32 protein-coding genes, 4 tRNA genes and 1 riboswitch are annotated in these 40,647 nt (G+C 58.2%); of the genes, 11 read left to right on the forward strand and 25 right to left on the reverse strand.

Annotation, left to right across the window (positions count from 1 at the left end; genetic code table 11):
- Together JUI81_RS30265 and JUI81_RS30270 are read left to right on the forward strand one after the other, a co-directional pair.
- A partial coding sequence (locus tag JUI81_RS30265) for an Ig-like domain-containing protein (RefSeq protein ID WP_204125583.1) occupies positions 1–2,574 on the forward strand: 2,574 nt, incomplete at its 5' end.
- Positions 2,575–2,757: 183 nt separating this feature from the next.
- Positions 2,758–4,125, forward strand: a complete 1,368-nt coding sequence (locus JUI81_RS30270) for a lysozyme inhibitor LprI family protein (protein WP_239077742.1) — start codon at positions 2,758–2,760, stop codon at positions 4,123–4,125.
- Positions 4,126–4,197: 72 nt separating this feature from the next.
- Here JUI81_RS30270 and JUI81_RS30275 read toward each other — a convergent pair.
- Positions 4,198–4,274, reverse strand: a tRNA-Arg gene (locus JUI81_RS30275).
- 291 nt (positions 4,275–4,565) lie between these two features.
- On the opposite strand from JUI81_RS30275, the gene JUI81_RS30280 reads away from it, so the two are divergent.
- Both JUI81_RS30280 and JUI81_RS30285 read left to right on the forward strand, forming a co-directional pair.
- Positions 4,566–4,799, forward strand: a complete 234-nt coding sequence (locus JUI81_RS30280; RefSeq protein WP_007934920.1) for a hypothetical protein — start codon at positions 4,566–4,568, stop codon at positions 4,797–4,799.
- A 22-nt stretch (positions 4,800–4,821) separates the two neighbouring features.
- On the forward strand, positions 4,822–5,001 hold the full coding sequence (locus JUI81_RS30285) for a PA3371 family protein (RefSeq protein WP_019582893.1): 180 nt from the start codon (positions 4,822–4,824) through the stop codon (positions 4,999–5,001).
- Here JUI81_RS30285 and phnN read toward each other — a convergent pair.
- Positions 4,976–5,548 carry a phosphonate metabolism protein/1,5-bisphosphokinase (PRPP-forming) PhnN gene (phnN, locus tag JUI81_RS30290; RefSeq protein ID WP_019582892.1) on the reverse strand — a complete coding sequence of 191 codons (573 nt, stop codon included), beginning with the start codon at positions 5,546–5,548 and terminating at the stop codon, positions 4,976–4,978. The genes JUI81_RS30285 and phnN overlap by 26 nt on opposite strands.
- A gap of 385 nt (positions 5,549–5,933) precedes the next feature.
- Between phnN and JUI81_RS30295 the strand changes: the two genes are divergently transcribed.
- Entirely contained in the window at positions 5,934–6,260 is a 327-nt protein-coding gene (locus tag JUI81_RS30295; protein WP_003178899.1) for an Arc family DNA-binding protein, read from the forward strand.
- A gap of 104 nt (positions 6,261–6,364) precedes the next feature.
- On the opposite strand, the gene mgtE is transcribed toward JUI81_RS30295, so the two are convergent.
- Positions 6,365–7,807: a magnesium transporter gene (mgtE, locus tag JUI81_RS30300; RefSeq protein WP_018926381.1), complete on the reverse strand. Its 1,443-nt coding sequence runs from the start codon at positions 7,805–7,807 to the stop codon at positions 6,365–6,367.
- A gap of 321 nt (positions 7,808–8,128) precedes the next feature.
- On the opposite strand from mgtE, the gene JUI81_RS30305 reads away from it, so the two are divergent.
- Positions 8,129–8,647 (forward strand): hypothetical protein, encoded by a 519-nt coding sequence (locus JUI81_RS30305; protein ID WP_019582891.1) that lies wholly within the window; start codon positions 8,129–8,131, stop codon positions 8,645–8,647.
- A 19-nt stretch (positions 8,648–8,666) separates the two neighbouring features.
- On the opposite strand, the gene JUI81_RS30310 is transcribed toward JUI81_RS30305, so the two are convergent.
- From JUI81_RS30310 to ltaE, 7 genes are all read right to left on the reverse strand, one after another.
- Positions 8,667–8,743, reverse strand: a tRNA-Arg gene (locus tag JUI81_RS30310).
- A gap of 71 nt (positions 8,744–8,814) precedes the next feature.
- Positions 8,815–8,891, reverse strand: a tRNA-Arg gene (locus tag JUI81_RS30315).
- Between the two features lie 107 nt (positions 8,892–8,998).
- Positions 8,999–9,089: transfer RNA gene (locus tag JUI81_RS30320), tRNA-Ser, on the reverse strand.
- Between the two features lie 62 nt (positions 9,090–9,151).
- Positions 9,152–9,340: a carbon storage regulator CsrA gene (gene csrA / locus JUI81_RS30325; RefSeq protein ID WP_002554426.1), complete on the reverse strand. Its 189-nt coding sequence runs from the start codon at positions 9,338–9,340 to the stop codon at positions 9,152–9,154.
- A 188-nt stretch (positions 9,341–9,528) separates the two neighbouring features.
- The gene (locus JUI81_RS30330) at positions 9,529–10,770 is read right to left on the reverse strand and encodes an aspartate kinase (protein WP_007934911.1); all 1,242 of its coding nucleotides are present in this window, start codon (positions 10,768–10,770) and stop codon (positions 9,529–9,531) included.
- 90 nt (positions 10,771–10,860) lie between these two features.
- Complete coding sequence (alaS, locus tag JUI81_RS30335; protein WP_204125585.1) at positions 10,861–13,482, reverse strand: alanine--tRNA ligase; 2,622 nt, start codon at positions 13,480–13,482, stop codon at positions 10,861–10,863.
- A 146-nt stretch (positions 13,483–13,628) separates the two neighbouring features.
- Positions 13,629–14,633 (reverse strand): low-specificity L-threonine aldolase, encoded by a 1,005-nt coding sequence (gene ltaE / locus JUI81_RS30340; RefSeq protein WP_028939368.1) that lies wholly within the window; start codon positions 14,631–14,633, stop codon positions 13,629–13,631.
- Positions 14,634–14,831: 198 nt separating this feature from the next.
- Positions 14,832–15,002: riboswitch (FMN riboswitch) on the forward strand.
- A gap of 115 nt (positions 15,003–15,117) precedes the next feature.
- Here ltaE and JUI81_RS30345 point away from each other — a divergent pair.
- Positions 15,118–15,627, forward strand: a complete 510-nt coding sequence (locus tag JUI81_RS30345; protein WP_019582888.1) for a 6,7-dimethyl-8-ribityllumazine synthase — start codon at positions 15,118–15,120, stop codon at positions 15,625–15,627.
- A 186-nt stretch (positions 15,628–15,813) separates the two neighbouring features.
- Here JUI81_RS30345 and astE read toward each other — a convergent pair whose 3' ends face one another.
- The 7 genes from astE to JUI81_RS30380 form a co-directional block, all read right to left on the reverse strand.
- Positions 15,814–16,824, reverse strand: a complete 1,011-nt coding sequence (gene astE / locus JUI81_RS30350) for a succinylglutamate desuccinylase (protein WP_019582887.1) — start codon at positions 16,822–16,824, stop codon at positions 15,814–15,816.
- 12 nt (positions 16,825–16,836) lie between these two features.
- A complete protein-coding gene (locus JUI81_RS30355; protein ID WP_018926388.1) occupies positions 16,837–17,127 on the reverse strand; it encodes a hypothetical protein in 291 nt (96 codons plus the stop codon).
- 72 nt (positions 17,128–17,199) lie between these two features.
- The gene (astB, locus tag JUI81_RS30360) at positions 17,200–18,546 is read right to left on the reverse strand and encodes an N-succinylarginine dihydrolase (protein ID WP_204125586.1); all 1,347 of its coding nucleotides are present in this window, start codon (positions 18,544–18,546) and stop codon (positions 17,200–17,202) included.
- A gap of 142 nt (positions 18,547–18,688) precedes the next feature.
- Positions 18,689–20,158 (reverse strand): succinylglutamate-semialdehyde dehydrogenase, encoded by a 1,470-nt coding sequence (astD, locus tag JUI81_RS30365; protein ID WP_169342486.1) that lies wholly within the window; start codon positions 20,156–20,158, stop codon positions 18,689–18,691.
- A complete protein-coding gene (astA, locus tag JUI81_RS30370; protein ID WP_018926391.1) occupies positions 20,155–21,180 on the reverse strand; it encodes an arginine N-succinyltransferase in 1,026 nt (341 codons plus the stop codon). Before astA ends, astD begins: the two co-directional genes overlap by 4 nt.
- Before the next feature lie 79 nt (positions 21,181–21,259).
- Complete coding sequence (gene aruF / locus JUI81_RS30375; RefSeq protein ID WP_007934901.1) at positions 21,260–22,279, reverse strand: arginine/ornithine succinyltransferase subunit alpha; 1,020 nt, start codon at positions 22,277–22,279, stop codon at positions 21,260–21,262.
- Between the two features lie 132 nt (positions 22,280–22,411).
- Entirely contained in the window at positions 22,412–23,632 is a 1,221-nt protein-coding gene (locus JUI81_RS30380; protein ID WP_204125587.1) for an aspartate aminotransferase family protein, read from the reverse strand.
- A gap of 286 nt (positions 23,633–23,918) precedes the next feature.
- Between JUI81_RS30380 and JUI81_RS30385 the strand changes: the two genes are divergently transcribed.
- Positions 23,919–28,784 carry a leucine-rich repeat domain-containing protein gene (locus tag JUI81_RS30385; RefSeq protein WP_204125588.1) on the forward strand — a complete coding sequence of 1,622 codons (4,866 nt, stop codon included), beginning with the start codon at positions 23,919–23,921 and terminating at the stop codon, positions 28,782–28,784.
- A 33-nt stretch (positions 28,785–28,817) separates the two neighbouring features.
- Here the strand turns inward: JUI81_RS30385 and JUI81_RS30390 are convergent, their stop codons facing one another.
- The 7 genes from JUI81_RS30390 to acs all read right to left on the reverse strand — a co-directional run bounded on the left by JUI81_RS30390 (position 28,818) and on the right by acs (position 36,573).
- The gene (locus JUI81_RS30390) at positions 28,818–29,798 is read right to left on the reverse strand and encodes a GlxA family transcriptional regulator (RefSeq protein WP_019582882.1); all 981 of its coding nucleotides are present in this window, start codon (positions 29,796–29,798) and stop codon (positions 28,818–28,820) included.
- A gap of 112 nt (positions 29,799–29,910) precedes the next feature.
- Positions 29,911–30,675: an ABC transporter ATP-binding protein gene (locus tag JUI81_RS30395; RefSeq protein WP_007971015.1), complete on the reverse strand. Its 765-nt coding sequence runs from the start codon at positions 30,673–30,675 to the stop codon at positions 29,911–29,913.
- 27 nt (positions 30,676–30,702) lie between these two features.
- On the reverse strand, positions 30,703–31,815 hold the full coding sequence (locus JUI81_RS30400) for a succinylglutamate desuccinylase/aspartoacylase family protein (protein WP_018926394.1): 1,113 nt from the start codon (positions 31,813–31,815) through the stop codon (positions 30,703–30,705).
- Position 31,816: 1 nt separating this feature from the next.
- On the reverse strand, positions 31,817–32,515 hold the full coding sequence (locus JUI81_RS30405; protein ID WP_018926395.1) for an ABC transporter permease: 699 nt from the start codon (positions 32,513–32,515) through the stop codon (positions 31,817–31,819).
- Positions 32,512–33,201 carry an ABC transporter permease gene (locus tag JUI81_RS30410; protein ID WP_007934894.1) on the reverse strand — a complete coding sequence of 230 codons (690 nt, stop codon included), beginning with the start codon at positions 33,199–33,201 and terminating at the stop codon, positions 32,512–32,514. The genes JUI81_RS30405 and JUI81_RS30410 overlap by 4 nt, the downstream gene beginning before the upstream one ends.
- Positions 33,202–33,291: 90 nt before the next feature.
- Positions 33,292–34,065 carry an ABC transporter substrate-binding protein gene (locus tag JUI81_RS30415; RefSeq protein ID WP_204125589.1) on the reverse strand — a complete coding sequence of 258 codons (774 nt, stop codon included), beginning with the start codon at positions 34,063–34,065 and terminating at the stop codon, positions 33,292–33,294.
- 552 nt (positions 34,066–34,617) lie between these two features.
- Positions 34,618–36,573, reverse strand: a complete 1,956-nt coding sequence (acs, locus tag JUI81_RS30420; protein WP_204125590.1) for an acetate--CoA ligase — start codon at positions 36,571–36,573, stop codon at positions 34,618–34,620.
- Between the two features lie 405 nt (positions 36,574–36,978).
- On the opposite strand from acs, the gene JUI81_RS30425 reads away from it, so the two are divergent.
- From JUI81_RS30425 to JUI81_RS30435, 3 genes are all read left to right on the forward strand, one after another.
- Positions 36,979–37,242 (forward strand): DUF2790 domain-containing protein, encoded by a 264-nt coding sequence (locus tag JUI81_RS30425; RefSeq protein WP_204125591.1) that lies wholly within the window; start codon positions 36,979–36,981, stop codon positions 37,240–37,242.
- 183 nt (positions 37,243–37,425) lie between these two features.
- The gene (locus tag JUI81_RS30430) at positions 37,426–37,698 is read left to right on the forward strand and encodes a hypothetical protein (protein WP_028939372.1); all 273 of its coding nucleotides are present in this window, start codon (positions 37,426–37,428) and stop codon (positions 37,696–37,698) included.
- Positions 37,699–38,354: 656 nt separating this feature from the next.
- Positions 38,355–39,605 carry a ribonucleotide-diphosphate reductase subunit beta gene (locus JUI81_RS30435; protein ID WP_019582875.1) on the forward strand — a complete coding sequence of 417 codons (1,251 nt, stop codon included), beginning with the start codon at positions 38,355–38,357 and terminating at the stop codon, positions 39,603–39,605.
- Between the two features lie 75 nt (positions 39,606–39,680).
- On the opposite strand, the gene JUI81_RS30440 is transcribed toward JUI81_RS30435, so the two are convergent.
- Positions 39,681–40,577, reverse strand: a complete 897-nt coding sequence (locus JUI81_RS30440; RefSeq protein ID WP_204125592.1) for a PoNe immunity protein domain-containing protein — start codon at positions 40,575–40,577, stop codon at positions 39,681–39,683.
- Positions 40,578–40,647 lie beyond the last annotated feature (70 nt).

Consider the following 40,647-nt stretch of genomic DNA (forward strand, 5'->3'; position numbering starts at 1 on the left):
TATGACGTGATTGTGCGAGCGTCAGACGGCACGCTGTTTGACGACCAGGCGATTGCGGTAACCGTGACGGGCGTCAACGACAATAGCCCGATTATCACCTCCAACGGTGGTGGTGCGACGGCTTCGGTCAGCGTGGCGGAGAACACCACGGCGGTCACGACAGTGGTGGCGACCGATGCCGATCTACCAGCGCAGACGCTGAGCTACTCGATCCTGAATACGGCCGGGACAGACTTCAGCAAATTCTCGATCAGTTCGAGCGGGGTGCTGACGTTCAATTCGGCGCCCGACTACGAGAATCCCCAGGATGTCGGTGGGACTGCCGGCGACAATGCGTATGTTGTGGACGTTCAGGTGGCCGACGGCAATGGCGGAGTCGACACGCAGACCATTACGGTAAACGTGCAGAACGTCGTTGAGACGCCAGTTGATACCGTGCCGCCGACGGTGGCAGTGACGGGGACGGCCTTAGGGAGTTCGGTCGGTTCAACGTCGACGGTCACATTCCAGTTCAGTGAGACGGTGAGCGGTTTCAGCCTTGCTGACGTCTCGGTGACGACCACGAGTGGAACGCCCCGCGGAACCTTCAGTAATTTTACCCAGGTTGACGGCGATACCTTCACAGCGACGCTGACCAGAACGCAGGGCGGTAGCATAAAAGTCGACGTTGCCGCGAACAGCTACACCGACCTGGCGGGTAATCCTGGTGCTGCCGGGAGCAGTGCAAACCTTCCGGCAGGCGTTGCCGGCGAACCCATCAACCTAGCCCTCTACGCTCCATTGGCGGATATTAGCGGCCCGGTGACGGTGGCCATCAGCGGTGTTCCTTCGGGATGGGTGTTCAATGCAGGAACCGACAATGGCGACGGCACCTGGACCGTACAGACCAGCGATCTCGGCGCATTAACCGTGACAGCCCCAAGCGACTTCGTGGGAGCGTTGGTGCTTGATGTCAACATGAGCTGGAGCAACAGCGACGGCAGCACCGCCAGTGCCTACGTGTTCAACAACGTCGAAGTCTATGCCCCAGGCGCGCCGATCTTCGCCTTGTCCGCTGATGACAATCTGACCGGTTCGTCTGGTGCCGACACCTTCGTCTTCGCCCAGCCGATCGGCAACAACCAGATCTACAATTTCGATGCCGCAGCGGACAAGATCGACTTGATTGGCTTCACGGGCGTCAACGGCTTTGCAGACTTGAGTATCACTAACGACGCCAACGGCAATGCACTGGTCAGCATCAGCACTGGCCAGACGGTCACTCTCAAAGGTGTCGATGCAGCGGACTTGAGCGAAGCGAACTTCCAGTTCGATGTCGACCCACTCACCAACAACAGCGGGACCCTCACCATTGCCGACGGCGCGATCATGCCGTTCGGTGGCAGCATCCATAACAGCGGCACCATCGAGCTCGGCTCCGCCGGCAGCGCAACCAGCCTTGAGGTTCTGTTCCGTGGCGCGACCTTGACCGGTGGCGGCCAGGTGCTGCTATCCGACAACGCGCAAAACGTGATTTTCGGCGGCAGCGCCGACACCGTGCTGACCAATATCGACAACCGCATTTCCGGCGCCGGCCAGTTGGGTGCCGGGCAGATGGTGCTGATCAATGCGGGGCTGATCATGGCCAGCGGGCTGAACAGCCTGGTGCTCGACACCGGCACCCACACCATCACCAACAGCGGGGTGCTGGAGTCCACGGGCCCAGGCGGCATGACGGTGGCCAGTACGGTCGAAAACACCGGCCACCTGTGGGCCAATGGTGGCGACCTGCGCCTGCTGGCCGACGTGACCGGCGATGGCAGCGCGACCATCGACGGTAACGCGACCCTGACCTTCTCCGGTGCTGCACACGGGTCCGTCGCCTTCCACGGCGAAGGCGCGGGCACGCTGGTGATCGCCCAGGCCGAAACGGCGGGCTCGCTGTCCGGCATCCTCGGCCTTGAGAGCGATGACATGCTGACGTTCGGCAATCTCGCTTTCGGCGCCAACACCCAGCTCAGCTATAACGCCAGCGCCTCTGGCGCCGGCGGCCTGCTGACAGTGGACGACGGCGTGCATCGGGCCGAGGTGAACCTGCTGGGGCATTACTCGGCGGAAGACTTCCAGGTCACCGACGGCGGCGCGGCCGGCACTCAAGTCAGTTACCACGGAGAATCCAGCGGCACGCTGGTGGGCACCATGCTCGCAGACACGATCAGTGGCGGCGACGGCAACGACATCATCGTAGGCCGTGAAGGCGCAGACACGCTCAGCGGTGGCGCGGGCGCCGACGTGTTTGCCTACTTCAACGTGAATGAAGGCGGCGACCATATCCTCGACTACAACTACGCCGAAGGGGACAAAATCGACCTCTCTGCGCTGCTCAAGGCCAACTTTGTCGCCGGCACCAGCCAGGTGTCGGACTTTGTCCAAGTGGTGCAGACCGGCACCGACATCACCGTGAAGGTGGATACCGATGGCGCAAGTAATGGCAAGAACTTCGTCGACGTGGCGGTGCTTGACCACACGGGTACGCCTGGGCCAGATCTGGTGCGCACCTGGTTCGGGGATACGGACCATACACTGACGGCGTGATCGTGGGCGGGAGTTGAGCAGTTGATAATGCTGGAGACCAGGGAAGGTCGAACCATTATCCGGCTACTCAACTCCTTCGCTCACACTGCCCCTGACCATTTGATTCACCGGAGAATGCAACGCGTTAGATGAACCTCTGGGTTGCGTAGTTTAATGTGCACTACCCTGGAAAAGGATTTCATCGTGTACATCAAAGGACGCTACATCGTATCTGCCTGCGCACTGCTGTTTTTCCAGCACGCACTGGCGACCGGAATGGACTGCACAAAAGCGGCAAACGCTGTCGAAAATACAATTTGCGCGAACAAAGGACTGTATGAGCTGGATACGCAAATGGGGTCGGTCTATCGAACGCTGATGAACGCCGCTTCGCCGGCGCAGGTTGAACTGAAGAGATCCCAGCGCCAGTGGTTGAAAGTGCGCAATGAATGCGTCGAAGACGTCGCCTGCTTGGACCAACACTATCGCGAACGCTTGCTGGCATTGCACGTGCAATGGGTCGACGTCGTTGCCTATCAACCCGACGATGTCGATAAACAGGTGATGGAGGATTTGCAACAACGCATCCAGGACCTGAGCAAGGACAATCCGGAATTTGCACTGGAGCGAGCACTCGACTCCATGGCGTTCGACAGCAGCACAACGTCATTCCCTGGCGACTCGGGTGAAGATGAGCAATCCCTCTTTCCCAAGACCATTCCCCAAGATGTTACAAAGGACGAATGGAAGGCACTGAAAGCGTCCGACATCAGCGACGCCGCTGAGTCCGGGCAGACCTCATACACGCTGATGGATATGGATGGCGACGGACAGCGTGACCTCATCGTTGAAACCTATTCCGGCGGCACCGGGATGTTCAGTTACACGCAAACCTACCGTCGCAGTGAAGGTCGGTTCATCAGCAGGACATCGGGGCCAGCCCATGAATCCGACTCACTTTTCTATACCAATGAACGCGGCGCCAACCAATCCGTGAACTGGATCAAGGCTCGCGGAAAAATGTACGTCGCCTACCGAAACGGTAGCTACGGCGTTGACCAGGTCTTTCTTCTCAATCCCCTGAAGATCAATAACAAAGTGCCTACACTGACCGTTCGCTACGGCTATCAACTGACAGTGCCCCACACTCAATATCTGGAGGACGGAACCACCGCTTTCGAACTGGAGCCAGCCCTGCAAAAGGTACTCGCGAAAGCCTTGATCAAAGTGAATGCAGATGAAGCCCTGGAAACTGGTCAACAGAAAACCCCGATCTGCCCCATTCCTCCTTCAGTAAAAGACAGTGATGACTATTACAGCTTCGGAGCGAGTTACTACGCAGTCGAACCCGTCGCCGATATGCCGGTGGTCATCGGCAACGAGTGCTTCATCGCAAGGCTGATCAATTGGTACGGAAGCTACGGCGCCAAGGACGGGCTGTTTGCACTACTGACGTTGCGCAAACCGGAATCTGAAGATCAGGAACGCAGTTATTCGGTCAACGGCCGTCGACATATCACACGAGTGAGCACATCAATTGGCAAGACCGAAGGTGGGGCTGAAAATTTTTAGTCAGCTTATCCATCGATAGATAGCCACAAAAAAAGCCCCACCAGATCACTCTGTGTGGGGCTTTCAAATATATGGTGTCCCAGGGCAGGTTCGAACTGCCAACCTTCCCCTTAGGAGGGGGATGCTCTATCCAATTGAGCTACTGAGACACAAGTCGCGCGCAAGGAATGCGCGGCGATGGACGGCGTGCATGTTAACGGGCAGGCCCGCTTTTGTCATGTCGTCCGTAGGGCTTTTTAAGTGTAGGCAGACGCCCCACGGTAGCGTGGCTTTGTTTACCGTGCAAATTGCATCACCGCAAAATGCCATCATTGCAAAATGCAATGCCGGCCCTTGGTGAAAATATCTTAAATCGTTGTTTTTAAAGAATTTAATAGCCGTTAAACTTTTGGCATGCGGGCTGCTTCGACTGTTCTCAAAGAACGAAGGAGATCAGCCCCATGAACAGCGCTCTTTTAGTCGCGAATGCAGTCGCCCTGGCGGTTCTGTTGGGTTTTCAGTTCTTTCCCGAAAACGACGCTGCGATGGTTGCCCAACGCACGCCCCATTACCTGCAGCTGCAAAAAGCGCCTCAATGGGCAGTCACGAGCGATCAACGCAGTTTTGTCAGCCAAGAGGTGAGCCAGGAGAGTCTTCAACCGCGCACGCAGTCTTTTGAACGCTTGGTATTTTGAACCACCTCATCAGGAGCACAGCATGTCCAAATCAGCCGCAGGGTTTCTCATCCTCGCTCTACTGAGTGGCATCTTTCATCTGTCATTAGTCCAGGACACGATCGTCACCCTGCCCCTGATTGCCTGCGGCGTGTTCAGTGCGCTGTTCGTGCTGGCGCTGATCGCCGGGCGCAAGATCAAGTTCGATCCGGTTCTGCGCTGACGCTCAGCAACTCCAGAAGACCGGCAACGGTGACCGTAAGGTCGCCGGAGTTATCGAGTCGACGGATCTGCGTATCACCGATTGTATCGTCAGCCGTGAACAGCGCATTGCGGCGCAGTCTCGCTTCAATTTCTGCCGGGCTTTCACGCCCCCGCCGTAGCAGGCGCTCTCGCAGAACGTCATCCTTGACCGTCAACAGCACCGGCAACAGCGTGGGATAGCGCTGTTGCGCTTCTGTCAGGTGGCCGCGCGAAGCATTGATCAGCACATCGCGCCCGTCCTTGAGCCACTGGTCTATACGCACAGGAATACCGTAATCCAGCCCATTGGCCTGCCACGAAAGCGCGAAATCCCCTTTGTTTCTGCGTCGCTCGAACTCTTCGCGGGACACCTCAATGGCGTCTTCGCCGACGGACTCAGCCGAGCGCGTAATAACCCGCCGCACGACTTCACAATTGCGTACCCGCAATGGCCCGCGAGCGGCTTCGATGAGGCTGTCCTTGCCGGATCCCGAAGGCCCCATTAAATAAATCAGCCTGCCATCCATCCTGAAATCATCCCATACCGTCCGTCTGCCCTAGTAAATCGGCCATTTGCCACTATCCTGTTAAGGTAAGGAACAAGGATCGAATCCGCATAGCATGCACCTTCAGGCGTCTTCGGGCATCACCTGTCGGGCAAGAGGACGCGGTCAGCGATACGGACTCATGGAATGTTTTCAAACCAGTCCGCATTTCTGATAATAGGTGCTGGCATTAAGCCTTTACCCAGATCAATATTTGTCACAGAATTGACGCCAATGATCTGGCTAATTTGAGGCATGATGCGCGCCTCTATCAATTCAGGTTGAACATTTGGCCGGAGTGCTTGTCCTATCTGACATCCTGCGGCCTATCCCGAGAACCGCTCCCCTGAACTAACCGGTTAAATATATGCGCCCATTGAAACAGGCAATTTATTCCAGCCGTACGGCTGACAAGTTCGTCGTACGTCTGCCAGACGGAATGCGTGAACGCATTGCCGAGGTGGCTCGCAATCATCATCGCAGCATGAATTCCGAGATCATCGCGCGCCTTGAGCAGAGTCTTATTCAGGAAGGCGCGTTGGGCGAAGAATTGAGCATGCGCCTGGACAGCCCCGAGCTGTCATTGCACGAACGCGAACTGCTGCAACGCTTCCGCCAACTCTCCCACCGCCAGCAGAACGCTCTGGTTTCGCTGATCGCCCATGACGCCGAAATGGCTGCAGACGCTTCCTGATTCATCCCGAAAGTTCAAGCCAGCGTAATTGCTGGCTTTTTTTTGCCTGAAATTCGGCCCCAAAAAAAACCCGCCGATTGGGCGGGTTCTTTTGAGGTAGAACGTCAGAGCAGAAAAATCGTCGCCAGCCCGAGGAAGATGAAAAAGCCACCACTGTCGGTCATGGCAGTGATCATCACACTCGCGCCCATTGCCGGGTCGCGCCCAAGCCGCGCCAGGGTCATCGGAATCAACACACCCATCAATGCCGCAAGCAACAGGTTAAGCGTCATGGCGGCGGTCATCACCACGCCCAGGGACCAACTGCCATAAAGCAGGTAGGACACCACACCAATCACCCCACCCCAGACCACGCCATTGATCAAGGCGACCGCCAACTCCTTGCGCATCAACCTCGACGTATTGCCGGTACTGACCTGGTCCAGCGCCATAGCCCGAACGATCATGGTGATCGTCTGGTTACCCGAGTTGCCGCCGATACCCGCCACGATCGGCATCAATGCCGCGAGCGCTACCAGCTTCTCGATAGAGCCCTCGAACAGGCCGATCACCCGTGATGCAACGAACGCGGTGATCAGGTTTATCGCCAGCCAGGCCCAACGGTTGCGCAGGGACTTCCAGACTGACGCAAAAATATCTTCTTCTTCGCGCAGACCCGCCATGTTGAGAACTTCGTTTTCGCTCTCTTCACGAATCAGGTCGACCATTTCATCGATGGTCAGACGACCGATCAGCTTGCCGTTCTTGTCGACCACCGGGGCCGAGATCAAGTCGTAACGCTCGAACGCCTGAGCGGCCTCGTAGGCGTCTTCGTCCGGATGAAAACTCACCGGATCGCTGGCCATTACTTCCGAGACCTGTTTATCCGGGTCGTTGACCAAAAGGCGCTTGATCGGCAACACGCCCTTGAGCACGCCGTCGTAATCGACCACGAACAGTTTGTCGGTATGGCTTGGCAATTCTTTGAGACGACGCAGGTAACGCAACACCACTTCAAGACTGACATCCTCACGGATGGTCACCATCTCGAAGTCCATCAGCGCACCGACCTGCTCCTCGTCATAGGACAACGCGGAGCGGACGCGCTCACGCTGTTGAGCATCGAGGGTTTCCATCAGCTCGTGGACGACGTCTCGCGGCAGCTCGGAGGCCAGGTCAGCAAGTTCGTCGGCATCCATGTCCTTGGCCGCCGCCAGGAGCTCGTGATCGTCCATGTCGGCGATCAGGGTTTCACGAACCGAATCGGATACTTCGAGCAGAATGTCGCCGTCGCGGTCGGCCTTGACCAATTGCCAGACGGTCAGACGATCGTCCAGTGGCAAGGCTTCAAGGATGTAGGCAACGTCGGCGGAGTGCAGATCATCGAGCTTGCGTTGCAACTCGACGAGGTTTTGCCGGTGAACCAGGTTCTCGACCCGGTCGTGATGCGGACCTTCCTGGCGATGAGTCAGGTCTTCGACCACCCGCTGGCGCTGCAGCAGCTCAACGACTTGAGCAAGGCGGTCCTGCAAGCTTTCCTGCGTTTTCTTTACTTCAACTTCAGACATAGGCGAACTCCACTCCCAGCAGCGGGGCACGCCGGAAGGATCAATCAGTCAATTCATGATTGTAAAAACGGGGTACTGAGTAACTACTGGGTAAGTCCATGGAGGTATTCCACAAGCCCCGGCGGGGCTGACGGGCGCAATGATAACACCGCCTGACGGTTTTAAACGTGAAAAAATCGCGGCTGAAACAAGCGCTTGCGAGACAAACCTGAGCGCTGTCCTGATCCATGGAACTGCGACGACTCATCCTGAAAAGAAAACACACCCTAGTCGAAAAATGCAGCGGCTACTCTTGATAAGGACCGTCAAGGAGGACGTCGAATGCCATGGAATGCTGATTATCTTTTACTTGCCGCCCTGCTCTGCCTGCCGCCCTGGGCGTTTGCTACGACCATCCACCGGTGTGAAGCCCCTGACGGACGCATCACCTTCACGACCTTGAGCTGTACGACCGGAGAAAGCCTTTCGCTTCAGGAAGTACGCACGTTTTTGCCTGGCAGCACGACAGCCCTGATACCAGAAGCCGAGGTTCGCGAAACATCAAGTATGAAAAAACCAAGGAGAGAGCCGACGGTCGTTGGTCAGTCCGAGGACAAATGTGGAAATCAGCTCAGCGCAAAGGAACGCCGCATCGCGATCATCAATCAGAGAGTGGTTGCCGGCATGAGTCAGCAGGACGTCGAAAGCGCTCTCGGCAAGCCAGACAAAATCAGCACTCGCAATTCAGCCATGAGCTACCGCTACGACAACAAGCGAGGGCGCAGTGCTCACATCGAGTTCGATGAGAAAGGTTGTACCAAAGGAAAAGCCAAATCGCAGACGGCAAAAAGCCCGCGTTAAACGCGGGCTTTTTGGTGTTTGGTGCACTCGACAGGATTCGAACCTGTGACCGCTCGGTTCGTAGCCGAGTACTCTATCCAGCTGAGCTACGAGTGCATTTGTGTTTTTATACCAGATCACAACTGGTTGAAGCCAAGTTACTCACATTACTGCAAACAACTCTTAAATGGTGCACTCGACAGGATTCGAACCTGTGACCGCTCGGTTCGTAGCCGAGTACTCTATCCAGCTGAGCTACGAGTGCATTTGTTGCCGCGCATTATAGGCCGTTAAATCTTTTTGTAAAGCACTTTTTCTAGTAATTTCAACAACTTACCGAAGAAGCCAGATTACAACGTACTAAACAAATAATGGCGGAGAACGGGGGATTCGAACCCCCGACACCCTTTTGAGGTGTACTCCCTTAGCAGGGGAGCGCCTTCGGCCACTCGGCCAGCTCTCCGCAACACGGGGCGTATATTAACCAGCTTTATCCCCGTTTGCAAACATAAAAAACGATAAAAATTAATGGCTTGGTTCTTCGTCCTTCTCTTTCTTGATACGCAGGTAAATTTCCTCACGGTGCACAGCCACCTCTTTCGGGGCGTTGACACCAATACGCACTTGATTTCCTTTAACGCCGAGCACGGTCACGGTGATTTCGCCATCACCAATAATCAGGCTTTCTGCGCACCGACGAGTCAGAATCAGCATACCTTTCTCCTCACGCATTTCATTTCAGGGACAACAGTCTGCAAAAAAAAGGCATTCGACCTACAACCGAAAAGGTCGCAGCCCTACATGCCTGAGTATTGACTAGCGCGAGCAAAAGAACAGTTTTGGTACGCACCATTCAAAAAAGCGAAGGGCGCGGTCAGACCGCGCCCTTCGGGGGAAACGCATTACTCGCCCTGTCGGGCCGGCGCGTCCAGTTCAAAAGCTGTGTGCAGGGCGCGCACAGCCAGTTCCAGGTACTTCTCTTCGATCACCACGGACACCTTGATTTCCGAAGTCGAGATCATCTGGATGTTGATGCTTTCTTTCGCCAGGGATTCGAACATGCGGCTGGCCACGCCTGCGTGGGAGCGCATGCCGACGCCAACGATCGAGACCTTGGCAATCTTGGTGTCGCCAACGACTTCACGGGCACCGATCTCGCGAGCGGTGTTTTCCAGCACCGATTGCGCCGCCTGGTAGTCGTTGCGGTGTACGGTGAAGGTGAAGTCGGTGGTGTTATCGTGCGCAACGTTCTGCACGATCATGTCGACTTCGATGTTCGCGGCACTGATCGGGCCGAGAATCTTGAACGCCACGCCCGGGGTGTCTGGCACGCCACGGATGGTCAGCTTGGCTTCATCGCGGTTGAAAGCGATGCCGGAAATGATCGGCTGTTCCATGGTTTCCTCTTCATCAATAGTAATGAGGGTGCCCGGACCCTCCTTGAAGCTGTGCAGTACGCGCAGCGGAACGTTGTACTTGCCGGCGAACTCGACCGCACGGATCTGCAACACCTTGGAACCGAGGCTGGCCATTTCCAGCATCTCTTCGAAGGTGATCTTGTCCAGACGCTGAGCCACGGACACCACACGCGGGTCGGTGGTGTAGACGCCGTCGACGTCGGTGTAGATCTGGCATTCGTCAGCCTTCAGGGCTGCCGCCAGTGCCACGCCAGTGGTGTCGGAACCACCACGACCGAGCGTGGTGATATTGCCGTGCTCGTCGACGCCCTGGAAACCGGCGACAACCACCACACGACCGGCCTTCAGGTCACCGCGAATCTTCTGGTCATCAATCTGCAAGATACGCGCTTTATTGTGCGCGCTATCCGTCAGAATCCGTACCTGGTTGCCGGTGTACGACACCGCTGGCACGCCACGCTTGATCAGCGCCATGGCCAACAGTGCAATCGTCACCTGCTCACCGGTGGAAACGATCACATCCAGTTCACGCGGAACCGGTTGGCCGTCGCCACTGATTTGCTTGGCCAGATCGATCAGACGGTTGGTTTCGCCGCTCATTGCAGACAGCACAACCACCAGGTCATCGCCCGCATCGCGGAATTTCTTAACCTTGTCGGCGACCTGCTCGATTCTCTCGACAGTGCCGACTGAGGTGCCTCCAAATTTCTGTACGATCAAAGCCATTTCAAAGCCGCCTCTGCCCATGAAGGGCGCCCAATAATCACTCAAACAGCGTTCTGGCCCGCCACTAGACCGCGGGCCAGGCACACTGCCTTATAAACCCTGCTCTACAAATGGAACAGTCAGGGCCAATGCGGCATCCAGTGCGCCAGCGTCAGTACCACCGCCCTGCGCCATGTCTGGACGACCACCGCCCTTCCCGCCCACTGCCGCAGCAGCCTGCTTCATCAAATCACCGGCTTTGAGTTGGCCAGTCAGGTCTTTGGTCACGCCTGCAACCAGAACGACCTTTTCCTCATGGACACTGCCGAGCAGGATCACTGCGCGGCCGAGTTTGTTTTTCAGTTGATCGACCAGCGCCAGCAGCGCCTTGCCGTCCTGACCGTCCAGACGCACGGCCAGCACTTTCACGCCTTTGACGTCCAGGGCAGAGGCCGACAGATCGTCGCCCGCCGCGCTGGCCGCCTTGGCCTGCAACTGCTCGAGTTGCTTCTCCAGCAGACGGTTGCGCTCCAGCACAGCCGACAGCTTGTCGATCAGGTTATCGCGGCTGCCCTTGACCAGGTTGGCCGCTTCCTTGAGTTGTTCTTCTGCAGCATTCAAGTAGGCCAGTGCCGCGGCACCGGTGACTGCCTCGATACGACGCACACCCGAAGCCACACCGCCTTCGCTGATGATTTTCAGCAGACCGATGTCGCCAGTACGGGTGGCGTGAATACCGCCGCACAGCTCAACGGAGAAATCGCCCATGCTCAGCACACGTACGCTGTCGCCGTACTTCTCGCCGAACAGCGCCATGGCGCCTTTCTGCTTGGCGGTTTCGATGTCGGTTTCTTCGGTTTCAACTTCGGAGTTCTTGCGAATCTCGGCGTTGACGATGTCTTCCAGCGCCTTCAACTGCTCAGGCTTGATCGCTTCGAAGTGGCTGAAGTCAAAGCGTAGACGCTGACTGTCGACCAACGAGCCTTTCTGCTGAACGTGCTCGCCCAGCACCTGACGCAATGCGGCGTGCAACAAGTGAGTTGCCGAGTGGTTCAGCGACGTCGCATGGCGCACTTCGGCATCGACATGAGTCTCCACCGGAGCACCTACGATCAGGCTGCCCGAATCCAGCACACCGTGGTGCAGGAACGCACCGCCGGTCTTGGTGGTGTCGCGCACGTCGAAACGCGCAGCGCCAGCCTGAAGGAAGCCGCAATCACCAATCTGACCACCGGACTCGGCATAGAACGGCGTCTGATCGAGAACGACCACGCCCTCTTCGCCTTCGCTCAGTACGTCAACCGATTGCCCTTCTTTATAGAGAGCAACGATTTTGGCGGAACCGCTGTGAGCGGTGTAACCGGTGAACTCGGTGGCCACATCAACCTTGACCAGGCTGTTGTAGTCCATGCCGAAGGAGCTGGCGGAGCGGGCACGCACGCGCTGGGCTTCCATTTCGCGCTCGAAGCCTGCTTCGTCGATGGTCAGGCTGCGCTCACGGGCGATGTCGCCGGTCAGGTCCATCGGGAAACCGTAGGTGTCGTAAAGCTTGAACACCACGTCGCCTGGCACCACGTCGCCTTTGAGTTCGGCCAGATCCTGCTCGAGGATCTTCAGGCCCTGCTCCAGAGTCTTGGCGAATTGCTCTTCTTCGGCCTTCAGCACGCGCTCGATGTGCGCCTGCTGGGATTTCAGCTCAGGGAACGCTTCGCCCATCTCGGCGACCAGGGCCGCAACGATCTGGTAGAAGAAGCTGCCCTTGGCGCCCAGTTTGTTACCGTGACGGCAAGCGCGGCGAATGATCCGGCGCAACACATAACCACGGCCTTCGTTGGACGGCAGCACGCCGTCGGCAATCAGGAAGCCGCAGGAACGGATGTGGTCAGCCACGACTTTCAGGGAAGCCTGATTGTCGTTGGTGCAACCGATGGCCTTGGCCGATGCGCTCAGCAGGCTCTGGAACAGGTCGATTTCATAGTTCGAGTGAACGTGCTGCAGCACGGCACTGATCCGCTCAAGACCCATGCCGGTGTCCACCGACGGGGCGGGCAACGGGTGCAACACGCCATCGGCGGTGCGGTTGAACTGCATGAACACGTTGTTCCAGATTTCGATGTAACGGTCGCCGTCTTCTTCCGGCGAGCCCGGTGGGCCACCCCAGATATCGGCGCCGTGATCGTAGAAAATCTCGGTGCAAGGACCGCACGGGCCGGTATCGCCCATGGTCCAGAAGTTGTCGGACGCGTACGGCGCGCCCTTGTTGTCGCCGATGCGAACCATGCGCTCGGCCGGTACACCGACTTCTTTGGTCCAGATGTCGTAGGCCTCGTCATCGCTGGAGTAGACGGTCACCCAGAGTTTTTCTTTCGGCAGGTTCAGCCATTTGTCGGAGGTCAGGAACGTCCAGGCAAAGGTAATGGCGTCACGCTTGAAATAATCACCGAAGCTGAAGTTACCCAGCATTTCGAAGAAGGTGTGGTGACGGGCGGTATAACCGACGTTTTCCAGGTCGTTGTGCTTGCCGCCGGCACGCACGCATTTCTGGCTGCTGACGGCGCGGGTGTACGCGCGCTTTTCCTGGCCCAGGAAGCAGTCCTTGAACTGGTTCATCCCCGCGTTAGTGAACAGCAGGGTTGGGTCGTTGCCCGGAATCAAAGAGCTGGAGGCTACACGGGTGTGGCCTTGCTCTTCGAAGAAGCGAAGGAAGGCTTCACGGATTTCTGCGCTTTTCATTAGGTTCTTCCACGGAGGCTGCGGCCAAAGGCCTGTGCGAAACGTCAACAGACGAAGCGACGGCAAAGGGCCGCATTATATCGGCCCTGCGCGCGGGGTACAGCGTGTTTATACGATAGAAACGGTCAATTGGACCGCTAACGCGATCAGATGCGGGAAAACTCGACGAATGTAGCGACGACCTGCTCGATTTGCGCACGACTGACGTCCATGTGCGTGACCATTCGCAGACGAGCGGCAGCGCTGAGCTTGACCCCGCGTGTCGCGGCGAAGGCCTTGATCGCTTCGGCCTTGTCGCCCATTTTCACGTAAACCATGTTGGTCTGCACCGGCTCGACCTCATACCCCGCCGCTCGCAGGCCTTCAGCCAGCCATTGTGCGTTGGCATGGTCGTCGGCCAGGCGCTGAACATTATTATCCAGCGCATACAGCCCCGCCGCCGCAAGAATCCCGGCCTGGCGCATGCCGCCGCCGACCATCTTGCGCAAACGCCGAGCCTTGGCGATCAACTCGACCGAGCCGCACAGCACCGAACCGACCGGCGCACCCAGGCCTTTGGACAAACAGACCGACACCGAATCGAAATGCTGAGTGATCTCCCGGGCATCGACACCCAGCTTGACCGCCGCGTTGTAGAGACGCGCGCCATCCAAATGCAGCGCCAAGCCATGCTCACGCGTGAAGCGGCGAGCCTGGGCCAGATACTCCAGCGGCAGCACCTTGCCCTGCATGGTGTTTTCCAATGCCAGCAAACGGGTGCGGGCGAAGTGGAAGTCGTCCGGTTTGATCGCGGCGGCGACTTGCGCCAGGTCCAGCGAACCATCGGCTTGCACTTCCAGCGGCTGCGGCTGGATCGAACCGAGTACCGCCGCGCCACCACCTTCGTACTTATAGGTGTGGGCCTGCTGACCGACAATGTACTCGTCACCGCGCTCGCAGTGGGCCATCAAGCCCAGCAGGTTGCTCATGGTGCCCGTTGGAACAAACAGCGCCGCGGCAAAACCCAGTCGTGTTGCCAGCTCGGCTTCCAGACGATTGACCGTCGGATCTTCGCCATAAACGTCGTCACCGGTGGCGGCATTGGCCATCGCGTCGAGCATCCCTGCGGTTGGTTGGGTGACGGTGTCGCTGCGAAGATCGATAACGCTCATGAATCTGGCCTCGGTAAACAGGGGAAAAATCCGTTTCGGAAAGGAATTACTGCGGTCATGCCGACAATTAATCAAGCCTTGAACGAGGAAAAGACGCTGTATACCTTCGGAAAACCCGATAGCAATCATCAGAAAGCAGCCATGCACGCCCCATAAATATGTGTTAAAAACGCTTCGCCGCCAAACAATCTGGCGGCAAAACGTTCTCAGGGCGGGGTGTAACTCCCCACCGGCGGTAATTGCGCGCAATGCGCATAGCCCGCGAGCGCTTGGCGACAGGCACGGCAATGGCTGTGATGGCGGCAAGGTCAGCAGACCCGGTGTGATCCCGGGGCCGACGGTCATAGTCCGGATGAAGAGAGAACGGGATTGACGCCGCCCAGGTTCCATACCAAAGCGCCGTCCGTAGACACGTGTGCCTGCGTACCCTTAAATCCCATTCGATTCATAACGCCCTGTTTTTCACACAAACAGGAGTCAGAACATGCAACCCACCGCAATCGATAGCAAAAGCAAAAACCATCAGGGCGAGCGCGTCGCGTTCATCCAGGCCTGCTGGCACAAGGAAATCGTCGATCAGAGCCGTAAAGGCTTCGTCGCTGAAATGATTGCCCAGGGTTATCAGGAGTCGGACATCGATTTCTTCGAAGTCGGTGGCGCCTTTGAAATTCCGCTGCACGCCAAGTTGCTGGCCAAGTCCGGTCGTTATGCCGGCATCGTCGCCGCGGGCCTGGTGGTCGATGGCGGCATCTATCGCCACGAATTCGTCGCCCAGTCGGTGATCAGCGGCCTGATGCAGGTTCAGCTGGAAACCGAAGTGCCAGTGTTCTCGGTGGTTTTGACCCCGCACCACTTCCATGCCGGTGAAGAACATCAGAAGTTCTTCTTCGAGCATTTCGTGCATAAAGGTCAGGAAGCGGCGAAGACGTGTGCAGATACGCTGCACAAGACTCGCGCATTGCGCCGCAGCGAGCCGCGCGCGGTAGCTGTCTAAACACCGATAAAACTTGTGGGGGGCGGGCTTGTGTGGCGAGGGGGCTTGCCCCCGTTCGGCTGCGAAGCAGTCGTAAATCCAGATAACTTGGTTTGTCTGGACCCAAACCGGGGGCCGCTTCGCGACCCAACGGGGGCAAGCCCCCTCGCCACACAGGCCCGCTCCTACATTTGACGGGTGTTGTGCCTAGACCAGGTTTTCGTCGGTGGTCGGTACGATCAGGATGCCGGCGCGCAGGCCGTTCTTGACCCTGGGGTTCGGGAAGATGATCCGGGCGCCCTGCTCTTCGATGATCCAGCGGGTATTGGCGATATCCTCGGCCAGCACATAACCCACTTTCAATTCCGAAAAGTTTTCGATGTCCGCCGGCAGGTTCAGGCGGAAGTTATCGCTGTGCTTGATCACTTCCCGGGCCACGCTGAACAACTGCAACCCTGCCAGCCCTTCATCGGTCATTGGCGGCTCGTTGCCTTCGATGATCTGCTTCAGGCGGGTTTCCAGCAGGCTGACATTGACCCCTTCGTTCTGCCCGAACGGCCGGGCCTTGCCCAGCTCCAGGGTGAAGGACTCGGCATCGAGCTTGTCGTAGGTGTAGGAGCTGAAGACGATGGAGGGTTTGTTCTGCAACAGCACCGCTTCCATGCCGGCGGCGCGCAAGCGAGCCAGCTCCTGGCGTGAATGCTGACGGCCTTCTTTCCAGGGGTACAGGGCGAACTGCTCGATTTTCGAGCCACGGATCGCCGTGTGCAGATCGTAGTGCAGACGGTTACGGTCCGGCAGGCTGAAGAACGTCGCCGCCAGCCGCTCCAGCTCACAGGCGCGCAAGGCCTCGGAACCACTGCTTTGTTCGTGACGGCCGTTGAACAGCCGATTGACGTCCTGCTCGATGAAACGCTCACCGCGACGGATGGCCTCGGGATTGCCGAACAGGAACAGAATACGGGCGCGCGGCTTCAAGTCACCGCGGGCGATGTCATGCAACAGGCGATCGAGCAGCTCGATCGGCGCTGTTTCGTTGCCATGGATACCGGCCGAAAGCAGCAGGTCCAGGCCATTGTCGCGAGCTTCAGGTGGCCGGACTTCCAGCGCACCTTCGCTCAACCAGCGCATCCGTACGCCTTCGACAGTCAGTTGAGTCTTCTCCGCCGGTTCGCGGCCGGCGAGGGTCAGTTCAAGCAGTTTGCCGAGGGCGAGCATAGAGCGGTTTCCTTAGTGGTCGTGATTGCAATCCGGGCCGTGCACGTGGTCCTCATCATCACCGAGATCGGCCGGTTCCATCTCCAGTTGCAGACTTACCAGATTAGTCGCCAATGGGCGCAGCAGCAGGTTGGCGTATTCAGCGTCACCCTCTTCGACGTCCACGCCGATCAGCAGTTGGCCACGGCCGTCCTGCTGGATCCACAGCTCTTTGCCTTGCCACATGACCGCGACGCGGGTGCAGGAAGTTTCCAGTTGCGTGCCGTCGGTGTCTTCAAGGATCAGCTGCAGGGTATCGCTCATGTATTTACGCTCTCATCTGGAGATTAAGCGGCGCGCTTGCCATTCATATAAAAAGCCAAAGCGCGCCGGCTATCAATTGATCTGGAATGGATAAACCGCGCCCAGTTTAAGGATTTGCGTCAGTTCATCCAGTGCCGTCCGGCACTCAAGCAACAATTGCGGGTCCGCCAGATCGTTTTCGGTCATGCGGTCGCGGTAGTGCTTGTCGACCCACTCGGTCAATGTGCCGTACAACGGAGCCGTCATGATAACCCCTTGGTTGACGGCCGCCAGTTCGGTTTCGTTGAGGGCGACGCGCAACCGCAGGCAAGCCGGGCCACCGCCGTTCTGCATGCTCTGCTTGAGATCGAAGACTTTCACTTCGCGGATCAGGCCGCCAGAGCTGGTCAGGCCTTGCAGGTACTGCCAGACGCGTTCGTTGCCATGGCATTCTTCCGGCACGATCAACAACATGGAGCCGTCAGGACGCGACAGCAGTTGGCTATTGAACAGGTAGGAACGAACGGCGTCTTCCACGGTGACCGCGGAACGCGGTACGCAGATTGACTGAAATTTCCCACCGACTTTTGCCAGTTTACCTTGCAGCTCAGCGAGCATCTGGTCGGTGTCGAGGAAGGCGTCCTCGTGATAGAACAGCACCTCGCCGTTGCCCACGGCGATCACGTCGTTATGGAACACGCCCTGATCGATCACCGAAGGGTTCTGCTGGGCGTAGACCACGCCGTCATCGCTCAAGCCATGCAGGCGAGCGACGGCCTGGGAAGCTTCGAGGGTCTGGCGCGCCGGGTACTTCTGCGGGGACGGATAACGGGTGTCGAACGCGCTACGACCGAACACGAAAAACTCGACGCCGGCTTCACCGTAGTCACGGCAGAAACGGGTGTGGTTGGCCGCGCCTTCGTCACCGAACTGCGCCACGGCCGGCAACGCGGCGTGGTGAGCAAAGTGTTTCTGGTCAGCGAACATCGCGCCCAGCACGCGACTGGTGGTCGGGTGCTCGATGCTGCGGTGGTATTTGCAATTGAGGTTAGCGGCGGTGAAATGCACACGACCGTCGGCGGTGTCGGCACTCGGGCTGACCGTGGCGGCGTTGGCCACCCACATGCTCGATGCCGAGCAACTGGCAACCAGCAGCGGCATTGCATCCTTGGCGGCGCGCTCAATCACTTGCGCGTCAGTGCCGCTGAAACCCAAGCGGCGCAGGGCGGCTACGTCAGGGCGCTCCTGTGGTGCGAGCACGCCTTGCTGAAAGCCCATATCCATCAGCGCTTTCATTTTCGCCAGACCTTGCAGCGCAGCTTCCTTCGGGTTCGAGGATTGCTGGCTGTTGCTCTGGGAGGCGACGTTGCCGTAGGACAGGCCACCGTAGTTATGGGTCGGCCCCACTAGACCGTCAAAATTGACTTCATAGGATTTCATCAGCGAGGCTCCACGAGAATCTGTTGTTATAGGCTTCAGTAACTAACTGTTCAGTGCGACCGAGTCGCGGCCATCGCGGGCAGCCTCGCTCCTACAGGTTTTGCACAATCCCGTAGGAGCGAGGCTTGCCCGCGAATGGGCGTTACGACATGCGTACGCCGGGCGTAAGGGCCGCTGGCAAGGTCAGGCTCGGGGTTTCCAGCGAGGCCACCGGGTACGCGCAGTAATCCGCCGCGTAGTAGGCGCTGGCGCGATGGTTGCCCGAGGCGCCGACGCCGCCGAATGGCGCGCTGCTCGCCGCACCGGTCAGCTGCTTGTTCCAGTTGACGATACCGGCGCGGCTTTCCAGCCAGAACTGCTGATAACGCGCTTCGGAATCCGACAGCAGGCCGGCCGCCAGGCCATAAGCGGTGTCGTTGGCTTCAGCGATCGCCGCTTCAAAATCAGCGTAGCGGATCACTTGCAGCAGCGGGCCGAACAGCTCTTCGTCTGGGCGATCGGCAACCGCTGTCACGTCCAGAATGCCCGGGGTCAGCAACGCAGCCTGAGCCTGAGGCTGAGTCATTTCCAGCAGCGCCACGGCGCCGTTGGCCAGCAGATGTTCTTGCGCTTCCATCAGGGCTTTCGCAGCACCGAGGGAAATCACCGAGCCCATGAACGGTGCTGGTTGCTGATCGAACGCACCGACGTCGATGGTCGAGCTGACCGCCACCAGACGCGCCAGCAGCGTATCGCCCCAGGCGCCTTGCGGCACCAGCAAGCGACGAGCGCAGGTGCAACGCTGGCCGGCAGAAATGAACGCCGACTGAATGATGGTGTAAACGGCCGCATCGAGATCCGCAACCTGATCCACCACCAATGGGTTGTTACCGCCCATCTCCAGCGCGAGGATTTTGTCTGGACGACCGGAAAACTGCTTGTGCAGATGATTGCCGGTACGGCTGGAACCGGTGAAGAACAGACCGTCGATGCCTGGGTTCGCCGCCAGGGCGATACCGGTTTCGCGAGCACCTTGCAGCAGGTTAAGCACGCCGGCCGGCAGACCGGCTTCGATCCAGCACTTGACCGTCAGCTCGGCGACTTTCGGTGTCAGTTCGCTAGGCTTGAACAGCACACTGTTACCGGCCAGCAGCGCCGGCACGATGTGACCGTTCGGCAAGTGACCGGGGAAGTTGTAAGGACCGAACACCGCCACCACGCCGTGCGGCTTGTGACGCAATACGGCGGTGGCGTCGCCCAGCGGGCCGCTCTTCTCGCCGGTCCGTTCGCGGTAGCTCTGTACCGAGATGGCAATCTTGTTGACCATGCTGGTGACTTCAGTCGCCGCTTCCCACAAGGGTTTGCCGGTTTCTTCACCGATGGTGCGAGCCAGTTCGTCGGCGTGATTCTTCAGCGCGGCGGCAAAGGCTTCCAGCACACTGATGCGCTCTTCCAGGGTACGACGGGCCCAGCCCGGGAATGCCTGACGCGCGGCTTGCACAGCCGACTCGACCTGAGCGGCAGTGGCGCCTTCGCCGGCCCACAGCACTTGCTGGGTCACCGGGTTGACCGATTGAAAGCTTTCACCCTGGCCGGCCAGCCATTCACCGGCGATGTATAGCGAATTCATTATTTCGACTCCCGAGCTGCAGACAACGGAACGGCGCGTACTTGATCGCCAGCGTTGAGTTGAAGACGTTTGGCGGTCAGCGGATCAACCACCAACGTGCCAGCGGCGAAGCGTGCTGGCGCGGCAGTGATCCGGCAGTCTTCGCGCTTGCGGTTATGGATCAGGAACGGCGTGGCGTCATCACCCGGGGTGCCGATGGCCAGCACCAGCGCCTGGCTGTCGCGCACTGCGCGGATCTTGGCGGTTTCGCACTCCACCGCAGGGCCTGCGTCGAAGATGTCGACGTAGCCTTGGTAACTGAAACCTTCACTCTTGAGCATCGCCAGGGCCGGCTCGGTGTCCGGATGAACCTGGCCAATCACGTTGCGCGCGTCTGGCGACAGGAAGCAGGTGTACAGCGGGAATTTCGGCATCAGTTCGGCGATGAACGCCTTGTTGCCCACGCCAGTGAGGTAGTCGGCCTGGCTGAATTCCATCTTGAAGAAATGCCGGCCCAGGCTTTCCCAGAACGGCGAACGCCCGGCTTCGTCGGACATGCCGCGCATTTCAGCGATGATCTTGTTGCCGAACAGTTGCGGGAACTCGGCGATGAACAGCAGCCGCGCCTTGGCCAGCATGCGGCCGTTGAGGCCACTGCGGTAATCGGCGTGCAGGAACAGCGAGCACAGTTCAGAGTTGCCGGTCAGGTCGTTGGCCAGGAACAGCGTCGGAATTTCGCGGTAGATATTCAGCTCTTGCGAGGCACTGACCGTCAGGCCCACCCGGAAGTTGTACCAGGGCTCACGCAGGCCGACGGCGCCGGCAATCGCGGAAATACCCACCACGCGGCCATTGTCGTCTTCGAGTACGAACAGGTAGTCCGCATCGCCCCGCCCGGCTTCGCCGCGGAAGGTTTTTTCGGCCCAGCCAACCCGATGGGCCAGACGCTCTTCGTTGGCCGGCAAGGTGGTAAGGCCAGTGCCGGTGCTGCGGGCCAGGTCGATCAGAGCGGGTAAATCGCTGCTGCGTACGGGACGAACGATCATGCTATCTCCTCAAACGGGCCGCTTGCGCCACCCGCGAAATTTCGCTGCTTTCCAGACATTTCTCTCCAGGAAGCAGGCGTCAAACCGCCACCAGGCGCACGCTGGCACCTTCACCAACACCCAAGGCTTCGGCCGCTTCAAGATCCAGGGTCACCGGTTTGCCCGGCGCGTAATCAAGCTCGAGCAACACAGCGCGGTAATCCTGCAACTGGGCATTGGCCACCAGATACTGACGACCGGCGCCTTTGACCGGCTCACCGATTTTCACCGGGACTACACGGCTCTGGGCGATCGAACGGATCCCCGAGACGCGGGCATGCAGAGTCGGGCCACCATCGAAAATATCGATGTAGTGATCGGTCTCGAAGCCTTCGCGCATCAGGATGTCGAAGGTGATTTGCGCCCGCGGGTGCACCTGGCCCATCGCCTCTTGAGCGGAGTCCGGCAGCAACGGCACGTAGATCGGGTAATGCGGCATCAGCTCGGCGAGGAACGTGCGGCTCTTCAAACCGCACAGACGCTCGGCTTCGGCGTAGTTGAGGTCGAAGAAGTTGCGACCGATGGCATCCCAGAACGGCGAGTCGCCATTTTCGTCGCTGTAACCGACGATCTCGGTCACCACGGAATCGGCAAAGCGCTCCGGATGGCTGGCCACGAACAACAGACGGCCACGGGAGTTGAGCTCCGCCCAAGGCGTGCCCACCAACTCCCTCTGCACGTAGAAACTGGTCAGCAAGCTGTTGCCGGTCAGGTCGTGGCACTGGGAGAGCACGTGGATCTTGTTGTGAATCTTCAGCTCGCGGGAGGCGTGCACGAACGTTTCGTTTCGAAAGCTGTAGAACGGCTCGGAATAACCGGCCGAGGCAACGATGGCCGAACAACCGACCAACTTGCCGGTGGCGGTATCTTCGAGCACGAAGAAATAGCTCTCTTCACCGTTGAAGCTCACTTCGGCGGCGAACGAGGCTTCGCTTGCGGCGATCTTGTCGCTCAGGCGTTCAACGTCATCCGGCAAGGAAGTGACACCAATCGGGCTATCCGCAGCCAGACGCTGTACCTCGCCCAGATCAGCCATTTGCGCGGGGCGCATCACCAGCATGGTGTCACTCCTTTCTTAACATCAGGTTGGCGAATTGCGCCAACTCGGGGAAAAAAATGCCGGGCAGGCCCGGCACAGGAAATAATCTCAACGCCTATCTATTACGATAGGCGCTGAGGAGCACTGTATGAATCAGGCTTGCGTCAGCTTGGCCACGGCGCGTTCGAAGCGGTCCAGACCGGCATCGATATCGGCGTCTTCAACCACCAGGCTTGGCGCGAAACGAATCACGTCCGGGCCGGCTTGCAGAATCATCAGGCCTTCACGCTCGGCGGCGTTGAAGATGTCCTTGGCCTTGCCTTTCCAGGCGTCGCTCAGTACGCAACCGAGCAGCAGGCCCAGGCCACGAACCTGAGTGAAAAGGCCGTATTTCTCGCCAATCTGCTCAAGACGGGTCTTGAACTTGTCGTGCTTGGTTTTGACACCGTTCAGCACTTCGGGCGTGTTGATCACGTCGATCACTGCTTCAGCGACCGCGCATGCCAGCGGGTTACCGCCGTAAGTGGTGCCATGGGTGCCGACAACCAGATGTTTAGCCAGGTCTTCGGTGGTCAGCATTGCTGCGATCGGGAAACCGCCACCCAGGCTCTTGGCACTGGTCAGGATGTCCGGGGTCACGCCGTAATGCATGTAGGCGAACAGCTCACCGCTGCGGCCCATGCCAGTCTGGACTTCGTCGAAGACCAGCAGCGCGTTGTGCGCATCGCACAGTTCACGGGCGCCTTGCAGGTAAGACAGCTCGGCCGGCAATACGCCGCCTTCGCCCTGGATCGGCTCCAGCACCACCGCGCAGGTCTTGTCGGAAACAGCGGCTTTCAGCGCGGCCAGATCGTTGTAAGGCACGTGGGTGATGCCGGTGATCTTCGGACCGAAGCCGTCGGAGTACTTCGACTGGCCACCGACGTTCACGGTGAACAGGGTACGGCCGTGGAAGCTGTTGAGCGCGGCAACGATTTCGTACTTCTCGGTACCGAAACGGTCATGGGCCACGCGACGGGCCAGCTTGAAAGCGGCCTCGTTGGCTTCGGCGCCGGAGTTGCAGAAGAACACACGATCGGCAAACGTAGCGTCGACCAGCTTATGGGCCAGGCGCAAGGCCGGCTCATTGGTGAACACGTTGGACACGTGCCACAGCTTGTTCGCCTGTTCGGTCAAGGCAGCGACCAGCACCGGGTGCGCATGGCCCAGTACGTTAACGGCAATCCCGCCGGCGAAGTCGATCAGCTCGCGGCCAGTCTGGTCCCAGACACGGGAACCGGCGCCACGCACAGGAATGAAAGCGGCAGGCGCATAGTTGGGAACCATTACCTGGTCAAAATCGGCGCGTTCTACCGCAGCGTGCTCAACGGACATCGGAGTCTCCTGATGAGGAACACTCGCCTGAAACTGGCGAGCGATGAGGGGATTGTAAGGACAGTTTTCAGCCCGGCCTTGCCGCCAAGCGACAACTTCTTATAGCGCAAACACCGGTTTTGCCCGGGTTTACGGCAATGCGACAAATACCGTCGCAAAGGCGCAGTTTAAACTGTCGACGCAGGTTATAGGCAGGGTTGTCGGACGGGGTGGTAATTATGTACCGCACCAAACACATCATTGTCTGTTTTGCTGGCGGCCAATCCAAACGCTAAGGGAATAGCGCATGAGCCGATACGAAAATGATCACCCTTTCACTGTCGCCGTCAGCGAATCCGCCACACAACCGGACGATCACTACCATCACCTGTTCAATAATCTGCCGAACTGGGTATTAGAAGCCTCGCCCGGTACACGTAGCGCCCTCAAACAAGCCTCGCTTGCCGTGCCGGACTGGCATGGCACCGCGACGCCTTCGCAACATCAGTCGCTGAAAAAGCTCAGCCAGGAACACTGGACCCATCGAAATCGCCTGGACTCGATGCTGTCGAAGCTGCAAAGCGCACGCGACTTTGCCGAACCTCTTCTGAGCGCGGCCCTGAAAACCCGTTTTGACCTGGACCTGGACGTCAAAACGACTTTCCTGCGCCTCTACACACCTCAAACAGTGCCCTTATTCGGGATCAAGACGGGTGCTGCGCGTACCTGGACCGTATCGCTGCTCGATGCCTGCCTTCATAATTTTCAGGAATCGGAAACCGCAGCGGATGCCTATGAGTCCGCCTCGACGTTCATCACCAAACCGTCGCTCACAGGGCAGTTCGAGACACTGCCAAGGGTCAAGCAGAAACTCACTGTCGCAGCCTTTGCCCTGTTGTGCCGGGAACTGGATATCGGTGGCCAGTACAGCACTTACCTTAAAGACAATCTGGGGCTGACCAATCCGGTGGCCGCAGCGGTGTTGAAATCGAAGGTGATCGGTTCGCACAAAACCGCACTCAAGTCCGCACTGCAAATGGCGCACATCCGAGGGGACATTCCAGAGGATGCCCGCCTCTCGATCCTGCGCATTGTGGAAGGACGTTCGGGCGCTCGACTGGATGGCCAGCCGCTGTATTGTCACGACCTGACAATCATGTCTTCCTCACTGACCGGCATCGTCATGTTCGCGCCGAAGCTTGACCGAGCACGCAAGGCAACGCGGGTCATCGCTTACATCCCGGACGATCCGGAGCACCCTCTCAAGCAATATCCAGACACACTGGCGTTCCTCAACGAGCTAACCCGCAAGCTGCGCACTCCCGCTTACCAAACGTTTTTCAGTCGCTTCGTCGACCACAAAGAAAGGGGACATTTCTTTGCTGATCTCAATCGTCGCCTCCAGAGCGTAACCTGGCATCCACACCAGCATGGCGACCCCATGCCGAGTTGGCGCGAAACGCCCATCGACACGCCCAATCTCCGGTTTGCGATAACCCCGTTCAGAGCGGACCTGTGGAACCATCTCCATCAGCGGCAGCTGAACAAGATCCTCAACGACGCCAGCACGCTCGCCGTCTCCACCGCTTCTGCCGACCGAAACGCACGATGGGCATTGTGGGATGCCTTCAGCAAAGTGGCCTCGACACTTCTTGAAATCGCGACGTTTGTTGCATTGCCATTTGTTCCGTTTCTTGGCGAATTGATGCTGGCCTATATGGCCTACCAGTTACTCGATGAGACCTTCGAAGGCATCGTGGACCTGGCCATAGGGCTGAAAACAGAAGCGCTGGGGCACTTGATGACGTTCGCCGAAACAGTGGTCCAGGTAGGCACCTTCGCGGTGGGCGGCGCCATCGCTGCCGGCGCCTTCAGTCGCCTGCTTTCGCGCGAAGCTGTTGGGCTTATCGCCCCATTCAAACCCATCACGACGCCTGAGGGAAAAACCCGCTACTGGAAGCCGGATCTCACACCTTACGAACAAACTCTCAGTTTGCCCGAAGCATCAAAACCCGATCAGCTTGGCCTCTATCGTCACGGAGGCAAGACACTGCTGCGACTGGAAGAAAAACTGTATGCCGTGAAACCCGATCATACGTCGGGTGCGTTTCAGATTGAGCATCCGAGCCGGGCCGATGCTTATCAGCCGACTCTGCTGCATAACAACCACGGCGCCTGGTACACAGAGCTGGAACAACCGTTGAACTGGGACCGGGAAAAAGTCATGCGTCGCCTCGGCCATAGTGTTGAATCGTTCAGTAGCGCCGAGCGCGAGCAAATCCTGCGGATCAGCGGTTACCACGACAACGTAGTGCGTGAAACGCACGTCGAGCGGTATCGCCCGCCTTCGCTGCTGACCGACACGATCAAACGCTTCCGGATCAATCGGGACATTGAAACCTTTATCGAACAGATCGGCAGCGACCAACCCGAACACTATCGAAAGGCCGATCCGGCCATGCAATATCAACTGCTGAGCCGATACGACGCATGGCCTGCCGACACGCCTGTGCCGGCACTGGAAACCCAAACGCCAACACTCCGAAAGCAGACTGTGGATCTCGCCCTGAGGTACCGCAAATCGCTGTTCGAAATGCTCTACCGCGCAAAGGAAAAAACGGATAACCCGCCAGTTCAGCGAGTGCTTGACGACGTGCAGGGACTACCCACCGATATTGCACAAGAGCTGGTGAGCAATGCCACCGGCACCGAATTACGGCAGTTGCACAGCAATCGCATCCCCCAACGCCTCAAGGACGCGGCACAAAAAGCCATGGAGGCCGTACGTGCAACCCGAGCCTGTGAAGGCCTTTATACCGAGGCTCTGGAAACCACCGATACCCATCGGCTGGCCTTACATAGCCTGAACTCATTGCCCAACTGGCCTGCCGAGCTACGTATCGAAGTGAGGGATTATTCCCATGACGGGACCCTGTGTGACAGCATTGGTCAGCCCGATGCGCCGACACTTAAAACGCTGGTGCGGGCCGAAGACGGGACCTACCAGGCTCACCAGGACAGTGAATCAGTACCCGGTGATTTCTATCAGGCCCTCTTTCAGGCGTTGCCGGATGCACAGCGCAATGCATTGAGCCCTTCGCCTCAAGACGCCCGGACATTCAAACAACGCATCGCCGAGCACGCTCTGGAGCAACCGGCATTACGCGCACTGTTCGCAAAAAATCCCCATCGAAAACCCTACTATGACCCCACCACCATGCGCCTGCCCGGTGGCACGCAGGGCTATAGCCGAGCCAGCCGCGAGACACTTACGCTTAACGACCGGGTTCGAGATGTTTACCCCAATCTGTCTCAAGAGCAATTGCAGTCCGTAGTCCAGGCATTGCAGAGTCACCCCGATGGCGCTCGCGTTGAACTCTCACGTCTGAATAGAGAGCTGGTCCGACTGCATCAGGACCTGGGCACCTGGATCAATGAGGTGCCCACTGTTCATCCTGAAACCGGACGCCCTCTCAGTGAGCTGGATCAACAAGCCGAGAGAAACAATCGCCAGTTGCTGGCTCAGGAAATCCAACGCAGTTGGCGGCGACAGACCGAACTGGACTTCGACGCACCGGATGAGACTAGCCGGTATACGCTCAGGTTTGCAGAGCCGATAATCGGTGACTTGCCGTCAATACATGCCGACTTCGCTCATGTGTCGCTGCTATCCCTGGAAGGCAACCATACCGCGCAGGGTATTCCAGGGTTTCTACAGCGTTTCAGTGGATTGCGCCGCCTGGAGTTACGCCGTTTCTCCCTGACCACCCTCCCCGACGCTATCCCTCGAATGACAGACCTTCACGCCCTGGTTCTAAGCGATTGCGGCATCAGGATTGACGCGGCCACATGGTCGAAACTGACTTCATTGAAGAAGCTGGTCTCGCTGGATCTGTACAAGAATCCATTTGAAACCGCCCCCCGCATCGACACAATGAGCGAACTGACTCACCTGGATCTGAGCGCCACCGACCTGTCCGAAATTCCGGCCGGCGCCCTGCAACACCCAAGGCTCGACACCCTTCTGCTGACGAACAACCTTATCAGCGAGTTGCCTGTCGGATTGTTCGAGAGCTCGTTGTACAACAAGCGTGGCATACACCTTACGCACAATCCGGTTTCCAACAGAGCCCGAGAACTGATCAAGCGACACCACTTCGATACCGCTTACGACATGTCCGTCTATGCCCCCGAGGCGGACATTGATCGCGTCACTGCGCTATACCCCGGCATGGACGTCGAGCAAGCGAGTCAATTTGTCTACGAATTGCCGGGCACGCTGGAGGATGGCCGCACCGATCTGACGCGCCTTGAAGAAGAGTTTGCCCAATTGAGAAATGATTTGTCTGTCTGGACCGCCGACGTTCCGGACCGGCACCCCGTAACGGACACACCCCTCAACGATAACCAACTGGCTGTCGAACAAGCCAACCGTGACCAATTCAAACAGCTTCTTGAGAGGTGCTGGCAGCATGAATCCGAACTGGATGATTTCAACGATGCCCTTGAGCCCACGTTCGAGCTCACTGCCCCCTCCATCATCATCGGAGAGCTGCCGACACTGAGCGCCGACTTCAGCCATGTCTCAGCGCTGGAACTTGGCAGTGCCAACGGCGCGACCCGCATCGGGCGCTTTCTGGAGTCCTTCCCCAACCTCAAAAGCCTCAGGCTGCGCGAGTGCAACCTGGGCAACATTCCTGAGGCGGTATTCAAGATGAGTCGACTGAGATCGTTGTCATTGCCCTATTGCCGCATCCGTTTGTCACCGGAGTCGACAAACGCATTAGCAGGGATGGAACAGCTTGATTATCTCGATCTGGGCCACAACCCTCTGGGACAAACACTGGACCTGAGCCAGATGCCAAATCTGGCGACCGTCGTGCTTAACCACACTGGCCTCACCGAAATTCCACATGGCCTGTTACAACTGACCGAACTGGACTGGGCAGACCTGAGCGAAAACGCAATCACCGAAGTCCCCAGTGACGTTCTGGAGATGCCATTGGACATCGCGGAGAACATTAGCCTGAGAGGCAATCAGCTTTCCGAGGAGAGCTTGTTACGGCTGATCGGCTACTTTGAACACACGGGCGCGGATTTCGGCGTGGAAGAAGTAATCAATCGAGGCGAAATGGAGGTTTCATCCTCCGATAGCTCAGCGATGGACGAGTAACACAACCTTCAGTTCCGAGCGTGGAGCACTTGATCACCCGCGCTCGGACGGCACCGACGACAATTCGAACGGGCTGCTGCTACGCCGCTGGTTGCGGTCTTCCCGGGGCGTGGCACCGAAGAAGTTACGGTAGGCGCTGGAGAAATGCGGCCCCGAAGAGAAGCCACACGACAGGCCGATCTGGATGATCGACTTGCTGGTTTGCATCAACATCTGCCGGGCCTTGTTCAGGCGCAGTTCCAGGTAATACTGGCTCGGCACGCGGTTGAGGTATTGCTTGAAGATCCGCTCCAGCTGCCGACGCGATACGCACACGTGCTGGGCGATTTCGTCGGTGGTCAGCGGCTCTTCGATGTTGGCTTCCATCAGCAACACCGCCTGGGTGAGCTTCGGATGACTGGAACCCAAGCGGTTCTGCAACGGAATACGCTGGCGCTCGCCGCCCTCGCGAATGCGTTCGACCACCAGTTCTTCCGACACCGCACCGGCCAGTTCGGCGCCGTGATCGCGGGCCAGCACCGCTAGCAGCAAGTCGAGAACTGACAGGCCACCGCACGCGGTCAAGCGGTCACGATCCCAGTCGAACAGGTGACTGGTGGCAATCACTTTCGGGAAACGCTCGGCGAAATCGTCCTGCCAGCGCCAATGCACGGCAGCGCGATAACCGTCGAGCAAACCCAATTGCGCCAATGGGTAAACACCGGCAGACAAACCGCCGATCACACAACCGGCGCGCACCAGCTGTTTCAACGCACTGCTGAGCGGCGGCGCGAGAGAAGTCGGTGGTTCGTCGGCGAGCAGGAACAGTTTCTGAAAGTTTTCGAGCTTGCCGGCCCATGGCTCACCGGGCAATTGCCAGGCGCCGTCGGTCGGCGGTTCGGCCTGCAAAAACGACAATTCGTAAACAACGTCCGGGTGCACACGCTGGGCAACACGCAAGGCCTCCTCAGCCAGCGCAAGCGTCAGAGCTTTAGTGCTGGGCCAAATCAGGAAACCAATTCGATGGGCAGTCATGGCGGGCAATCCGAAACGAAGACAGTGTTAAAGCCGAAGGCGGCTGCAACCAAATTAGACCATCTGGCGCGCGGTGCGCAGCATGACCTAATTTGGTGCGTAACGGGAGCGATTACTTGAGGCTGCCCGAGAGGAATTGTTGCAAGCGTTCCGACTGCGGATTGACCAGCACTTCGCGCGGGTTGCCGCTTTCTTCGACGACGCCTTTGTGCAGGAAAACCAGCTGGTTCGACACTTCACGGGCAAAGCCCATTTCGTGCGTCACCACCACCATGGTCCGGCCTTCCTGTGCCAGGGCCTGCATGACTTTCAGCACGTCACCCACCAACTCCGGGTCGAGGGCCGAGGTCGGTTCGTCGAACAGCATCACTTCGGGTTCCATCGCCAGCGCACGGGCAATCGCCACACGTTGCTGCTCGCCACCAGACATGTGCCCTGGGTAGGCGTCCTTACGATGGGCCACGCCAACCTTGTTCAGGTAGTGCTCGGCTTTCTCGCGGGCTTCGGCCTTGGACACACCGAGCACATGCACCGGCGCTTCCATGATGTTTTCCAGCGCGGTCATGTGCGACCACAGGTTGAAATGCTGGAACACCATCGACAGGCGCGAACGCATGCGTTGCAGCTGTTTCGGGTCGGCGGCTTTCAGCGCGCCGTCCTTGTTGGCAACCAGTTTCAACTCTTCGTTGTTGAGCAGGATCTTGCCCGCGTGCGGCTGCTCGAGCAGGTTGATGCAACGCAGGAAAGTACTTTTGCCGGAGCCACTGGAGCCGATGATGCTGATCACATCGCCAGCCGCCGCTTTCAGGGACACGCCCTTGAGCACTTCGTGACTGCCATAGCGTTTATGCAGGTCTTGGACTTCAAGTTTGTACATGCGGTCGGTTCTCACAAAAACAGTCAGTCAGTCGTTGAGCAAGCGCCCGTGACGCAGCGCTTCGCGCCCCGCCACCTTGGCCAGCCAGAAACCGGGTTGGGCGTAACGCAGCCGTTCAATGGCAAACAGCACCCCGGACGTACCAGCACACACCGTGCTGACCCGATCCGCCAGCGGATCGATCACTTCAAAAATCTCGTCGCCGGCTTCAACCCATTCACCGGGTTTACGCAGAAAACTCAGCACGCCAGGATGCGGCGCGAACAGCAATTCGGTGCCTTCGAACGGCATGCCTTCGCACGCGTCTTGCGCAGGCTTGGGCCATTCACCGCCGATCAAGCCTTGCTCGGCGAGGAACGCCAGAATGCCTTCGGCGTGAGCTTCTGCCTCAGCACGACCGGTATCGGCCTGACCACCCAGTTCGATGGTCGTCGCCAGGCAGGCCAGTGGAATCTGCGCATCCGGGAACAGACGCGACAAACGCAGCCACGGCAGCGAGCACGCTTCGTCAAAGGAACTGCCGCCGGAATCTTCCGCCAGCAGACCGACCTTGACGTTCAAGTGCGCAGCCAGTGAACGCCAGTGCGACCAGTGTTGCGGCAAGGCGTACATGTGCAGCGCCGCTTCGCAATCGCAATGCAGATCCAGCACCACGTCAGCGGTGCAGGCATGGCTGAGCAAGATGCGCTGCATGCCTTGCAACTGGCTGCTCGCCTCAGGCAAAGCTGCCAGGTGATCGCTCATGGCCTGACGGATCAGTCGAATATTGGCATGCGGATCATCACCCAGATGCCCATCGAGTTCGGCGGCCACCGGCGCGCTGAGTTCGACGAAATCCCGGTTGAAGTTCTTGCCACTGCCCGCTTCGAAACGCCCCTGATGATTGCCTTGCAGCAATTGACCCAGGCCCAATGGATTGGCCACCGGCACCAGTTCGATCACACCGTTGAGCAAGCCTTGAGCTTCAAGTTCGGTCAGGCGTTTTTTCAGCTCCCAGGCCGTGCGCATCCCCGGCAGTTCATCGGCGTGCAGGCTGGCCTGGATGTAGGCCTTGCGCTCGCCAGCGCCGAAGCGGAACACCGAGATCCGGCGTTCACTGCCCAGGTGGCTCCACGGCAAAGCATGATCGATACGTTCCATATCAATGCTTCCGCGGGGCCAGATAGCCCAGCCAGCGGTGTTCGGCCATTTTGAACAGGCGCACCAGAATGAACGTCAGGCACAGATAGAACGCGCCGGCGGTGATGTAGGCTTCGAACGGCAAGTAGAACTGAGCGTTGACCGTGCGCGCGGCACCGGTGATGTCGATCAGGGTCACGATCGACGCCAGACTGGTGGTCTGCAGCATCATGATCACTTCGTTGCTGTACTGCGGCAGCGCCCGGCGCAGGGCCGATGGCAGCAGGATCCGCTTGTACATCTTGATGCGTGACATGCCCATGGCCTTGGCCGCTTCGATCTCGCCGTTCGGCGTGGCGCGCAGGCTGCCGGCGATGATTTCGGCGGTGTAGGCACTGGTGTTGATCGCGAAGGCCAGGCACGCACAGAACGAGGCACTGGACAGCCATGGCCAGAGGAAGCTTTCACGTACTGTTTCGAATTGCGCCAGACCGTAGTAGATCAAGAACAGCTGCACCAGCATCGGCGTGCCGCGGATCACGTAGGTGAACAGCCAGGCACTCATGTTGACCAGCGGCTGCTTGGAGACGCGCATCAGCCCCAGCGGCAATGCCGCCAGCAAACCGAAGAACAGCGACAGCGCGAGCAGTTTGAGGGTGGTCACCAGCCCGCCGAAGTACAGCGGCAAAGCATCCCAAATGACGTTGTAGTCGAAGATCATAGCTCAGCCGCCCTTACGCCTACCGAGTAGCGCTTCTCAAGATGACGCAATGCCAACAACGAGACGCTGGTGATCACCAGGTACATCGCCGCCACCGCGAGGAAGAAGGTGAAAGGCTCGCGGGTAGCGTCTGCCGCCTGCTTGGCCTTGAACATCATGTCTTGCAGACCCACCACCGAAATCAGCGCGGTGGCCTTGGTCAGTACCAGCCAGTTGTTGGTGAAACCCGGAATCGCCAGGCGAATCATCTGCGGCACCAACACCCGGAAGAACACCTGAAAACTGCTCATGCCGTACGCCATGCCGGCTTCTGCCTGGCCCTTGGGGATCGCCATGAACGCACCACGGAAGGTTTCCGACAGGTACGCACCGAAGATGAAGCCCAGGGTGCCGATACCGGCGGCCAGTGGGTTCAGGTCGATGTAGTCGTCATAGCCGAGCATCGGCGCAACACGGTTGAGCAGGTCCTGGCCGCCGTAGAAAATCAGCAGAATCAGCACCAGATCGGGAATACCGCGGATCACCGTGGAATACAGATCGCCCAGCCAGGCCAGCCAGCGCACCGGCGACAGACGCAGCGCAACGCCGATCAGCCCCAGGACGATGGCCAGGGCCATGGACGACAAGGCGAGCTGAAGCGTCAGCCATGCGCCATCGAGGATGACAGCCCCGTAGCCTTTCAACATGATTCAGGTCCTCGAAAGTTGGGATGAAAAAATGGCGCAAACCTCAGAGATCCTGTTGCTTGCGCCATTTCGGACTTGTTGCGGGGACGATTACTTGCCGTAGATATCGAAGGCGAAGTATTTGTCCTGGATTTGCTTGTACTTGCCGTTCTCGCGAATGGCCGCGATCGCGGTGTTGATCTTGTCTTTCAGCGCGTCGCCCTTGCGAACCGCGATCCCTACGCCGTCGCCGAAGTATTTGACGTCGGTGAAGGCCGGGCCAACGAAGGCGAAGCCCTTGCCGGCGTCGGTTTTCAGGAAGCCGTCATCCAGCAGGGTAGCGTCTGCCACGGTGCCGTCGAGGCGGCCAGCGGCCACGTCGAGGTAGATTTCGTTCTGCGAACCGTAAGGCTTGATCTCGGCACCCAGCGGGGCCAGGACTTCGCGAGCGAAACGCTCGTGGATCGAACCACGTTGCACGCCGATGTTCTTGCCCTTCAGCTCAGACAGGTTTTCGCTGACCTGAGTGCCGGCTTTCATAACCAGGCGAGCCGGGGTGTTGTAGTACTTGTTGGTGAAGTCCACGGACTTCTTGCGGTCTTCAGTGATCGACATGGACGACAGGATCGCGTCGATCTTGCGCACTTTGAGTGCTGGGATCAGGCCGTCGAACTCTTGCTCGACCCACTGGCACTTGACCTTCATCTCTTCGCACAGGGCGTTGCCGATGTCGTAGTCGAAACCCACGATGCTGCCGTCCGGTGCTTTGGAGGCGAACGGAGGGTAAGCCGCTTCGATACCGATTTTCAGAGGTTTTTCATCGGCGAATGTCGGCAGGGACAGCACGGACAGTGCCAGGGCGCCAAGCAGCACGAGTTTCTTCATCTTGGGACTCCATCGGTAAAGGGCAAAAACGGCAGAGTGAGCGACAGCCCAATATGCGAATGGTTAAACCAAAAAGCGGTGCTGCGTCCTAGGAACCGTACGCTGATTTCAACGCAGGCAACGACGAGCGAGTGATTGGCATTCTAACGACAGGCCAGAAGCCGATATTTCTTCAATGCGACAACAAATTACAGAAGCACCGAGAATGCCGCTTGGGCACGTTGACAGCCCTGCAATTTCATGCAAGAGCAAAAGACAGTGAACCGATCTATGTTGCAAATTGCGGGCCTATTATTGGCAAACCCTTCTAATCCGGCAAGCGTAGCGTTGTGTCTTATTTTTCATGGCGATTGAGAAGCCCTGAAACGGGGCTTTGCGTTTCCCATTGCCTCGTTATCGGGCGGGCGGTTACACATTCAGTTACTTGGAAGGTGATGGGTAACAGTGGGAAAGGGCCTACGGGGGAAGCCGATAATTATTGGTTGAAGATCAGTACGAAAAAGCCCCACCAGACTCAACACCTGGCAGGGCTTCGATGACTCCGAATGCTACTTATGCAACATTCATGGTCTTGTGTGTATCAATCAAATGCTGCACCACACCCGGATCGGCCAGGGTGGAGATATCGCCCAACCCGTCGTATTCCGCCGTAGCAATCTTGCGCAGAATCCGGCGCATGATCTTGCCCGAACGGGTTTTCGGCAGACCCGGCGCCCATTGAATGACATCCGGCGAGGCAATCGGGCCAATCTCTTTACGCACCCAGTTCTTCAGCTCCAGGCGCAGTTGCTCACTCGTCTCTTCACCAGCGTTCAACGTGACGTAGACATAAATGCCCTGCCCCTTGATGTCGTGCGGCACACCCACCACCGCCGCTTCGGCGACTTTCGGGTGAGCGACCATCGCGCTTTCGATCTCGGCGGTGCCCATGCGGTGGCCAGAAACGTTAAGCACGTCATCCACGCGACCAGTGATCCAGTAGTAACCGTCTGCGTCACGACGCGCACCGTCACCGGTGAAGTACATGCCACGGAAAGTCTTGAAGTAGGTGTCGACGAAACGGTCATGGTCGCCATACAGCGTGCGCGCCTGGCCTGGCCACGAGTCGAGAATCACCAGGTTACCCTCGGCAACGCCTTCGATGATGTTACCCAGGTTATCCACCAGCGCCGGCACCACGCCGAAGAACGGCCGTGCTGCAGAGCCAGGTTTCAGCGCATGAGCACCCGGCAATGGGCTCATCATGTTGCCGCCTGTTTCGGTCTGCCACCAGGTATCCACGATCGGGCAACGGGACTGGCCGACATTCCTGTAGTACCAATCCCACGCTTCCGGGTTAATCGGCTCACCAACCGAACCCAACAGACGCAGGCTGCTGCCATCGGCACCTTCAACAGCGGCGGTGCCCGACGCCATCATCGCGCGGATCGCGGTCGGCGCGGTGTAGAGGATGTTGACCTTGTGCTTGTCGACAACCTTCGCCACCCGGGTGATGTCCGGATAGTTCGGCACGCCTTCGAACAGCAGCGTGGTCGCACCGTTGGCCAGCGGGCCGTAGACGATATAAGAATGGCCGGTGACCCAGCCGACGTCGGCGGTGCACCAGTAGATTTCACCCGGGCGGTAGTCGAACACGCGCTCATGGGTCATTGCCGCGTACAGCAAATAACCGCCAGTGGTGTGCTGCACGCCCTTCGGCTTGCCGGTGGAACCGGAGGTATAAAGGATGAACAGCGCTTCTTCGGCGCCCATTTCTTTTGGCGCGCAGACGGTGCCCGCCACTTTCATCAGGTCTTCGTACCAGATGTCGCGATGCTGGTTCCACTTGATGTCGCCGCCGGTGCGCTTGCACACGATGACTTTCTGAATGCTGCTGGTTTCCGGGTTGGTCAGGGCGTCGTCGACGTTGGCCTTGAGCGAGATCTTCTTGCCGGCACGAATGCCTTCGTCGGCGGTGATCACCACTTTGGATTTGCAGTCGATGATGCGACCGGCCAGGGCTTCCGGCGAGAAACCACCGAACACCACCGAGTGAATCGCACCGATCCGGGCGCAGGCCAGCATGGCGACCACGGCTTCGGGGATCATCGGCATATAGATTGTCACCACGTCGCCGCGGTGCACATCCTGGCCGCGCAAGGCGTTGGCGAACTTGCAGACTTGTTCGTGCAGTTCGCGGTAGGTGATGTTGCGGCTTTCGGCAGGGTCATCCCCTTCCCAAATAATCGCGACTTGATCGCCGCGCTCGGCCAGATGACGGTCGAGGCAGTTGTAGGAAACGTTCAGCGTGCCGTCGGCGAACCATTTGATGTCGACATGGTGATCGTCGAAGGACGTCTGCTTCACCGTGGTGAAAGGCTTGATCCAGTCGAGGCGCTTGGCTTGTTCGCGCCAGAAGCCGTCCGGGTTGACGACCGACTGCTGGTACATGGCCTTGTAAGTGGCCTCGTCAGTCAGCGTATTGGCTGCTACCTCGGGACGAACGGGATACAAAGAAGCCGCACTCATCTTTCTTACCTCGGTGGAATAGTTGTTTTTGTATGGCCCCAGTTGTAGCCGGGGCGGGCCTATAGAACCATTCGACGATGGTAGTAACAAGCCCCTACAAAATGTGGCTATACCGCGACGAAGCGCTCAAACCCGGCTATTGCGGGGCTTCGCAGGAGCTGGCGAAGCCTGCGATCTTTTGATCTTGCGGGGGATTGTTACCAAATCTGCCAAAAGTGTTTATCAAAAGCACAGCTATATGCCCGCCATCCCCAGGCCTAAAATCGGTCTCGCCAACACGGCAATGTGATTAACCCAGTTGCAGCCCCCACGAAGGCAGTTAATCCAAGACTCTTTACTAAAGCTCCACACGCAATCCTAAAAAGATTGCGTGACCCCATTCGACCTCAGAAAGGTAAATTCGAAATGAAAGCTTTATTGGTTCTGGCCCTCAGCAGTCTGTGCGCAACCGCCATGGCAGACGAGGCCCCGACTGATGCCGCACAGCAACAACCCGTCGTCGAGGAATACACCTACTCCACCCACCTGGACATCGCCAAAGTCATCTCAATGAGCGAAGTCCCGAACGTCTGCGAAGTAGTCCCGGCCAAAATGGTCTACGACGACTCCAAAGGCCAGCGACACATTCTGCGTTACAGCGTCATGGGTAACGGCTGCTCCAACGGCTGATCCGCCCCACTTTTACCCCCTAAGGCTCGACCCATCCTTTTTAAGAGACCGATGAAGTGCCGAGCCTTACATCGATTAACTTGATTGTTTTTAGCATTTATTTGCTCTTTTTAATCAAATTATCTGGCGTAGTATGAATTCCACACCAAGGCACACAACGCCAACGAACCTGGAGCCACTACCATGAAAACCAAACTGATCCTCGCCCTGACCCTTTCCGTCCTGGCCGCCAACACCTTCGCCGCTGACGGCTACGACCGCACTGGCTCGGCTGCTTTCAACGATGCGGCTGTCGCTTCTGACGGTTACGACCACACCGGTTCCGCCTCTTTTGCGGCTGACGGCTTCGATCGTACGGGCGCTGCCAAAGTCGCTGCCGATGGCGCCGATCACATCGGTGCAGCCAAAGTTGCTGCTGATGGCTCTGACCGCGTGGGTGCCGCTCGTTTCAGCTGAAACCCAGCGCGACATCACAGCCCGACTTCGGTCGGGCTTAGTTGTGTCTGGAGTGGTTGAAAATCGACCAAAACCACAACATGTAGTGAAAAACAGGGTTTTTTGGTTGTTTTTTGAACAACGCTTTTCAAGCCCCTTTGCGGCTCAGAATTGCACACAATCTCGTCCACAAAACCCCGTCTATTGCTCTGCAAGCCCCGCCCCATCTGGCTTGCGCCGTCACAGCCGCCCGTAACGGTGCGAACACCTCGGCCTCACCGTCAAAAACCAGCCGAAACAGGCGAAAAAAAAACTTCCTCCGCCAAAGCCCTGTAAACCCTCGCTCCAACCTGAAAACGCCCCTCGCCAAGCCCTCCAGGTGCCATTTCGCCGCACCACGGGGCCGAAAATTTCCTTATAATGCGGACTTAAACGGGCCTGCAATATTCCCTTACAGGGGTGAAAAGCCAGTCTGAAGCCCACGCAGAGCGGTTCACGCTTTCTGCGCCCATCAGCGGCTTCGGAACACCCGTACAAAATTCTGTTTATTGCCTGCGTTGTACTGCTGCAACAAACGATTTCCTTTAGATCCAACGCGGCCAGAACCGGCCGTGTGAAAAACCAACCTATCAGTTTTCACACGGGCAATCTGGCCCTCACGCAGGAGACGACACGTCATGCTGAGCTGGGACGAATTCGACAAAGAAGATGACGGCGAAGCCGCTGTAAAAGGCGCCAATGCCGGCCACGCTTCTGAAGCCAACATGGACCGCCTCGACAGCGCCGGTGGTGCCGCCGCTCAAGAGGCCCGCGCCGTGACCGCGACGGACTCCGCCGCGATCGCCCGCGCCAAGGCTGCCCTGGATTCCCTCGACGTCGCCGAAGGCCTCGCCGAACTGGAAGGCGCCTCTGCCCGTGTAGCTGTCGATGAAAAGCGCATGATCAACTGCCGCGCCGACCTCAACCAGCTCGTGCCATTCAAATACGACTGGGCATGGCAGAAGTACCTGGACGGCTGCGCAAACCACTGGATGCCGCAAGAAGTCAACATGACCGCCGACATCGCCCTCTGGAAAAACCCGGAAGGCCTGACCGACGACGAGCGCCGCATCGTGATGCGCAACCTCGGCTTCTTCTCCACCGCCGACTCCCTGGTTGCCAACAACCTGGTCCTGGCCGTGTACCGCCTGATCACCAACCCAGAATGCCGCCAGTACATCCTGCGCCAGGCCTTCGAAGAGGCGATCCACACCCACGCCTACCAGTACTGCATCGAATCGTTGGCCATGGATGAAGGCGAGATCTTCAACATGTACCACGAGATCCCATCGGTCGCGAAAAAAGCCACCTGGGGCCTGAAATACACCCGTTCGATCTCCGATCCGAAGTTCGAAACCGGCACCGTCGAAACCGACAAAGAGCTGCTGCGCAACCTGATCGCCTACTACTGCGTTCTGGAAGGCATCTTCTTCTACTGCGGCTTCACCCAAATCCTCTCCATGGGCCGCCGCAACAAAATGACCGGCGTCGCCGAGCAGTTCCAGTACATCCTGCGCGACGAATCCATGCACCTGAACTTCGGCATCGACGTGATCAACCAGATCAAAATCGAAAACCCGCACTTGTGGGATGCCGAGATGAAGGAAGAAGCTTCGCAGATGATTCTGCAGGGCACTCAGCTGGAGATCGAATACGCACGGGATACCATGCCACGCGGCGTACTCGGCATGAATGCGGCGATGATGGAGGACTACCTGAAGTTCATCGCTAACCGTCGTTTGAGCCAGATTGGTTTGAAGGAAGAGTACCCAGGGACGACTAACCCGTTCCCTTGGATGAGCGAGATTATGGACTTGAAGAAAGAGAAGAATTTCTTTGAGACACGGGTTATTGAGTACCAAACCGGTGGTGCGCTTAGCTGGGATTGATTTCCGCTGAACCGAGCACTCTTGAAGAGACCGCCGAAAGGCGGTCTTTTTTTATCTATCGAATGCTTCCGAAAGCTATCGACGACCCCACAACCTTGCCCAAAACCCGACCTTATTCTCTAAAACCACCGCTGCAGGCGGTTCCGCTTCCTGCCTCACCGGGTGCGTACTCGGGCCGTTGGGCCTCAATAAATCTCCCGGATAATGCTCAAGCCCCAGGCACTGTGAATCATCCATATCGAAAGCTTTGACTGCCGCCACGGCTTCCACGCACCAGCGACCGAAATACGCGCCGCCTTCGAAGTTTTCGTCGCCGTAGGTGTACCAACAAGGATGTTTATAACTGACTGCCTGAGGGTCAGAGCCGGATTTCGCGCCTGTACGCACATCTTTGTACCAGTGCTGAACGAAGGCATTCAGCATCGACGCTTGCGCATCCGCCGGAGCATCCACCGCCGCCAGCAATCGACCATAGGGTTTGGGGTAAAGAAGCACAGAACCTACTTTGCGCTCAGGGCTGCGACTCGCGATCACCCGGTCGAGCAGTACGTCCTCTCCTTCGTTACCGATCAACACCAACAACCGTCTCCACTGGTCATCCGGAAGATCTAGCGCTAACCCCAATCCCACGAGCCAGAAGCAGGCGATATAGTGGTCATAGTTGACTCGCCAGCTATGTCGGGTGAACTGCTGGTCTTGAGTCCAGACTGCTACGCCAAGGCGCTCGGCCTCTTCCCAGGCATCGAGCAACCCGGGGAAGTAACACGACAGGTCGGCTACAGGGTGACCAGCGGAATACCGGCGCAGGATCTGATGCCAATGTTTTTGGGCAATTTCGAAAGCGTACTGAGGCGCGTAATCAGGCGCCCCCACTGGCTCCCGAAGGAGCTTTTGAGATTTTTCGATATAGCCGTCGTTGTTGTGGACGACCTTGCTCCAATAATCAGTGCTGCCAAGCGGTGCGCGGATCATTTACTTACTCCTTATAAGCTTGGATGTTGCGACGGGGTCCGCAATAAATCTCCCCCCCTTGTCTAATACC

Source organism: Pseudomonas sp. 008, from assembly GCF_016861935.1.
Lineage (GTDB): Bacteria > Pseudomonadota > Gammaproteobacteria > Pseudomonadales > Pseudomonadaceae > Aquipseudomonas.

Bases quoted from the DNA above. Each gene is read 5' to 3' on its own strand.
- JUI81_RS30280 (WP_007934920.1), top strand. From the start codon at position 4,566: ATGAACAGCGCTCTTTTAGTCGCGAATGCAGTCGCCCTGGCGGTTCTG.
- JUI81_RS30285 (WP_019582893.1), top strand. From the start codon at position 4,822: ATGTCCAAATCAGCCGCAGGGTTTCTCATCCTCGCTCTACTGAGTGGC.
- phnN (WP_019582892.1), bottom strand. From the start codon at position 5,548: ATGGATGGCAGGCTGATTTATTTAATGGGGCCTTCGGGATCCGGCAAG.
- JUI81_RS30295 (WP_003178899.1), top strand. From the start codon at position 5,934: ATGCGCCCATTGAAACAGGCAATTTATTCCAGCCGTACGGCTGACAAG.
- mgtE (WP_018926381.1), bottom strand. From the start codon at position 7,807: ATGTCTGAAGTTGAAGTAAAGAAAACGCAGGAAAGCTTGCAGGACCGC.
- JUI81_RS30305 (WP_019582891.1), top strand. From the start codon at position 8,129: ATGCCATGGAATGCTGATTATCTTTTACTTGCCGCCCTGCTCTGCCTG.
- csrA (WP_002554426.1), bottom strand. From the start codon at position 9,340: ATGCTGATTCTGACTCGTCGGTGCGCAGAAAGCCTGATTATTGGTGAT.
- JUI81_RS30330 (WP_007934911.1), bottom strand. From the start codon at position 10,770: ATGGCTTTGATCGTACAGAAATTTGGAGGCACCTCAGTCGGCACTGTC.
- alaS (WP_204125585.1), bottom strand. From the start codon at position 13,482: ATGAAAAGCGCAGAAATCCGTGAAGCCTTCCTTCGCTTCTTCGAAGAG.
- ltaE (WP_028939368.1), bottom strand. From the start codon at position 14,633: ATGAGCGTTATCGATCTTCGCAGCGACACCGTCACCCAACCAACCGCA.
- JUI81_RS30345 (WP_019582888.1), top strand. From the start codon at position 15,118: ATGCAACCCACCGCAATCGATAGCAAAAGCAAAAACCATCAGGGCGAG.
- astE (WP_019582887.1), bottom strand. From the start codon at position 16,824: ATGCTCGCCCTCGGCAAACTGCTTGAACTGACCCTCGCCGGCCGCGAA.
- JUI81_RS30355 (WP_018926388.1), bottom strand. From the start codon at position 17,127: ATGAGCGATACCCTGCAGCTGATCCTTGAAGACACCGACGGCACGCAA.
- astB (WP_204125586.1), bottom strand. From the start codon at position 18,546: ATGAAATCCTATGAAGTCAATTTTGACGGTCTAGTGGGGCCGACCCAT.
- astA (WP_018926391.1), bottom strand. From the start codon at position 21,180: ATGATCGTTCGTCCCGTACGCAGCAGCGATTTACCCGCTCTGATCGAC.
- aruF (WP_007934901.1), bottom strand. From the start codon at position 22,279: ATGCTGGTGATGCGCCCCGCGCAAATGGCTGATCTGGGCGAGGTACAG.
- JUI81_RS30380 (WP_204125587.1), bottom strand. From the start codon at position 23,632: ATGTCCGTTGAGCACGCTGCGGTAGAACGCGCCGATTTTGACCAGGTA.
- JUI81_RS30385 (WP_204125588.1), top strand. From the start codon at position 23,919: ATGAGCCGATACGAAAATGATCACCCTTTCACTGTCGCCGTCAGCGAA.
- JUI81_RS30390 (WP_019582882.1), bottom strand. From the start codon at position 29,798: ATGACTGCCCATCGAATTGGTTTCCTGATTTGGCCCAGCACTAAAGCT.
- JUI81_RS30395 (WP_007971015.1), bottom strand. From the start codon at position 30,675: ATGTACAAACTTGAAGTCCAAGACCTGCATAAACGCTATGGCAGTCAC.
- JUI81_RS30400 (WP_018926394.1), bottom strand. From the start codon at position 31,815: ATGGAACGTATCGATCATGCTTTGCCGTGGAGCCACCTGGGCAGTGAA.
- JUI81_RS30405 (WP_018926395.1), bottom strand. From the start codon at position 32,515: ATGATCTTCGACTACAACGTCATTTGGGATGCTTTGCCGCTGTACTTC.
- JUI81_RS30410 (WP_007934894.1), bottom strand. From the start codon at position 33,201: ATGTTGAAAGGCTACGGGGCTGTCATCCTCGATGGCGCATGGCTGACG.
- JUI81_RS30415 (WP_204125589.1), bottom strand. From the start codon at position 34,065: ATGAAGAAACTCGTGCTGCTTGGCGCCCTGGCACTGTCCGTGCTGTCC.
- acs (WP_204125590.1), bottom strand. From the start codon at position 36,573: ATGAGTGCGGCTTCTTTGTATCCCGTTCGTCCCGAGGTAGCAGCCAAT.
- JUI81_RS30425 (WP_204125591.1), top strand. From the start codon at position 36,979: ATGAAAGCTTTATTGGTTCTGGCCCTCAGCAGTCTGTGCGCAACCGCC.
- JUI81_RS30430 (WP_028939372.1), top strand. From the start codon at position 37,426: ATGAAAACCAAACTGATCCTCGCCCTGACCCTTTCCGTCCTGGCCGCC.
- JUI81_RS30435 (WP_019582875.1), top strand. From the start codon at position 38,355: ATGCTGAGCTGGGACGAATTCGACAAAGAAGATGACGGCGAAGCCGCT.
- JUI81_RS30440 (WP_204125592.1), bottom strand. From the start codon at position 40,577: ATGATCCGCGCACCGCTTGGCAGCACTGATTATTGGAGCAAGGTCGTC.